The sequence below is a fragment of the Sinorhizobium sp. P24N7 genome (assembly GCF_042436655.1).
GTDB lineage: Bacteria > Pseudomonadota > Alphaproteobacteria > Rhizobiales > Rhizobiaceae > Sinorhizobium > Sinorhizobium meliloti_A.
Map to the genome: position 1 here is coordinate 113,586 of NZ_JBHMIW010000016.1, position 54,689 is coordinate 168,274.

Consider the following 54,689-nt stretch of genomic DNA (forward strand, 5'->3'; position numbering starts at 1 on the left):
GGGGGCGATATCAGGGATGTCGGCGAGAAACGCCTCTTTCGCCCGATCGATGATCGGATGATGGAACGGATAATTGATGTCGAGGATCTGAACCGGGATTTTAGCCTTGCGCGCAGCGTCGCGGAACGCCGAAATCTCGTTCGCCGGACCGGAAATCGTCACCGAATTGTGAGCGTTGATGGCTGCGACGCAGACATCGTCGAGCCCGCGCTCCGCCGCGAAGGCCTTGGCTGCCTGCTCGCCCAGCATAACGGCAGCCATCGTGCCCTGGCCGGCCAGAAGGTCCTGGTGCAGCGATCGTTTGGCGACGATCGACACGGCGTCGACGAGGGACAGCGCCCCTGCCGCATAAGCGGCAGCGATTTCGCCGACCGAATGACCGAAGACGGCGGTCGGCTTGATGCCCATGGCCACGAGCGAGTCGGAGAGCGCGGCCTGTATCGCGAAAAGCAGCGGCTGGGCCACCTTCGTGTCCGCGAGCTTCCTGTCGAGTCCAGGGTCGGTCAGGAGATCGGTGAGAACGATATCCGAATGGAACCTGAAAAGGGCGCTGACCGAGGTGAACGACTGACGGAAGTGCAGATTCTCGCGGAACGCCTCGACACCCATGCCGGCCCATTGCGAGCCGTTGCCGGAGAAGACGAAGGCGACCTTTGCTTCCTTCGCTGACGCTTCGCCCGTCTCTCCGATATCGGAGCCGGGCTTTTCCAGGTGGTTGGCAATTGCCCGGACGATATCTTCGGGATGATCGCTGCGTGCCGCGAACCGATGGCGCATATGCGTCCGGTTGGCGCCGGAGGCGGCGACGATCGCGCGCGTCTCTTCCTTCGTCGCGCCCGCAAAGGCGGCCTTATAGTCTCTGAGCAGGTTTTCGAGGCTCGACGCGGTATGGGCGCTTGCCAGAAACACGTGGCCCGCCGGAGAGGTCGCAGCCTTTTCCGCCTGTGCCGGATCCGGATCGCTGATGACGACATGGGCGTTGGCGCCGCCGAAGCCGAAGGAATTGATGCCGGCGAGCCGCGCCCGCTTGCCCTTCAGCAGCTCGATCGGATTGGCCGTCACGCGGACATTGAGTCCGTCGAAGTCGATCTGTTCGTTCGGCGTCTCGAAATGCAGCGAGGCCGGCAGATAATTGTTCTCCAGAGCCAGAACCGCTTTCAGCATCCCGAACAGGCCGGAGGCCGGCTCGGTATGGCCGATATTGGACTTTATCGAGCCGATCGGCACCGGAGCCCGGCGCTTCGCGCCGATGACCGTGCCGATGGACCATACCTCAGCCGGGTCGCCGACCTTCGTGCCGGTACCGTGGCCTTCTACGAAAGCGACCTGGTTGGCGTCGATGCCGTTGCCTTCGTAGATCATCCTCAGCAGATTGGCCTGCGCCTCGCGCGAGGGCAGCGAGATGCCGTTGGTGCGGCCGGCCGAATTGACGCCGGTGGCGACGATCCGCGCATAGCTCCGGTCGCGCTCGCGTTGCGCCCGGTCCGTGCGGCGCAGGACGAAGACGACGCCGCCCTCGGCGCGCACATAGCCGGCGCCGTCGTTGTCGTAGGCGCGGCAGAGCCCTTCGGGCGAGAGCATGCGCGCCTGTGCGAAGCCGACGAAGGGAAGCGGGTGGGCGAGGATATTGACGCCGCCGACGATGGCCGTGTCGATCTCTCCGGCGTTCAGCGCCCGCATTGCCTGATCTAGGGCTACGAGCGAAGAGGAACAGGCCGTGTCGACGGTCATGCTCGGACCGCTCAGGCCGAAGACGTGGGAAATACGGTTGGAGACGATCGACAGCGTGTTGCCCGTCATGAAGTAGGGGCCGGCGGCAGCCGGGTCGTCGACCGTGAGATTGGCGTGATCGAGGCTGGAGGCCCCGACATAGACGCCGACGTTTTCACCGTGCAGCGAGGCGACGGAAATATTGGCGTCCTCGAGCGCACGCCAGGCGAGCTGCAACAGAACCCGCTGCTGAGGGTCCATATACATGGCCTCGCGCTGCGACATCCCGAAAACGGCGGGATCGAAATCGTAGATATGGTCGAGGACGCCGGCGGCAAAGGAATAGGTCTTGCCGGGCGTGCCCATGACCGGATGCCAGAATCGCGCAAGGTCCCAGCGGTCCGAAGGGACGCGGGTCACGGTGCACTTGCCCTGACGAAGGATTTTGAACAGCGCCTGCGGAGATTTCGCTCCCGGGGCAAGGCATGCACGCCCTATGATTTCAACCGTCATGTAAGATCGAACGCTCTGAACTGCCGTTAAAATTGTCTTAGCCCATTGCAAGGTCAAACGTAAATTGCAATCGGCGACATTCCTGCTCTGTAGGTATCCCCGGGTTTATCCCCTGCGCTGTATTAGTGAGCTTTTAACTCATAGTGCCTAGCTTTCAACCCCGAAGGGCTAGATATACGTCTCCTGCGTTCCGTCCAATACAATTACCGCGACGGTTCGTAACCAAGATCGAGGCGGTATGGCCGGAAGAGCGCAGTCTCGATTATTTTGCCGGCTGTCGCGGCGAGGTGGCTTGTTGTGGGACGGCCTTTGTGCTTTTCAGAGACCGGCGGATTCCCTGCCGGGAAAATGCGGCGCAGATATCTGTATGGAATCATTGCTGCGCCGAACACGGAGTGTCGTAGTGAAACGAGTGACTGCCCTTCTGCTTTGTACCGCGCTTGCGGGATGCCAGGCCGTGCCGGGCGAGGGCCCTCTGACAACCGATATCGTTTCGGATGCCGGCCAGTCCGGCTCGGAGATCGGCAGAAGGAACGCGACGGTATTTGATATTGTAGATGTCGATGGCCAGTCGGCGCGGCTCGTTTCCGAATATGTTTCCACAACCCTCAGCCGCCGCTTCGGCATTGGCGGCGGCGTCGGTCAGGTGGTCATCGGCATTGGCGACCAGTTGAAGGTCACGATCTTCGAGGCGGGCAGCGACGGACTGTTTTCCACAACTGAATCGAAGCAGACGAGCATCGATCTCGTCGTCCAGCCCGATGGCAAGGCTGCAATTCCTTATGTCGGATCGGTCCGCTTTGCCGGCCTGACGCTCGAGCAGGCGCGCCAGGCGATCCTCGATGCATTGAAACAGAAGGCCGTCGAGCCGGATGTGATCGTGACGTCGACGTCGACGGCGTCGCGCATCGTCACGGTCTCCGGCGCCGTCGGCCGTCCTTCGGTCGTCCCTCTCAATCTCGTCAGCGAGACGATCAACGAGGTCATCGCGAAGGCGGGCGGCCCATCGGCGCAGCCCTACGAGACATATGTGACCCTCGTGCGCGGCAAGAAGACCGGCACGGTCCTGCTGAAATCGATCATCGAGAGCCCGTCGGAAAACATTCACGTAAAGCCGGGCGACCAGATCTTCGTGACGCGCGATCCGCGGACCTTCACCGTGCTCGGCCAGGTCCGCGCAAATCAGCGCGTCGAATTCGGCGCCAACGATCTCAACCTGCTCGAGGCCGTGGCGCTCGCGGGCGGCGGCTCGGATCGGACGGTGGATGCCAAGGGTTACTTTGTCTTCCGCTACGAGGAGCCGGACATCGTCATGAGCCTGCTTGGGCAGGAGCGGTTTCACAAGCTGCTGAGCAAGGGCATGAAGGCCGACCGCGTCGGGCGCTACCCGGTCGTCTACCGGTTCGACATGACGAAACCGGACAGCCTCATTGTCGGTCAGACCTTCCCGGTCAAAAATCGCGACGTCATCTATGCCTCGCGCCATCCTTCTGTCGACATCACGAAATTCCTCGATTTCGTCGCAAGGCCGATCGGTATCGTCAATTCCGGCGTGAACGTCGCCGACAATCTCAGCGATTTGAACAACTGATCTTGGGGCGCGCGACACCGGGCGTCGGTCCGGTGTCGACGCGGTTGCCGCTGAACGCTTTCGGCCGGCATGAATTAAGATCTTATAATCAATCACCTTTATAAGGTTCGCCCGTTCGCCGCGAGAATCACGTCACGAGCGCCGAACGTGCTTGCCGCGGTGCGCGTTCTATGGTTGATCTGGTTAGAGCGGGATGAGGAAAGGTGTATGCGGTTTTCCGCCCGCATCCGGCTCTAACTAATTAGAATCGATCACGTTCGTGACCTAGGTCGATCCGACCTGAACCATCGTGATCGAGATCGATTGTTGATGGCCGATGCGGCTCGGCCGGATTGCGAGAGGCAATGCCTGACGACGCCCTGATCGTTATCGACTTGCAGAACGACTTCTGCCCCGGCGGCGCTCTCGCGGTCGAGGGCGGCGATGAGATCGTGCCTGCCGTCAATCGCCTCATCGACGCGTCGCCGCATGTCGTCCTGACCCAGGACTGGCACCCGGCCGACCATTCGAGTTTCGCCTCGACGCATCCGGGCAAGGCTCCGTTTCAGACCGTGGCGATGCCTTATGGAGAGCAGACGCTCTGGCCCGAGCATTGCGTCCAGGGGAGCCCCGGTGCCAATTTTCATCCCTCCCTGCGATGGACCTCGGCGGAACTGGTCATACGCAAGGGCTTCCGCCGCGAGATCGACAGTTATTCCGCCTTTTTCGAAAACGACCACCGGACCCCGACCGGACTTGCCGGTTACCTGCGCGAGCGCGGCATAAAGAGCGTGACGCTTTGCGGCCTGGCTACCGATTTCTGCGTTGGCTTCTCGGCACTCGATGCGGTCGCTCAGGGCTTTTCGACGTCGGTGGTGCTCGGTGCCTGCCGCGGCATCGATCTGAACGGCTCTCTCGCGGCCATGACCCTGCGCATGCGCGATGCCGGCGTCCGGCTGATCTAGTCGCCCCGGGACGGGGAAGCGCGGCATCGGCCGCATCCCCGCCCGGACTTAGGATATCGACCACGATCGCCTCGCCACAGAGCGGGTCATGACGGTCCAAGAGGAGCGTATTGCAGATGCCAAAGACCGATATCGCGCGACGGGTCTATAACCATACCTGGAAGCTCGATCCGATCGTCCGCAGCCTGCTGGATACGGATTTCTACAAGCTTTTGATGCTGCAGATGATCTGGCAGCTCTATCCGGGCGTGGACGCGACCTTTTCGCTGATCAACCGCACGAAGACGGTACGCCTTGCCGACGAGATCGACGAGCAGGAACTGCGCGACCAGCTCGACCACGCGCGCGGCCTGCGCTTCACCAAGAAAGAAATGATATGGCTCGCGGGTAACAGCTTCTATGGCCGCACGCAGATCTTCTCGCCGGAATTTCTGGCCTGGCTCGCAAAATTCCGCCTTCCGGAATACGAGTTGTCGCGTCGTGACGGCCAGTTCGAACTGACGTTCCGTGGCCGCTGGGCCGAGACGACGATGTGGGAAATCCCCGCGCTCGCGATCATCAACGAGTTGCGCTCGCGCGCGGCGATGAAAGGGCTCGGCCCGTTCACGCTGGACGTCCTCTATGCCCGCGCCAAGGCCAAGATGTGGTCGAAGGTCGAGCAGCTGCGCGAGCATCCGAACCTGCGCATCTCCGACTTCGGCACGCGCCGGCGGCACAGCTTCCTATGGCAGCGCTGGTGCGTCGAGGCGCTCAAGGAAGGCATCGGCCCGTCCTTCACGGGATCCAGTAACGTGCTGCTGGCAATGGACAACGACCTGGAGGCGGTCGGCACCAATGCGCACGAGCTGCCGATGGTGGCCGCGGCGCTTGCCCGCAACGACCGCGAGCTTGCGGCCGCGCCCTACAAGGTTCTGCAGGACTGGAACCAGCTCTATGGCGGCAACCTCCTGATCGTGCTCCCGGACGCGTTCGGGACGGCCGCCTTTCTCAGGGATGCGCCCGACTGGGTGGCGGACTGGACCGGCTTCCGGCCGGACAGCGCCCCGCCCATCGAGGGAGGCGAGAAGATCATCGCCTGGTGGAAGAAGATGGGCCGAGACCCACGGGAGAAGCTCCTGATCTTCTCCGACGGCCTCGACGTCGACACGATCATCAAGACCTATTGCCACTTCGAAGGGCGCGTGCGCATGAGCTTCGGCTGGGGAACCAACCTCACAAATGATTTCGCCGGCTGCGCTCCGACCGAAATCAAGGGCCTCAACCCGATCTCCATCGTGTGCAAGGTCAGTGAGGCCAATGGCCGCCCGGCCGTCAAGCTCTCGGACAACCCGCGCAAGGCGACGGGGGATCCGGCCGAAGTCTCGCGCTATCTGAAATTCTTCGGCAGCGAGGATTTCGTGGAGCAATCCGTACGGGTGTGACGCGGGAAGAAGCCGGCGTCTGCGGCTTCCAATCCCTCAATCATATGACTTATTGCGGTACCTCACTATTTCCTTGAATTTCCCCCCGATTGCCCCATGATGAGGTCGTTGAGGTACACCTTGGGAGGGGTTCGTGCGTCAGGCCTATTCTCCGGATGACGTGGACGTCATGCGCGGAGCGCTCGATATCTGGTGCGCTCTGCACAATGTCGGCAGGGATGGTGTGGAGGCCAACAGGGCCGCCAAGCGCATTCTCGACCTGATGGACACGAAGAAGTGTTCCTGCGACGAACTTCTGGCTCAGCTGGGAGATTTCGGCCCGGAGCAGCGTCGCCGCGTTTCATGACGCATGTCCCCGTGCGAGCTTTGCGCGCCTGACAAGGCGGCCTCTTTCATCGTGGTATCGATGAGGTGATTTCGTGCGAGACGGCGGCATTCGCCTCCGGGCGATAGCTGGACAGCGCAAAATGCAGGATGCCGCTGACTGTGATGGACAGGGCGAGAACCGCGACAGTGACGCCGAGACCCGATTTGATCATGTCCATCTTCTCCGATCGTTGCTTGGTTGCACGTGCGAAAGACCGCGGAATAGAGTTATTCCTGTGGCGCCGGTCGGACTGTTCCCCGAGGAACGGAGAATATGGTTAACAATCTCCTGACCGTGGCGGGCATGCCACGCCACCTGAGGCTTTCAATTGCTTCTCTTCCCTGAATTTTTTCCGATTGACCTTGCCATCGTTGTAAGCCCTAGAACTTGAAAATCGGGTTGCAGCGGCGAAGTTCGCCCGTTGTGGCCGCGCCACACTCGATGCGCCTTGCGCGTCAACGTGAGCTGAAGATTGAAAATTTTGGGCCCGATAATAGGCATTGAACATGGGCATGCTTCGAATCACGACGCAGAAGCTGTTGATTCTGTTCCGCCTGGTGATTTTCGTGTCACTGGCGGCATATGCATTGCCGAGTTCCTCCGCAGCCATGCACGGCGACTGGTCCCAGTCTGAAATTGCGCAGTCGCGCGATCATTCCGATATGGCGAGCGGCGCGCATTCGCACGGCGATCAGGACTCCTCTGCCGAAGGCGACCAGAAGCCCGCGAAGCAGCAATGCTGTAAAGACGTTTGTGCCGGCATGGCGATTCTGGCGGGGACCGACGCTATTGGCAGACCCCGCCTATCCCCCGTCCGGGAATTCGTCGACGAGGCCGGGACCACGGGCGAATTGCCGCTGCTGCACCGCCCCCCAAGCGCCTGAATAGGATGCGCCCGTCCGCTTGACGGGTCGAACGCGTGTTCGCGAGCAAGCCTTGCTCTCGAGCGCTGCCGCAATCTCCTATTCGGATAAATCCATGAAACATCTGCTTTTCGTGGCCGTCCTGCCGCTTTTTGCGAGCGGTTGCGCCGCCATCTTGCCTCCCGATGTGATCGCCTCGGGCGAACTCCCGGCCAGCGATGCCGGGGTGCGCCCCGTTGCCTATACGAGTCCTGTCGCGGGCTATACGGACCGCAGGGCCGTCGATCCCAAACCATGGCGCGACCAGAATGATGCGCAGGCTCCGAAAGGAGGCGGATCATGATGAAAGCCAAGATGAGACTGGCGGCGACGCTCGCACTGCCGCTGGTGCTCGGCGGCTGCGTTACGGCTGGCGAGTACGCAGTTAAGAATGCCGGATTTTCCCTGGTCGCGGCGACAACGGCCGAAGCCGCCGGCAAGCAGACCGTGTGGGTGCAGAACCAGGAACAGGCCCGATCCGTCTCCAAGCGGGTGAAGGCGCTGATGGCGAAGAAGTCGATCGACGTCGAGACGGCAGTCCAGGTCGCGCTGCTCAACAACAAGGGGCTGCAGGCGGCCTATGCCGATCTCGGCGATTCCGCGTCCGACGCCTGGCAGGCGACAATGCTCGTCAACCCGACCGTGGGTGTCGGGCTGACGGGCATCGGCACGCCGGGGCTTACGGCATTCCGGACGGTCGAGAGCGCGATCGTCTCCAATATTCTTGCGCTCGTCACGCGCGACAGGAATATCGCGCTCGCCGACACCGAGTTCCGGAAGGCGCAGTTGGATGCCGCTTCGCGCACCTTGCAGCTTGCTTCCGAGACGCGGCGCGCCTGGATCAATGCCGTAGCGGCTTGGGAAACGGTGGGCCAGCTCAACCGGGCGCAGGCGGCGGCCGACGCAGCGTCCGCGCTTGCCGAAAAGCTCGGGGAGAGCGGGGCCATGACAAAGGGGGCGCAGGCCCGCGAGCATGTCTTCTACGCCGAACTGGCGGGAGAGGGGGCCAAGGCGCGGCTCCAGGCGCGTCTGGCCAAGGAGGAACTGACGCGGTTGATGGGCCTCTGGGGTTCGGACGTCAAATTCCAGGTGCCGAACCGGCTGGCTCCCCTGCCGAAGGGTCTGATGAAGCGCGACCAGATCGAGGCGGAAGCTCTGCGGCGGCGGGTCGATCTCCAGATTGCGAAGCTCGATCTGGAGGCGACGGCCAGATCCTACAATCTGACCGAGGCCACCCGCTACGTCACCGACCTCAACCTCCTCGCCGGCTTCGAGACCGAGCGGGCAAAGGAGGACGGCGACATCTCGTCGGAGACGACGGGCCGGGCCGATCTCGAATTCGTCATTCCCATCTTCGACAGCGGCAAAGCGCGCATGCGCAAGGCCGAGCTCGCCTATATGCGGGCGGCGAACCTTCTCGCCGAAAAGGCCGTCAATGTCCGCTCGGAAGCACGCTCGGCCTATCAGGCCTACCGCGCCAACTACGACATCGCCCGGCACTACCGCAGCAGCGTCGTGCCGCTGCGCACCGAAATCGAGGAACAGTCACTCCTCACCTACAACGGGATGATCACCAGCACCTTCGAACTGCTCGCCGACAGCCGCGAAAAGGTCAATGCGATCCTGCTCGCGATCAATGCCAAGCGCGACTTCGGGCTGGCCGAGGCGGATCTGGCTCCGGCGATCTACGGCGGGGGCGCGGCCTCCCGCGAAACCGAGGTCGCGGCGGCCGCCGAAAACGGCGAATGAGAAAGGCACGCAAAATGTTCAACAGACGACAGTTACTCGGCGCGAGCGCCGCACTGGTTTCCACCGCCGCCTGGGCGAAAACGTCGAATATGGGCCTGCCCGAGGCGGCATTCATGGAGACGGCGGATACGCAAGCCCCCGTCCGGCCTTCCTCCGGGCCTGACTACAACCCGGTGGTGACCATCAACGGCTGGACCGCACCCCACCGGATGAACAGCGGCGTCAAGGAGTTCCATCTCGTCGCCGAGCCGGTCGAGCGCGAGATGGCGGAGGGCATGACCGCCTATCTCTGGGGCTATAACGGCCAGTCGCCAGGTCCGACGATCGAGGCGGTCGAAGGCGATCGGGTCCGCATCTTCGTCACCAACAAGCTGCCGGAGCCGACGACGATCCACTGGCACGGCATGATCCTGCCATCCGGCATGGACGGCGTCGGCGGGCTGTCGCAGCCGCACATCCCGCCCGGCAAGACTTTCGTCTACGAGTTCGATCTCGTGAAGTCGGGCACCTTCATGTACCACCCGCATTCCGACGAGATGGTGCAGATGGCGATGGGGATGATGGGCTTCTTCGTGATCCACCCCAAGGATCCGAAATTCATGCCGGTAGACCGGGATTTCGTGTTTCTGCTCAACGCCTACGACATCGAGCCGGGCTCCTACGTGCCGCGTGTCATGGAAATGACCGACTTCAATATGTGGTGCTGGAACAGCCGCATCTTCCCGGGCATCAGCCCGCTGGTCGTTTCCAGGAACGACCGCGTGCGCGTGCGGGTCGGCAATCTCACCATGACCAACCACCCGATCCACATGCACGGCTACGACTTCGAGGTCACATGTACCGACGGCGGCTGGGTCCGAGCGGAGGCACGCTGGCCGGAGGTCAGCATCGACATTCCGGTCGGCGCCATGCGCGCCTACGAATTCGACGCCAAATACGCGGGCGACTGGGCGATCCACTGCCACAAGTCGCACCACACGATGAACGCCATGGGACACGACATCCCGACCTTTATCGCCGTCGACAAAAAGGAGGTCGCGGAAAAGATCCGGAAGGTCCACCCGGAATACATGCCGATGGGTACGGCCGGCATGTCCGACATGGGCAAGATGGAGATGGAGATTCCCGAAAACACCATACCCATGATGACCGGCTGGGGTCCGCACGGGCCGATCGAAATGGGCGGCATGTTCTCCGTCGTCAAGGTGCGCGAGGGCATCTCGGCGGACGATTACTCCGATCCCGGCTGGTACGAAAACCCGCCCGGAACGCAGGCCTGGGAGTGGACGGGCGAGCTTCCGGACTGGACCAGGGCCGATGACGCAAAGACGCGGATCACGCCGAAGCACTCCAAACACGGATGATAGCGCATGACGATCTTCAACCAACCGATCCGTCTCGCCCCCGGAAGGTCGGGCGAGATCGTCTGGAAATTCACCAATGCCGGCGCTTTCAAGATCGCGTGCCTGGTGCCGGGTCACTACGACGCGGGCATGCACGGCGACGTGACTGCCGCACGGAAATAAATCCTCAGGAAAGGGTCTCACATGAAAACGACTGTCAAATTCACACTGGCCTTCGCCCTCGCTCTCGGCACGGCCTACGGCGCCATCACCGGCGACTTCACCAAAGCCACCGTCAAGAAGGTCGATGCCAAGGCGAAGAAGGTCACGCTGAAGCATGAGGAGCTGAAGGCTCTCGAAATGCCTGCCATGACGATGGTCTTCAGGGTCAAGGACGAAGCCCTGCTGTCGAAGCTGAAGGAAGGCGACCAGATCGAATTCGTTGCCGAACGCGTAGACGGCAAGCTGACCGTCACCGAAGTGAAGTAGCTCCGATGGGGACGCGGCGGGATGCCGCTGCGTCCCCATCCCGGCTTCGATGCCGTCATCGGCCCGCATTACGGCACGGTCGTCGGAGGCGTTCTGGACAGCGGCGTCCACAGCGAGTTCACTGTAATAGGCGATGCGGTGAACGTGGCGCAAAGGCTCGAAAACCCCGGCCAAGTCGCTCGACGCTCCGCTTGTGATCTCGTTTTCGCTGATCGAGCGTCCTTGCCTGGACAGTCCAGCCAAGCCCTGCACGTTTGCAGGCGGTCTTGAAGGCGTTGCTGATACGACTTCCTGCCGACGTGTCTGCATCCTTATCCCGGGTCGGGACGTTCATACGGGACGCACTTGCAATTAATAGCACAGGGTTAGTTGTCCTGCTCCCAACTCCGCCCAGGTCGGCAGCAAGGCGGGAGAGCCCTTGGCCTTCGGATCGACAGAGTTTGTCCGAAGGCATTCCCAGCAACTGAGGAATTACGGATGACCCGGCGATTACTCGCTGTCTTCCGTGCCATTTTCATCGATTGTGGGCGGCTCAAAACTGAATGATGTCTGGTCATCTTCGGGCGGAAGTTGCAAGTCTTCGATGCCCAAGACCTCGAATTTCGAGCCAGCCAGTTTCTTGATGTCCCCGTCATCAGAATAGATGACCGTCGCGCCCTCGATAGCGGCTATGGCGACGATCTGGTCATCGAACTTGGCTTTCGCCTTTGACACCGTTGCAGATTTCGTCCCGCTCTGGCGGCGCTCAACCTGCATTGCTGCGTATTCTACCGCCGCACGCTCATCAAAAGGCGAGATGCGGAAATGCTTGCTTCTCTTGATGATCGAGAGACGTTCCGGTGCTCCGTCCTGCGCCCTAACAAGGCTTTCGGCGAGCGAGGGCGTGGGGATGATGATCTTCGTCTTTTCCCGCTGGAGGGTTGCGATCAGATACTCGACACGCTCGCGGCAACGCTCGACTGGCAGGCCAGTGGTTTTGCAGGTCGGCGCGTTGGCACTTTCATCGAAGAGGTAGACAAGTATGTTGGCGTCGAAGGCAACAATCAATTCGCGTCTCCGCCACCATGACGATCTTCAAGGAGTGCACGAACAGGATCGGGAACCTCGTTCCAGGTGCTTCCTTTGATCTTTCGCAGGGAAGCAACCACCTCTTCCAGAGGCTCGTCGCCCAGAACTTCAAAATCGGTGATCTTGAAGCTCTTCAAAACCCAACTGCCATCGGCTTCCCGATACCATGTCCCACTGCCGTAAACCCGCAAGGTCGGGCCGAGAAGATGCTGTGCAATCTTCCGGGCGAGGTCGGCTGTAGCATTGAGACCGCTATGGATGGTGGCACCATCGCGCAGGTGAACCGGGATGGTGTCATCCTTACCACCGACACGAATGACCTGCCCCTCTAGACTGCCTTCCTGCCGGATCGGCCCAAAGACAAGGGGCTCCGGTCGGGTACGACCAGGAAACGGCAAAATGACAGCGCCATCGTTCCCGCTCAGTTCGCCGGTTGCATTGTCCTTGCGCAGCATCTCATCAAGTTCGTCAAACGCCTTGAGGGCATCCTTGGGCGCGCTCCCCCGCTGAAGACTCAGCACCCTGTCCTGCACCTTCGGCTGCGCTGGTTCATCCACTGCGGCGACAAGAATAGCAGAACCCGTCTCGACACTCTGAAAATGAACATTGGCGGTTTCGCCAAGCAAACGGGCATACGCCGCCATGTACTCCGCAAGCCGGTCCATAGGCAGCGTTTCCGGCGTGTAGCTGTTTTCTATTTGAAACCTATATTCGCTCATTCCAATCATGCCTCACGCTGATCGGCGCAAATTCCGACCATCTTACCACACGACTACCATTGATCGCCCCTGAAACCAAACGGTACTGTTTCTCGTGGCAAGAAATAGCGGCGCTGGTCGACGACATCATGCGCCCGGGTCAGCCGGTCGCCTCCGTAGTCATCCCCGGCTATCAGGACACACTTGCGGATCGCACGCGCAACCCGGGTATTGCAGCGCTCGAAAACGGGCGCGCGGCAGGGCCGTCGTCCGGCGCCTACACGCAGCGGCGTTCGGCCAATACCGAAGCCGTCGAGCGCGCCAATATCCAGACGCCGGAAACGCTGCAGACCCGGACCTACGAGTGGATGCGCGGCCAGGTCAGCGGCACCTATCTCGCGACGGCGATCGCCGCCGTCGTGGCGCGGGCGAAGAACTGGGGCATGGCAAAACCGTCGTTTCGGCGAGGGTGCGCGAGATCGGGTGCGACGTCCACTTTTCCTTGAGTGCCCCAAATAGCGCCCAAACTGCTGTATGTTGGTGAGTTGGGCGTTTTGTAGGAAGGCCGGAAGTACTTAATTTCTTTAGGAGATTAATGGTGCTGCTAGAGAGATTTGAACTCTCGGCCTCTCCCTTACCAAGGGAGTGCTCTACCCCTGAGCTATAGCAGCATCCGGCGGCGCTTCGTGACAAGCCGCATCAGGCGAGGGGCCTATTGCCATAGCTTGAGGGAGAGCGCAAGCCGCATTTCGAAGTTTTTGGGCGGGCCGCGCCGGGAAGGTGGCGGGCTCACACGGTCCGGGGCGCTCAAGCTCTTCCGTTGCGGCCTGTTGCGGCACGGACCGGCTCGGAAGCAGCTTCGCGGTTTTCCCCGATTTCGCTCTCACCCGGCCGGCTTGCCGCTTCCGAAGCTCCTGGTTTTGCGGTAATGGATGGCCATGCAGAGCGACGACAACAATAAGCATGTGCCGGGGCGGGCAAAGGGCGCAGGGCATTCGAGCGAGGCCGAGGCGAGGCGGCTGCGTCTGGCGAAGAACCTTCGCGACAATCTCCAGCGGCGCAAGCAGCAGATGCGTGCGCGCCGGGCGGGTGCTGCGGACGAGACATCCGGACTGCCTGCCGCAAAAACGGACGAATCGGAAGATTAGGTCCTGCAACCGGCGGCAGGCGGGGCCGTCCGGGTCTTCGCTTCCCTGCACCCCCGCATTTCAAGGCACTTCTAATTTCACCGCATCTCCACTAAAGAGACGCCCTTCAACAATGCCGGATCGGCATCGATTTTCCAGAAAGGCGGGCAGCGCCCGTTCGAGAGGTCTCATGGATCGCATCAGGATTGTAGGCGGAAACGAACTCCACGGGGTGATCCCCATCTCCGGCGCGAAGAACGCCGCCTTGCCGCTGATGATCGCGTCGCTCCTGACTGACGACACGCTGACGCTCGAAAACGTCCCGCATCTGGCCGATGTCGAGCAATTGATCCGTATCCTGGGCAATCATGGTGCCGACATTTCCGTCAATGGCCGGCGCGAGCGCCAGGGCGAGAGCTATGCCCGCACGGTTCATTTCACCAGCCGCAACATCGTTTCGACGACGGCGCCTTATGAACTCGTCTCGAAGATGCGCGCGAGCTTCTGGGTCATCGGGCCGCTGCTCGCCCGCGAAGGCAAGGCGCGGGTGTCTCTGCCGGGCGGCTGCGCCATCGGAACGCGTCCGGTCGATCTCTTCATCGAGGGGCTGGCAGCACTTGGTGCCAATATCGAGATCGATGGCGGCTACGTCAACGCCACCGCACCGGCAGGCGGGCTCATCGGTGCGCGCTACGTGTTCCCGAAAGTTTCCGTCGGCGCGACGCATGTGCTGATGATGGCGGCAACGCTGGCCAACGGCACGACCGTGCTCGGCAATGCCGCACGCGAGCCCGAAGTCGTCGACCTTGCCAAATGCCTGAACGCCATGGGCGCGAAGATCAGCGGGCAGGGGACGAGCACCGTCACCATCGAGGGCGTGCGCTCGCTCTCGGGAGCCCGTCATCGCGTGCTGCCCGATCGCATCGAGACGGGAACCTATGCCATGGCCGTCGCCATGGCGGGCGGCGACGTCATTCTCGAGGACACCGAGGCGAGCCTCCTGGACACGGCGCTCGAGGCGATCCGTCGCGCCGGCGCCGAGATCAGCGAGACGAACAACGGCATCCGCATCGTCCGCAACGGCGCCGGCATCAAGCCGGTCGACATCGTTACCGATCCGTTTCCCGGCTTCCCCACCGACCTCCAGGCGCAGTTCATGGGACTGATGACCCGGTCGAGCGGCATTTCCCACATTACCGAGACGATCTTCGAAAACCGTTTCATGCATGTGCAGGAGCTGGCGCGGCTCGGCGCCAAGATCTCGCTCTCCGGCCAGACGGCCAAGGTCGAGGGCGTGTCGCGGCTGAAGGGCGCACCGGTCATGGCGACGGACCTCAGGGCCTCCGTTTCGCTCGTCATCGCGGGCCTGGCGGCCGAGGGCGAGACCATGGTCTCGCGCGTTTACCATCTCGACCGCGGCTTCGAGCGCCTCGAAGAGAAGCTCACGCGCTGCGGCGCCCATGTCGAGCGCGTCAGCGACTGATCCGGCTCGGCGCGTCCGATCAGGTGCGCAAAGCCGCTGTGGCGCTTTCGGTCACTTCCCGCGCTCGAGCCGTTGCGGTTTCGGGCGCAACGTCCTATGTCCTTGGCGATCACCCGCTAAAATGCGGGGCATGAAAACGGACGGGATGAATCGCATGGATGCTTTGAAACTGCTGGCACTCGACGAGGAAGACCTTGGCGTCGTCTCCGCCCATGTGCAGGACGCAGTCTTCAAGGTAGCGGGCATCGCCTACGACGCCCGGCGCCGGCAGTTCACCCTGGTGGTCAACCGCTTCGCCTGGGAAAAGGCGGAGGGCAAGCGCCGCGGCTTCGAGCGGCGCCGTGCCGTCCTTCTGTTCAAATGCGTCAGTGCCGTGCGGTCGCTCGGCTTCGATCGCACCGACATGGAAGCGGTGCTCGACCTTCTCGCCCTGCGCTTCGACGTCAAGGGGGAGGGGCCGGAAGGCACGATCGAACTCGTGCTCGCGGGCGAGGCGTCGATCGCGCTCGATGTGGAGTGCATCGAGGTGCAGCTTGCCGATACCGGCGGCGCCTGGGAGACGGCGTTCAAGCCGCGCCACCCCGAGGGCGCCTGAGGACGCCGGTTTGAGAACTCCCGCTTGAGCGTCCCCGCCGGCAACCACCAAAAGGATCATCGCATTGGCAATCAGGCTGAACTATCTCGATACGAGCTTCGAGCGCGATTTCGCCGCGTTCCTGACGACGAAACGGGAAGTTTCCGAAGACGTCAACGCCGTCGTGCGCACCATCATCGACGATGTCCGCGCCCGCGGAGATGCGGCGCTCGCCGATTATTCCACGCGTTTTGACGGGATCGACTTCACGGTCACGGGCATGGCGGTGACGTCGGCGGAAATAGATGCGGCGATCCACGCGGTTGCTCCGGAAGTGCTCGGTGCTTTGAAAGTCGCGGCGACCCGCATCGAGGCGCATCACCGGCGGCAATTGCCGAAGGACGACATTTACGAAGACCAGATGGGCGTCGGCCTCGGCTCGCGCTGGACGCCGATCGACGCAGTCGGTCTCTATGTGCCCGGCGGCACGGCGAGTTATCCGAGCTCGGTTCTGATGAACGCTCTGCCGGCCAAGGTCGCAGGCGTGCCGCGCATCGTCATGGTCGTGCCGGCCAGCGGCGGGGCGATCAATCCGGCGGTGCTCGCAGCCGCCCGCCTTGCCGGTGTGGAGGAGATCTACCGCATTGGCGGCGCGCAGGCCGTGGCCGCGCTCGCCTACGGCACCGAGACGATCGAACCGGTTGCGAAGATCGTCGGCCCTGGGAATGCCTATGTTGCGGCCGCCAAGCGGCAGGTTTTCGGCACGGTCGGCATCGACATGATCGCCGGGCCGTCGGAAGTGCTGGTGATCGCGGACCGCGACAACGATCCGGATTGGATCGCCGCGGACCTGCTCGCCCAGGCCGAGCACGACGCCGGCGCGCAGGCGATCCTGATCACCGACGATGCGGCCTTCGGCGATGCGGTCGAAAAGGCGGTGGAGCGTCAGTTGAAGACGCTGCCGCGCGCCGACACGGCGGCAGCCAGCTGGCGCGATTTCGGCGCCGTGATCCTGGTTCCGGATTTCGACAAGGCCGTGCCGCTCGCCAACCGCATCGCCCCGGAACATCTCGAACTGGCGACGGCCGATCCGGACTCGATGGTTCCCGCGATCCGCAATGCCGGTGCGATCTTCATCGGCAGGCACACGCCCGAAGTCATCGGCGACTATGTGGGCGGTTCCAACCACGTACTGCCGACGGCGCGTTCGGCGCGGTTCTCCTCGGGCCTCGGCGTGCTCGACTATGTGAAGCGAACCTCGATCCTGCGGCTCGGCCCGGATCAGTTACGCATTCTCGGGCCCGCCGCGATCGCGCTGGCAAGATCGGAAGGCCTCGAGGCCCATGCCCGATCGGTTGCCATCCGCCTCAACCTCGGGGAAGAGGGATGAAGGCCGATCGCAACCTGCGGCTCTGCGATGTCGTGCTGGACGAGACGATCGGCCGCTCGACGCCGGATGTGGAGCATGAGCGCGCGGTTGCGATTTTCGACCTGCTCGAAGATAACCTGTTCGAACCCGTCGGGCATTCCGGCGGCCCCTATCGGCTCAATCTGTCGCTGGTCGACGCGAAGCTGGTCTTCCGGATTTCGACGGATGGCGGTACCGAGGTCGCCACCCACATCCTCTCGCTCACGCCCTTTCGCCGTATCGTGAAGGACTACTTCATGATCTGCGAAAGCTATTACCAGGCGATCCGGTCGGCGACGCCGAGCCAGATCGAGGCGATCGACATGGGGCGGCGCGGCATCCACAACGAGGGTTCTCAGACCCTGATGGACCGGCTCTCGGGCAAGATCAGGCTGGATTTCGATACGGCGCGCCGGCTCTTCACGCTCGTCTGCGTGCTCTACTGGCGCGGCTGACGGGGAGGCGGAGATGATCGCGACCGCCACGCCGCAATCGAAAGCGCCCCGCTCGGTTCTTTTCATGTGCGGCATGAACGCCATCCGTTCGCCGATGGCCGAGGCGCTCGCCCGCGTGGCGCTTCCGAAGGGGACCTACGTCGCCTCCGCCGGCGTCCGGCAGGGCGAGCGGGATCCCTTCGTAGACGTGGTTCTCGAAGAGGTCGGGCTGACGATCGGCCGGCATCAGCCGCGCACGCTCGAAGAGCTCGAAGACGATTACTTCGACCTCATCGTGACGCTGGCGCCCGAAGCCCACCACATGGCCCTTGAATTGACCCGATCCATGGCCGTGGATGTGGTATACTGGCCGACACCCGACCCGACTGTTGCGACCGGCACACGGGAGCAGATCGTGGCCGCCTACCGGGCGGTGCGCGATCATCTCGCGACGCTGATCGCAAGCCGTCTCGCCGTGGAAAGCCCCCAGAAAGGCAGTCCTCCGGAGGCATGATTCCGATCCTCGCGCCGCGATTCGATGCGTGATGATCGGGTACCCGAAAAAGCCTGATCAAAGCGGTTCACAAAGCCGCGGCGATTGTGTAGTTTCCGGCAACTTTTCGAGGATGCCTGTTGCATCCGCTATTGAGCACGAGAAAGAACAGTCCTGCATGGCGAAAGAAGAAGTCCTAGAATTTCCGGGCGTGGTCACCGAATTGCTTCCCAACGCGACTTTTCGCGTGAAGCTTGAAAACGAGCACGAGATCATCGCCCACACGGCGGGCCGCATGCGCAAGAACCGTATCCGCGTTCTGGCCGGCGACAAGGTCCTCGTCGAGATGACGCCCTATGACCTGACGAAGGGTCGCATCACCTACCGCTTCAAGTAGGCCCCGGCCGAATGCACGTCGCCCAAAAGTGCTGAGCGATTTTGGGCAGCGATATGCACGAGCATGGCACAAACTCCGGGAATAACGGCTCGCATCGATGGCAGTGACCAAGAAACTGATACTGGCGTCCGGATCGCCGCGTCGTGTCGAGCTCCTGGCGCAGGCGGGAATCGAGCCCGCGCGCCTCATGCCTATGGACCTGGACGAAACGCCGAAGCGTTCGGAACACCCCCGCTCGCTTGCGCGGCGGCTCTCGGCTGAAAAGGCGAAGGCGGCGCTTTCTGCGATTACCGGCGACCCGGCCTGGGACGGCAGCTACATTCTCGCAGCCGACACCGTCGTTTGCGTCGGCCGCCGTATCCTGCCGAAGCCGGAACTGGTGAGCGAGGCGTCGAGCGCATTGCATCTTCTGTCGGGCCGCAGCCACCGCGTCTATACGGGCATCTGCCTCGTCACGCCCGACCGCACGCTTCGCCAGAAGGTGATCGATACCAAGGTGCGCTTCAAACGCCTTTCCACGCTCGACATCGAGAGCTATCTCGCTTCCGGCCAGTGGCGCGGCAAGGCCGGGGGATATGGTATCCAGGGAATTGCCGGAGGTTTCGTCGTGAAGCTGGTCGGCTCCTACACCAATGTGGTAGGCTTGCCGCTCTATGAGACCGTCAATCTACTCGTCGGCGAAGGGTACGACGTGCACGATCGTTGGCTGGAAGGCTGAGAGGATGCGCGGCGAAGGCAAGAAAAACGGGTCGAACGTAGAACCCCTGCGCGCAACGCGTCCCTGCGCGGAGTGTGGACGTCCGTCCGTGCGCGAGCATTATCCCTTCTGCTCCGAGCGGTGCCGTAACGTCGATCTCAATCGCTGGCTGTCCGGTTCCTATGCGATCCCGGTCGCTGACGACGAGTCGAAGGCCGACGACGGCGACGAACGGTAATTCTTCGCTCCACCCGAACATCGGTAATTTCGAAGCGGCCCCCGGGGAATTCGCGGACGCCGGCGATCTCTCTGAATTCCTTCGACTTTCTCCACCTTTACGCAGCCAGCTAAATTACTTCGAAAAAGAGTCATTTGGTGCTGGACACGGCCGAACAAGATGTTATAACCCCGCTCGCTTCCGGGGCGAACGACACGCCCCAGCGGTTTCCCGAAGGAGACTGCCGCCGTCAAGGCAGGATGCCCGGATAGCTCAGTTGGTAGAGCAGCGGATTGAAAATCCGCGTGTCGGTGGTTCAAATCCGCCTCCGGGCACCATTTTACTCTTAAAATCATTGTTTAAAAGCTCTTTGAGCCTTCTTGCGCCGTCGGTAGCGGGACGGACAGCGCGGAGATTCTGGCAGCGCTCTTTGCGCCGGCGGAAGAGCTGGCTCACATGAACGCCCGCCGAGTGCGCGATCTCCGAAACGCTTGCGCCTGACTCAAGCGTCGCCGCGACCAGCCGCTCCTCCTCCCGAGACCAGCGCCGACGCCGCTCGACCGACATAATCACCTCAATCTGATGCTTCGTCACAGGACTAATCCGAGTGTTACGTGAAGCTATTCAGCAGCCTCGGCTGCCGTATTTCCGCGCACATTGCGGCTTGATATCAATCATAAATGTAGTTACATTAATTCATGAGAATTGTATGGGACGAGCCCAAACGGCAAGCCAACCTTGAAAAGCATGGTTTCGATTTTGCCGATGTAAGCGACATCGATTGGGCGAGTGCCATCATTGAGGACAGCAGGACAGATGCTTCGGGCGGAAAGCGCTTGAAGGCTATCGGTTATTTTCGTGATGGGACAGCACCGGTCATTTTCGCGACACTCGGAACGGAAGCTATATCGATCATCAGTTTTCGTCCTGCTAGCGACAGAGAAAGAAGGAGGCTTCCATGGCCACCAAGACCCAAAAGCTGAAAACGTTTGAGCCAGGTCACGGTTACACGAAAGAAGACTGGGACGCTGTCGATTTTCCCGAGTTGACCGACGAAGAGCTTGCCAACATGCGCCCGGCAAAAGAGGTGCTACCGCCTGAGTTTTTCAGAGCTATCGAAGAGCGTCGCAGATCGCGTGGGCGCCCACCGCTGGAGCATCCGAAAAAGCAAATCACCCTCCGGTTGGACGAAGATGTGATTGCTAAGTTTCGAGCAAGCGGCAAAGGCTGGCAGGGCCGGATGAATGAGGCGTTACGAAAAGCTGCAGGCATATAGCCGGCGCGAAAATTCACGCATTTCCAGCACATGCGCATAGAGGCGGCCTATAAACCGCCAGCTTCGCGGATCTTTCGGCCAGTTGAAAATCGGCGTGTCGCCAGGTGTCCGGCTTCCATCGAGATATTGGCCTTTACCGGGCGACGACTCGACGATGGCGGGAACGACAACGAAGGCCGCTCCATCCGCGAGCTGTTCGGCGACCTCGGATACTGACGCAGTTCGTCAATGTCTCGCGGCTCCGGGACCTCGCCGTCATCGTTCCGCGGCCGCATCAGCGCGCAATACCTCATCACAGTCTGGCCCATCGCAGTCGCGCCGGGTGCAGCAGGAAGGCGACACCGTAAGCCCCATCGTGTTCGTCGCCGCCGATATTGTGCCAGCATCACCTCCAAGCGGGGCCACGGCACTCCATCCGCGGCCTTAACTCGAGCTGCTTATTTTCGCTGCCGAACGATGTATCTTTAGCAGTATCCCATTGAATCCTCTGCCGTGGACGCCGCGTCGGGGCTGGCGGGATCGCGAATTTTCGACCACAAATACGAAGACATGCCGAGGCACGCGGCAGCGCGAGGGGGTTGGAATGAAATTCCGCGTCTCCGACGGGGCACGATTTTTTCTGCTCGGACAGCGCAAGACGATTTTCGTCGAAGCGTCGCAGCAGATTTTTGAGGTTGACGACCTTACCGCGTATCTCACCTGCCTTCTCGCCGAACCCATGTCGCAGCGCCGGCTGGAGGCCGATCTCGTGGCACGCGGCGCCGGCCGGGCCGAAGCGCGAAAATCGGTGCGGGATTATCTCCTTTATATGTCCCGCGAGGGTCTGCTGGAGATTGCCTTCGACGCCGAGGACGGGGCGCCGATACACACGCATGTGCTGGACATGCATGGAGCCGCCGTCTCGATAGCATATCACGATAGGGGCCTCCTCGATCTCATCCTGCCCGTATTCGATCATCAGGCGTCAGAGGGCCTGAAGCCTTCGGTCTCCTATGCGGTGGCGAAGTTCGGCAACCGCGTGTGCGTCAGCCGCAACCGTTCCCCCGGCATGATCGTCGCGGCCAACGAAGCGGTGCCGGCGCTGAAAGCGTTGCTGACGGAGGATGTGCTTGCAAGCCTCGGCACGACGGTCGCGCTTCATGCCGCGCTCCTGGTGAAGAGCGGGAAGGGGCTTCTGATTTGCGGCGCGCCGGGCGCGGGCAAGTCGACGCTCGCGCTCGCGCTCCTCGAAGCAGGCTTTGCCTGCGGCGGCGACGATATCGCGCTGATGAGGCCGGACGGCCTGCTGCGGGGCGTTCCCTTCGCCCCTGCTCTGAAGCGCGGCTCATGGGGTCTCCTCGAAGGCCTGCGCGGCACGATCGAAGCGGCGCCGGTTCATCGCCGCCTCGACAATCGATATGTCCGCTACCTGGCGTCGATCCCCTTTGCGTCTGACGATGCAGTGCCGCTTGGCACCATCGTGCTGCTGCGCCGGCGCAAAGGCCGGACGGAGCTTGCCGCGGTCGAACCGGCGCGGGTTCTGTCGGAGCTCTTTCTCGGCGCCTTTACGCCGACACGGCGCCTCGACCTGTCGCAGTTCGACGCCCTGCTGAACGCCATTCGCGGCGCCAGTGCCGTCGAGCTTTCCTATATGCGGCTGGACGAGGCCGTAGAGATGCTGAGCAGGCACCATGACGGGACGTAGCTATCGAAACCTTCTCGCGCTCACATCCTGCCTCAACGGCAAGCCTCCGGCTGACGTGGACTGGGAGCACGTCATCGCGCTTGCGAATGATAGCCTGACGATATCCTCGCTCGCTCTCGCGGCGAGGAAATATGCGGTGGACGTGCCCGAGGATGTCCATCGCTACCTCTCTCTGATTTACGACAGGAACGCGGAGCGCAACAGGAGACTGTTGGCGCAACTGACCGAGGCGGTTCAATGCCTCGACCGCATCGGCGTGGAGCCGGTCCTCATGAAGGGTGCGGCAATCCTGGTTGCACAGAAGCCGGACGAGATCGGGGCGCGGATGCTGACCGACCTCGATATTCTCGTCCGCCCCGCCGACATGGCTTCATCGATTGGAGCACTGCAGGACATCGGTTACGAGATCCGCCTTGCCGCCGGCAGCGGCTCATGGCCGGGAAACCCCAAATTCCATCTGCCCGCAGTCCTGGAGCGGCCGACGGATGCAGGGAGCATCGATCTTCAATGCCGGCCTAAAGGGCCGGCCTCCTTCAGCGACATCGAATGGCTGTATGGGCACAGCCGCAGGATCGTTCTCGATGGCGGAGACGTTCGCATTCCGTCGCCCTTTGCCCAGATCGTCTTCCTGATCTTGCATGATCAGTTCCAGGATGGCGACTACTGGCGCGGCCTGATCGATCTACGACACCTTCTCGATCTGTCGAAGCTCTCAGCTTCGGACAGCGTCGACTGGGCGCAGCTGATGTCGCTTTTCGCCAGAGGGTACGAAAGACATGCGGTCGAGACGCAGATTCTGACAGCCGACATGCTGTTCGGGATGGGTGTGGCGTCCGCTTTGTCCGCCGGGAAGCTGCCGCGGCTTCAATTGCAACGCAGACGCGTCCAGCTTGGAAGGGATTATCTCTTCGTCCCCTTCACCGTTTTCACGCTCCTGACCGAGATCGCCCACTACCCGTCCTGGGACCGGTACGGCGGTGAGTCATACCCGTCGCGGCGCCAGGAGGCCAAGCGGAAACTCCGCGAGCTCCGACGCATCTTTCGGTCGAGACCGTCCGGAAAGATCTAGAGTGGATATTGATGGCTGAAGGGTGCCGATTTCCTGTAACGGTCTTGAGTGTACACCAGAATAAATCTTTGTAGCTATATATGGCTAATTATAATTGATTATATAGTATTCTATATTGCGGGAAGCACCCAAATGTAACACTATTGTCCAGCAAAATTTTACTGTAAATTCGGCGAAATAGTCAACGAACAGGGGGAGGCGTCCATGAGTTCCGAAATGCCAAACGGACTGCCGTCGCGCAGCGACGAAGACCGACGTGAATTTCTGAAGAATTGTGGGCGCTTCGCGGTGGTGACGCCACCCGCCGTCACCATGCTGCTTTCGACCAGCCTTACATCGAATGCAATTGCCAAGTCGGGTGGCGGCGGCGGTGGCGGCCCGAAGGGCAACAATGGCTACGGCAACGGACCGGACGGAACAAATCCCGGTAGCTCGCATGGCGGCGGCGTGTCGCAGGGCGGCCCGGGAGCCGGGCAGTCGCAGGGCGGTTCGAAGTCAGGCGGGGTCTTGCGTTAATCGCTCGCCAATGCGGGTCGTGGGCCGGAGCAAGCCGGATCACGCCAATGAAGGTGATTTGTTAACCAATTTCTTACAAAATTCTTGACGCCGATGATCACGGGCCGGCTGGCCCGTCGATCCGGCGCAGGTGCGGCATTCGTCTTCCTGAGGAGCTGGGTAGGATGTACGAAATGACGGAACACATGATGAAGGTGCTGATGAGCATCATCGCCGCACTGTCGCTCGGGTCCCTGGTGTTCCTGATGGCGATCGTCTAGATCGCGATGACTGTGCGGCTCTCCTAGGGATAAAGATAGAGCTGGTCCCAGTTCTCCCGCGGCACACGTTCTCCGATCTTGTATTCGAAGGACAGCACCTCAAGGTGCTCGGAATCCGTTTTGCACCTGAATGCCAGTTTGTACCAGTCGCCCTTGCTTCGGAATACCGCGCCCGTCGCCTTCATCCTGTCGCCTTTCATGACGGGATCGGCGAAGGTATAGGCGATGACCTTGTCCGGTTTGAACCGGTTCTTGTCGGCGCCGATCCGCTCCATCGCTTCCGTGTCGCAACGCTGCTCCAGCCGCGTCTGGGGATCGAGCTTCTCGAATTGCCGGACGAGGGACCGGTCCATCGCTTGCGTTGGGCATGCCGCCAATGTGGCGAGGGCGAGGGCGCATGCGCGTGATTTCATTCTCCGTACCGCTCCAGATCTACAACGCGGTGGCATTCCGACTCATCGGCCTGCCTCGCGGGGTGGGGGAGTTGTCAGCATTCAGTTAAACTATGTGGCCATTCCAAGGCCGCTGCCCAAGACCACTGCCCAAGACCACTGCGTGCCGCGGCATGTAGACGCTACACCGCCGAGACGTCGATCCATTTTGCACCGGTCAGCTCGGCCATCCGCTCCGGGCTGATATGGACGGCGGCGTTGGTCGCACCAGCTGCGGGCACGACCACGTCGAAAGCCTTGAGAGACTCGTCACAATAGACGCTGTGGGGCTTGGCGAGCCCGAAAGGGCAGACCCCGCCGACCGGATGGCCCGTTTCCGTCTCGACCTCGTCGAAGCCGAGCATGCGCGCCTTGGTTCCAAACCGCGCCTTGTATTTCTTGTTGTCGAGGCGCGCATCGCCGCGCGTGACGATCAGGATGATTTCGTCGCCGACCCGGAGCGCGAGCGTCTTGGCTATCTGCGCCGGTTCGACGCCATGGCCTTCTGCCGCGAGCGCCACGGTGGCGGTGCTCTGCTCCAGCTCGATGACGTCGATGTCCGGTGCGTTCCGGGAAAAGAACTGTTTGACGGAAGCGAGGCTCATTTCGGCAATCTGTAGTTTGGATCAAATTAGCGTCGGCGCCGCACAGGGCTAAAAACCGCCGTTCAGGCGCGGCACATTTCAGTCGTCGTTCGAAGCATCGAGATCTTCGGGACGCATCCCTTCCTGCTGCGACGGCAGGTAGCCGTTGCTTGCGAACCAGGTTTCGAGGATGGTGGAGATCGCCTGTTCGCGCGTCAGGGTGCCGGGGTGGTCCGCGATGTAGGACTTGAGTGCGTCCTCGATCTTTTCCGCGTAGAGTTCGGTCATTTTCGCCTCCGCTCGTTGGCTTGCGATGGCCGGTCCGCGTTTGGCGCGGACCGTATGGGGGTAACGCGGATCAGGCTTGTTTGACGACGCGAATCAGCACCAAAAGGATCACGGCCCCGATCGTCGAGTGAATAATGGCAGAAAAGATGCCGGTGCCGATGCTGATCCCGATGGCCGGGAAGAGAAGGCCGGCGATGAAGGCGCCGACGATGCCGATCACGATATTCCCGAGCAGACCGAAGCCGCCTCCGCTGACGATCAAACCGGCAAGCCAGCCTGCAACCGCGCCGACGATCAGGAATACCAGAATGCTTTCAATGCCCATGAATCACCCTCTCGTTGTATCTGAGGAGAGGATAAACCATGTTTTCGAATGCGATAGAAGTCGCGCGTCGTATTTTTGACGGCGGGGAATGCCTTCGTCGCCGCCGCCGCGACTTTCTCCCGTTCTGGCAGGGAGAAGTTGCTGCGGCGCGGTTCAGACGATGCCGCCGCCGCCGCCGGCGACTGCAGGACGCTCGGCTGCCACCCTGGCGCGGTAGCCGCTTGCCCGGTAGGCGGAAACCGGCGCAATGGCGCCGCCATTTTCCAGACGGGCCATGGCGAGGATGGGCTCGACGTCGGTCCGGAAGGCAGTCTTCAGTGTTTCTGATGCCATCAGCGCATCGTTCTCCTCCTGATAGCCTGCAAGTGCGTTACGGTCGACGATCAGCGCCTGGGCATAGGCACGGCCGACCTCCATGGCGCTCGTCATCAGGCTTTCGATCGGATCCGTCACGTTATGGCTCTGGTCGAGCATATGGGCCGGATCGAAACCGTGCGCGGCGCGTGTCTCCGCATCGACGAGCTCGTTGAAAACGAGGAACAGGCGGTAGGGGTCGATCGATCCGGTGTCGAGATCGTCGTCGCCGTATTTCGAATCGTTGAAATGGAAGCCCCCGAGCTTCTTGAACTGGATCAGCCGGGCGACGATCATCTCGATGTTGACGTTCGGTGCGTGGTGCCCGAGGTCGACGAGGCAGAAGGCTTTGGGCCCGAGTTCCTGTGCGATCAGGTAGTTCGTGCCCCAATCCTGCACGACGGTCGAATAGAAGGCCGGTTCGAACATCTTGTGCTCGGTGAAGATGCGCCAATCATCCGGAAGCGCCGCGTAAACCGCCTTCATCGAGTCGAGATAGCGTTCGAACGCCCGGGTGAAATTGCTCTGGCCGGGGAAGTTGGAGCCGTCGCCGATCCAGACGGTCAGTGCCTTGGAGCCGAGCGCCTTGCCGATCTCGACGCATTCGAGATTATGCTCGATCGCCTGGCGTCGGGTCGCGGGATCGGTGTGGGAGAGGGAGCCGAACTTGTAGGAATGCGCCTGAGCGGGCGCGTCCGAGAAGGTGTTCGAGTTCATCGCGTCGAAGCTCAAGCCGAGCGCCGTGCCCTTCTCCTTCAGGGCCCCAAGATCGGAGACCTTGTCCCAGGGGATATGGAGCGACACGGCCGGCGTCGCCCGCGTCAATTGCTGGATGACGGCGCAGTCTTCAAGCTTGTCGAAGATATTGCGCGGCTCGCCGGCGCCCGGGAAGCGGGCAAAGCGCGTGCCGCCGGTGCCGACGCCCCAGGAGGGGACGGCAACGCCGTAGGCCGCGACCTTGGCCTTTACCGCATCGATATCGATGCCGCGGCGGGCGAGCCGCTCGCCCAGGCTTTCGTAGTCGCGCGTGAGACCGTCCCGGCGGCTTGCATTCTCTAAATCGAGGACGGATGTGCTGATCATCAGGGTCATCGGTGCCTCCCGGTCAGCGGGTGAAGGACTGGGCATTGCCCGCGTCGACATTGACGATATTGCCGGTGGATTTCGCCGACATGTCGGAAGCCAGGAAGTAGATCGCCTCGGCGATATCTTCCGGGAAGACGCTGAGCTTCAGCATCGAGCGTTCGCGGTAATGCGCCTCCAGCTCGTCGACGTCCATCTTGTAGGCAGCTGCGCGCTGCTCCTTCCATTCGCCCGTCCAGATCTTGGAGCCGCGCAGAACCGCGTCGGGATTGACCACGTTCACGCGGATCTGCGCCGACGCTCCCTCGAGCGCCAGGCAGCGGGCGAGATGGATCTCGGCCGCCTTGGCCGTGCAATAGGCCGACGCCCCGGGCGATGCCGCAAGCCCGTTCTTGGAGGCGACGAAAACGACATTGCCGCCGGCCTTCTGGTTGCGGAAGATGCGGAAAGCCTCGCGCGAGACCAGGAAGTAGCCGGTCGCGAGAATGTCCATGTTCTTGTTCCAGAGCGCCAGCGTCGTGTCCTCCACCGCCGCCGAAGTGGCGAGGCCGGCATTGGAAACGAGAATATCGAGGCCGCCGAAGGCGAGGAGCGCGTCGCCGAAGCCCGATTCGACGGCCGCCTCGCTCGTGACGTTCATGTTGACGGAGCGGACGAAGTCCTTGCCGTAGCGGGTGGAAAGCTCGGTCTGAGCCGCTTCGAGCGCCGTCTCGTCGATATCGGCAAGCACCACGCAGGCGCCCTCCTGCATCAGCCGGTTGGCCGTCGCCTTGCCGATGCCGCCGGCGCCGCCGGTGACGAGCGCGATGCGCCCGGCCAGGCTCTTCGGCTTCGGCATGCGCTGCAGCTTGGCTTCTTCGAGCAGCCAGTATTCGATATCGAAAGCTTCCTGCTCCGGCAGCCCGACATAGGTCGACACGCCGGACGCGCCGCGCATCACATTGATCGCATTGACGTAAAACTCGGCCGAGATGCGCGCCGTCGCCTTGTCCTTGGCGAAGGTGATCATGCCGACGCCGGGCACCAGATAGACGACCGCGTTCGGATCGCGCATGGCCGGGCTGTCGGCGCGCTTGCAGCGCTCGTAATAGGCAGCGTAGTCGGCGCGATAGGTGGCGATCGCCTCGGCCAGGCCCGCAAGGGTTCTTCCGACATCCGGCTGCGTCGGGTCGAAATCGACGACCAGCGGTCGGATCTTGGTGCGAAGAAAGTGATCGGGGCAGCTCGTGCCGAGCGCCGCCAGCGGCTCGAGACTGGTCGAGGTCACGAAATCGAGCACCGCCTGACTGTCGTCGAAATGACCGACCTTGCTTTCCCCCGCGCTGATGAGACCGCGGATCACCGGCATCAGCTTCTTGGCGATCGCGGCGCGATCGGCGGCGGCGAGCACCGGTTTGGACCGACCGCCGAAGGCGGGACCCGTGTTCTCGGTCTCGAACCAGGCGATGGCGCGGTTGATGATCTCGATCGTGGTCTCGTAGGCCTCCTTCGCCGTGTCGCCCCAGGTGAAGAGGCCGTGGCTTTCGAGTACGACGCCGCGCGCATCCGGGTTTTCCTGGCAGAACTTTTCAAGCCAGAGCCCGAGCTCGTAGCCGGGCCGTTTCCACGGCAGCCAGCCGATCTCGTCGCCGAAGATCCTGCTCGTCAGTTCCCTGCTGTTCTTCGAGGCGGCGATGGCGATGATCGCATCCGGATGCATGTGATCGACATGCGGCTTCGGAACATAGGCGTGTAGCGGCGTGTCGATCGAGGCGGCGCGGGGGTTGAGGTTGAAAGTGCAATGCGGCAGGTAGCCGACCATCTCGTCTTCGAATTCGACGCCGCGATAAATGCCCTTCAGCGCGCGGAGCTTGTCCATGTAGAGGGTGGAGAAGCCGTCCATCTTGATCGTGCCGACGTCGCCGCCGGAGCCCTTGACCCAGAGGACCTCGACCATTTCGCCGGTCAGCGGGTCTTTTTCCATGACCTTGGCGGAGGTATTGCCGCCGCCGTAATTGGTGATCCGCTTGTCCGATCCGAGGAGGTTCGAGCGGTAGAGGAGCTTTTCCGGCTCGGTCATTCCTGCCGCCTTGCCCTCGTCCCAAAGATTGGCAAGGCGCGCGCCCTGGTGCTTGTCGAGCATGTCGAACTCCTCCCGCTGATCTGGCTGCCGCAACTTGGAACCGCGGCCCTATGATTGGCACCAGATCACACGGTGATTACGCCGATGTCAATCAAAAACGATCAAAAACTTTCATGATGCGCCGCACAATGAAAAAACATGATTGGTTGTGATTGACAATGCTCGGAAGGGATGGAAGCATGCGGAGCATCGGAGGAGCGCATGCACGAGAAAGAGAGACACAGGATCATCCTGTCGGCGGTGCAGGAAAAGCCGGTCGCAACCGTGCCTGAACTGGTCGATCTCACCGGCAGTTCGGAGGCGACGATCCGCCGCGACATCGCGGCACTGCATGTGCAAAAGCGGCTGCGCCGTGTCAGGGGCGGTGCCGAAGCGATCAACCCTCCGCAGTTCGTAGGCCTTGCCGGCCGCCCCTTCCGGGTGAACGAAGGCCTGCATGCGCGGGAGAAGCAGGCGATCGCCCGGGAAGCGGTGGCGCTCTGTCAGGACGGCGAACCGATCATCATCAACGGCGGCACCACGACCTTTCAGATGGTGCATTTCCTCGCCAATCGCCGGATGCAGGTCTTCACCAATTCCTTCCCGATCGCCGAGCACCTGCTCAAGCATTCCAAGAACACCGTCATGCTGTCGGGCGGGACGATCTATCGCGAGCAGAACATCATATTGAGCCCCTTCGAGAACGACGTGACGCGCAACTTCTATGCGCGGCGCATGTTCATGGGGGCGCAGGGGCTGGGGCCTCTCGGGCTGATGGAGGCCGATCCGCTGCTGATCCAGGCTGAGCAGAAGCTGATCGACCAGGCCGACGACCTCGTCGTGCTCGTCGATTCCTCGAAATTTCACAGGCGATCGAGTCTCATTCTGTGCGGTCTCAAGCGCATCGCCACCGTCATTACCGATTCGGGTATCGAGGACAGACATGCCTCGATGCTTGAAAATGCCGGCGTCAGCCTGATCGTCGCCGCTCAGAGCGCCAAGGCCGACGCCGAAAAGGCTTCGACATCCGCATGAAGCATGGGGAGAGGAGCTGATGTCCCGAGCTTCCGGGTGAAGATCGGGAAATGATTGTTCGGGCAGGAAGACGCAGCCACTCCGGATGCGGGCCCATGGGAGGAGAGAAAAACGATGAAAGTCCTGAAATCATTGATGGTGACGGCCGCCGTCGCCGTGGCGCTGATGGCAAACGCCGCTCATGCGGAAAACAAGAAGATCGCCCTTGTCGTCAAGGCATTGGGCATCGGCTTCTTCGAAGCGGCCAACAAGGGCGCTCAGGAAGCGGCCAAGGAACTCGGCGACGTCGAGATCATCTATACCGGCCCGACCTCGACGACGGCCGAAGGCCAGATCGAAGTGATCAACTCGCTGATCGCCCAGAAAGTCGATGCGATCGCGGTTTCTGCCAACGACACGGACGCGCTCGTCCCCGCGCTGAAGAAGGCGATGGATCGCGGCATCAAAGTCATCTCCTGGGATTCGGGTGTGGCCAAGGAAGGCCGTCTGATGCATCTCAACCCGTCCTCGAGCCCGCTGATCGGCAACATGATCATCAAGCTCGCCGCCGACAATCTGCCCGAAGGCGGCGACGTCGCAGTGCTCTCGGCCTCCGCAACGGCGACCAATCAGAATACGTGGATCGCCGAAATGAAGAAGGTCCAGGGCAACTACAAGGGCATCAATGTGGTCGCCACCGTCTATGGCGACGACCTGGCCGACAAGTCCTATCGCGAGACGCAAGGGCTCATCCAGTCCCATCCGAACCTGAAGGCCATCATAGCGCCGACCTCCGTCGGCATCGTCGCCGCGGCGCAGGCCGTGACCGACGCCGGCAAGATCGGCCAGATCAACGTCACCGGTCTGGGCCTTCCCTCCGAAATGGCCGGACACGTGAAGTCCGGCGCCTCGAAGTCCTTCGCCATCTGGAATCCGATCGACCTCGGCTATTCGGCAACGATGATCGCCTACGACCTCATCAACGGTGCCGAAGCCAAGCCCGGCGCGGAACTCAAGATGGGCCGCATGGGCACGGTCAAGCTCGACGAGAACAACGAAGGCGCCATGGCCGACCCGTTCGTCTATGATGCCTCGAACGTCGAGGAATTCGCGAAGATCTTCTGAGCGTCACGAGGAGGCGGCGTCCGCCCCTCATTCTGCCTGCCGGCCACCTTCTCCCCGTTCTGACGGGGAGAAGCGACGTGCGGCAATCTTCTCCTATCCCTCTCCCCGCGAGCGGAAAGAGGGATAGGGATAGAGGGCAGCCTCATGCGATCGAGGACTTGGCCGCCATCCAATTGAAACGACCGAACTGGTGGATCCACTCTTGTTGCAGGACACAACCACATCGCGGATGAAGCCCGCCATTGCGCTTGAGGGCATATCGAAGTCCTTTCCGGGCGTGCGCGCTCTTTCCGATGTCTCGCTCGCCCTCTATCCCGGTTCGGTGACGGCGCTCGTCGGCGAGAACGGCGCCGGCAAGTCGACGCTGGTCAAGATACTGACCGGCATCTATCAGCCCGATGCGGGCAACATCCGGCTCGGCGACACGGAGACCATCTTTCCGACCGCCCTTGCTGCGTCCCGCGCCGGGGTCACGGCAATTCATCAGGAGACGGTGCTCTTCGACGAGCTCTCCGTCGCGGAAAACATCTTTCTCGGCCACGCTCCGCGCAACCGGTTCGGCCTCATCGACTGGAAGAAGCTCAACGCCGACGCTCAGGCCCTGTTGCGCCGCGCGGGTGCCGATTTCGACCCGACCATCCGCCTGCGCGATCTCGGCATCGCCAAGAAGCATCTGGTCGCGATCGCCCGGGCGCTCTCGGTCGATGCGCGCGTCGTCATCATGGACGAGCCGACGGCCGCTCTGTCGCACAAGGAAATTCACGAGCTCTACGAACTGATCGAGCGGCTCAAGGCAGACGGCAAGGCCATCCTGTTCATCAGCCACAAATTCGATGAGATATTCCGCATCGCCGACCGCTACACCGTCTTTCGCGACGGAGCGATGATCGGCGAAGGGCTGATCGCCGACGTCAGCCAGGATGATCTCGTCCGCATGATGGTCGGCCGCGCCGTCGGCTCCGTCTATCCGAAGAAGGAGGTGACGATCGGTCAGCCGGTGCTTACCGTTTCCGGTTATCGCCACCCGACCGAATTCGAGGACATCAACTTCGAACTCAGGCGCGGCGAGATCCTCGGTTTCTATGGCCTTGTCGGCGCCGGGCGTTCGGAATTCATGCAGTCGCTGATCGGCATTACCCGCCCGTCCGCCGGTGCCGTGAAACTCGATGGCGAGGTGCTGGTCATCCGCAGCCCGGCGGAGGCGATCCGCGCCGGCATCGTCTATGTGCCGGAAGAGCGCGGACGGCAGGGGGCGATCATCGGCATGCCGATCTTCCAGAACGTCACGCTGCCCTCGCTTTCACAGACCTCGCGCTCGGGCTTCCTGCGGCTTGCCGAGGAATTCGCGCTGGCGCGCGAATACACCTCCCGCCTCGATCTGCGGGCCGCCGCGCTGGATCAGGACGTCGGCACGCTTTCTGGCGGCAACCAGCAGAAGGTGGTCATCGCCAAGTGGCTCGCCACCCGGCCGAAGGTCATCGTCCTCGACGAGCCGACCAAGGGCATCGACATCGGCTCCAAGGCCGCCGTTCATGCCTTCATGAGCGAGCTTGCGGCGCAAGGCTTGAGCGTCATCATGGTGTCCTCGGAAATTCCCGAGATCATGGGGATGTCGGACCGCGTCATCGTCATGCGCGAGGGGCGCGTCGTCGGAAGATACGAGCGGTCGGAACTGACCGCCGAGAAGCTGGTGCGCGCCGCAGCCGGCATAGAAACGCAAGTCGATGGGAGGGCCGCATGATGGCCAGGCTCCTAAAGAACCGAGAAATCCTGCTCGTCGTCGCGATTGCCGTACTGCTTGCCCTGATCGCCTTGCGCTTTCCGGCTTTCGTGGCTCCTTCCAATCTTGCGCGCGTCTATGGCGACACCTCTATCCTCGTCATTCTGGCGCTGGGGCAGATGGCCGTCATTCTCACGCGCTGCATCGATTTGTCGATGGCGGCCAACCTCGCGCTCTGCGGCATGGTCGCGGCCATGTTGAACAACGCCTTTCCCGACCTGCCGATACCGCTCATCCTTGTTGCCGTCATGGTGCTGGGCGGCTTCCTCGGGGCGATCAACGGCACGTTGGTCTGGAAGCTCGATATTCCCCCGATCGTGGTCACGCTCGGGACGCTGACGATCTATCGCGGCCTGATCTTCGTGCTGACGAACGGCAAGTGGATCAATGCCCATGAGATGAGCGATGCCTTCAAGGCGCTGCCGCGGCTGGATGTGGCCGGCATGCCGGTGCTTTCCTGGCTCTCGCTCGTCATGGTCGCACTGATGTTCCTGGTCATGGGTCGCACGCCGCTCGGACGCGCCTTCTATGCCGTCGGCGGCAATCCGCACGCAGCCGTCTATACGGGTATCGATGTCGGGCGCACGCGTTTCTTCGCCTATTGCCTCTCGGGCGCGCTTGCGGGCCTGTCGGGCTACCTCTGGGTATCGCGCTATGCGGTCGCCTATGTGGACATCGCGGCCGGCTTCGAGCTCGACATCATCGCGGCCTGTGTCATCGGCGGCATTTCGATCGCCGGCGGCATCGGCTCTGTGGCGGGCGCCGTCCTCGGAGCGCTCTTCCTCGGCGTGATCAAGAACGCCCTGCCGGTCATCAATATCTCGCCCTTCGCACAGTTGGCGATATCCGGAACGGTCATCATCATCGCGGTTGCCGTCAACGCCCGCGCCGAGCGGCGCAAGGGCAGGGTCATTCTCAAGAAAGCGGAGGCGGTCTGATGGCGGATGCGCAAATTTCTTCCCGCCACATTCCCGATCGGCTGCAAGGAGGCGGCGCTCGCCTTCTGAAAAGCTGGGAAGCGCTGCTCTTCGTGGTCGCTGCCGTGATCTTCCTCGGCAATTCGCTGGCGTCGCCCTATTTCCTCGATCCGTGGAACCTCTCCGACGCCACGTTCAACTTCACCGAAAAGGCGATGATCGCCTTCGCCATGGCGCTGGTGATCATCTCCGGCGAGATCGACCTCTCGGTCGCTTCCATTATCGCCCTTGCCTCGACAGCCATGGGCTATGCGGTGCAACTCGGGTTCGGCACACCCGCGCTCGTCGCGACCGGCCTTGGCGTCGGTCTCCTCTGCGGTCTCGTCAACGGGCTCCTGATCACAGGCCTGGGTCTGCCGTCGATCGTGGTGACGATCGGCACCATGAGCCTGTTTCGCGGCCTGTCCTTCATCGTGCTCGGCGACCAGGCCTTTACCGGCTATCCCGAGAGCTTCGCCTGGTTCGGCCAAGGTTATGTCTGGTGGGTCTTCTCCTTCGAGTTCACGCTCTTCGTCGTGCTCGCCGTCATTTACGCAGTCCTGCTGCACAGGACGAATTTCGGCCGTGCCGTCTATGCCATCGGCAACAACCAGACGGCGGCACTCTTTTCCGGCGTGCGAGTCGGGCGGGTCAAGTTCACGCTCTTCCTGCTGACCGGCCTTATGGCCGGGCTCGCCTCCGTCTGCCTCACCTCGCGGCTCGGCTCCACACGGCCCTCGATCGCGCTCGGCTGGGAGCTCGAGGTCGTGACCATGGTGGTGCTCGGTGGCGTGAACATTCTTGGCGGCTCCGGCACGATACCCGGGGTCGTGCTGGCGGCGCTGATCATGGGCATGGTCACTTTCGGCTTCGGCCTCCTGAACGTGCCCGGCATCGTCATGTCGATCTTCATCGGCCTGCTCCTGATTTCGGTGATCGCGCTGCCGATCCTTTGGCAGCGCGCCCGCCGCCGTTCCGTTCGTTGAGATGCAAGTCATGGAAAAATACGCCTTCCGCATGCGACTCCATCCCGGCAAGGCCGCCGAATACCAGGCGCGTCACGACGCGATCTGGCCGGAGTTGGTCACACTCCTGAAGGACGCCGGTGTCTCCGATTATTCGATCCACCTCGATGAGGAGAACGGTCTGCTCTTCGGCGTCCTCTGGCGTTCGGACGATCACAGGATGGCCGATCTGCCGTCGCACCCGGTGATGCGGAAATGGTGGGCCCATATGGCCGATATCATGGAGACCCGCGCTGACAACGAGCCCGTCGCCGTGCCGCTCAAAACCGTCTTCCACCTCAAATGATGATGAAAACCGTCGCCGTCATCGATATTGGCAAGACAAACGCCAAGGTCGCACTCGTCGATCTCGAGCGCTTCGAGGAAATCGCCGTGCGCAAAGCCGGCAATGGTGTCAGCGCTGACGGGCTTTACCCGCATTTCGACACCGAGCGCCTCTGGCGTTTCATTCTCGACAGTCTGGCCGCGCTTCACGGCGAGCACCCGGTGAATGCGATTTCGGTGACCACGCATGGCGCGACCGCCGTGCTGCTCGATGAAGCGGGCGAGCTCGCCTTGCCGGTTCTGGACTATGAATTCGCCGGTCCGGATGCGCTCGCGGAGGAATACGAGAAGGCGCGCCCTCTCTTCACGGAGACCGGTTCGGCGCACCTGCCGATGGGGCTCAATGTCGGCGCTCAGCTCTTCTGGCAGCAGCGCATGTTTCCGGAGCATTTCGCCCGCGTCGCGACGATCCTCACCTATGCGCAATATTGGTCCTACCGGCTGACGGGGGTCAGGACGAGCGAGTTGACCTCGCTCGGCTGCCATACCGATCTCTGGAATCCGAAGGCGGCAACCTTCTCGTCGATGGTCGATGAGCAGGGCTGGCGCTCTCTTTTCGCGCCGGTGCGAAGGGCGGGCGACGTGCTTGGTCCCCTGCTTCGGCAGGTTGCCGATGAGACGGGCCTGCCGCCGGAAACGCCGGTCCACTGCGGCATTCACGATTCGAACGCCTCGCTGCTGCCGCATCTCATTACGCGCCAGGCGCCGTTCTCAGTAGTCTCGACCGGAACCTGGGTTGTGATGCTCGCCGTCGGCGCCGTTCCCGTGAAACTCGACGAGCGGCGCGACACGCTCATCAACGTCAACGCACTCGGTGATCCGGTGCCTTCGGCCCGCTTCATGGGCGGGCGCGCCTATTCCCTGCTGATCGGCGACGATCCGCCGCCGGCCTCGCCCGAGGCCGAAGCCCGTGTCCTGGAACAAGGGCATATGCTGCTGCCGTCGCTGCCGGGTGGTTCGGGGCCGTTTCCGGCTGCGCGCCCCTGCTGGACGACGGACGAAGGCAAGCTCGCTCCCGCCGAACGGCTCGCCGTCGTCTCTTTTCATCTTGCACTGATGACGGCGACCTGCCTCGATCTGATCGGGGCAAGGGGCGAGATCCTGGTCGAGGGGCCGTTTGCCTTGAACGACGCCTATCTGAGGATGCTTGCCGCCGCCACCGGCCGGCCGGTGCTTGCCAACAGGCTGAACAGCACGGGAACGAGCCTCGGCGCCGCCTGCCTCGTTGCGGGCGCCCGCGTCAGGACGGGGACCGAGCCGATACCGGCCGCAAATCCGGACGCCTGTGCGGCTTATGCCGAGACATGGCGCCGGCGCACTGCTGCGCATCTCCGGAGTGATCCGTAAAGGAATTTCAGAAGACGGACGTTCTGCTCGCTGCGCGGCCATACTCAAGGTTGACGACGATCGATATCGCTGCCATTGCGAGCGTTGCGGTGATGATGGCGCCTATTCCAAGAACAATCATTGTTCACGTCCCGTGGCGCACCGTCATGATGCCGCCCATTGCTTGAAGATGCTACTCAACGCGTAGTTCGCGCCATCACACCTGCATGTTCTGAATCGCAGCCGACACCAGGAACATGCAGCACTTCAAATGCTATAGCGACCTCTGCCCGTCCGATGGGAGACGCATGACGCTGTATGCTTCGATACTGAACGGCAGGCAGATCCGCAATTCTAAACTCTCATCATTGAAAACCTGTGGCTGCGTTCAAAGAAAACGTTGCATCGCTAGCGGACGGCAAAGCTCCGGTTGAATTTTAGCGATTCCGGTTAGGAGGCATGAGGCATTAACTTTCAAGCAAGGAATTAACCATAAACATGGTCCAACACGTCGGAATAGGAAGTCTCTACTTCTCCTCAAGGCATGATGCCGCACCGCCGTACCGGTTTCGGTCCGGTATCCACTTTCATTGAAATCACTGTGGGACGGACGATGGCGGGCGCTTCCGGGCGCGCTGCTCTATCGGGTGGGCGTGACCGGCCGCCGGCGGCGACCCTCCCCAGCAGATTTCGAATGCGGGACGTATCAGCAGCCGGGGACCAGGGTGAAACAGGAAGCGTCAGAACAGGCGAGAAAGGGCCAGGCGGGCAGCCTGCTGGAACGCCTGCGCTTTGCCGGTCTCGACGAGGATGCCTGCGCGCTGCTGCGCGATCACCGCCAGGCTCTTTCGCCACGCATCGACCTGGCGTTGCGCGCCCTCTCGCACCGCCTGCAGGCGAGCCCCGACGCGGCGCGGCACTTCGACAGCGACCGCCAGATCGACCGCCTGCACGATCTTCAATCGTCACACTGGAACGTGCTCACAGATGCGCGTTTCGACGGACTTTATGCGGAGCGCGTAAAGGTCCTCGCCGATACCGAAAGCCGCATGGGTCTCGACCCGCGCTGGCAGATCGCAAGTCATGCGATCGTGCTCGAGCACCTTATCCTCGGTGCGATCGAGGATGCCTGGCCGAAATCGATCCTCTCCCTCGGCAAGGCACGCAGGAAAGAACTCCGCGATCTCGTCGCCGCTCTCGTGCGCACTGCCTTCGTCGATACGGAGATTGCAGTCTCGCTGCGTTTCAACGCGCTGCGCCAGCAGCACCAGCGGCAGCTTTCGGAGCAGCGCCGGGACGACGAAAGCGAATTGAAGACACTCTTCTCGGATTTTCTTCGGGCTATTGGGGAGGGCGACCTGACCGCGCGTCTTCCGGAAGACGCGCCGGATGCCTACCAGCCGATCGTGGCAGGCCTCAACACGGCATTGGGCCAGATCAGGGATGCGCTGCTTGCGGCCGACAAACGCGCCACGGCGGCCGAGGCCATCGTCTCGGAGCTGCGCGGCAGTGCCGCCGAATTCTCGGGCAATGCCGGCGCAGAAGCGAAAGCCATCGACCAGCATCTCGTGAGCCTCGGCACCGTAACCGAGCGGATTCGCACCGGATCGATCCGGATCGCCGAGACCGAGACCAAGGCAGGTGAGACGCGGATCGCCGTGGAACGCAGCGGCGAGATCGCCGGTCAGGCGATCTCTGCCATGGCGGACATCGAGGCTTCCGCCGAGAAGATTGGTCAGATCATCGGCGTGATCGACGAGATCGCCTTCCAGACCAATCTCCTGGCCCTCAACGCAGGCATCGAGGCCGCACGGGCGGGCGAAAGCGGCCGCGGTTTCGCGGTCGTCGCACAGGAGGTGCGTGCGCTCGCGCAACGCTCCGGCGAAGCGGCGCGCGAGATCAAGCAACTCGTGACCGGAACCAAGGGCCAGGTCGTGGCCGGCGTCGAGATCGTCGGCCGGACACAGCACGCGATCAGCAGCATCGCCGAACAGGTAATCTCCATAAACGAGGCCGTCACCGGCATTGCCCGCGAGGCCGAATGTCAGGTGAGCGATCTTGCCTCCGCAACATCGGAAATCGACGGGATCGCGCGGGCGATGAACCGAAACGCCGCACTCGGGGGCGCGGCACTCGCATCGGCCGACGATCTTCACGGTGTCATCGTGGAGTTGGGCGAGACCGTCCGTCGCTTTCATCTCGACCGTCAGGCGAGATCGGCCGCGAGCTTCGCCCCGCGGAGGAGGATAGAAGCGCCGGAAGACGAGACGACGAGCCCGTTCGTCGAAGTCACTTCCGAACGTCATCTGGCCGGATGGCGGCGCTAGCAGGGCATGTCAAGCGAGGGAAAAATGGCCAGCAGAAACTCCGCACGAAATACGCTGAAGCTCGCTCCGGTATTGGACCTGAACGAGGCAACGGTGCTGCATGAAAGCCTCCTGGCACTGAAAGGCGGCGCCGTGGCGATCGACGCGTCCGCCGTCGAGCGCGTCGGGGCGCTTTGTGTCCAGGTGCTCATGGCCGCCGCGAGAAGCTGGGAAGCGGATCGCTTGTCTTTCACCTTTGCCGAGGTGTCCGACGCTTTCATCAAGACGACACAGCTCATCGGGGCGGACATCGGTCCCCTGATGGCAAAGGAGATTTGAGCAATGAAGAAGAGAGTTCTGACTGTCGACGATTCCCGGACGATCCGGAACATGCTTCTCGTCACCCTCAACAATGCCGGATTCGAAACGATCCAGGCGGAGGATGGCGTCGAGGGCCTCGAGAAGCTCGACACGGCCAACCCCGACGTGATCGTAACGGACATCAACATGCCGCGCCTCGACGGCTTCGGCTTCATCGAGGGTGTGCGCAAGAACGATCGCTACCGTGCGGTGCCGATCCTCGTGCTGACCACCGAGAGCGATGCGGACAAGAAGAACCGTGCGCGGCAGGCGGGCGCCACCGGCTGGATCGTCAAACCGTTCGACCCGACCAAGCTGATCGATGCCATCGAGCGCGTAACGGCCTGAATTCCGGGGACAGCCATCCAATGGACATGAACGAAATCAAAGAGATTTTCTTCCAGGAATGCGAGGAGCAACTCGCGGAACTGGAATCGGGTCTCCTCAAGCTCAATGACGGCGATCGCGATCCGGAAACGGTGAATGCCGTTTTCCGTGCGGTCCATTCCATCAAGGGTGGCGCCGGCGCCTTCGGGCTCGACGATCTCGTCTCCTTCGCGCATGTGTTCGAGACGACGCTCGATTGCGTTCGATCCAACAGGCTGGAACCCAATCAGGACGTTTTGAAAGTCATGCTGAGATCGGCGGACGTGCTTGCCGATCTCACCAACGCCGCCCGTGACGGCGGCGGCGTCGACGAGGCGCGCAGCCGGCAACTGATCAAGGAACTCGAAGCACTCGCCAACGGCGAATTGCCGCAAGCCGCCGCCGAATCCGCGCCGAAGACGGCGCCGGTCGGCATTGCCCCGGCTGCTCCGGCCGTCAACGAGGAAGGCTTCCAGCCGGTTGCCTTCTCCTTCGACGATTTCGAGACAGGCGACGAGCCGACGATCGAACCGTCCACCTATGAGATCGTCTTCAAGCCCAAGTCGGATCTTTATTCCAAGGGCAACGACGCCACGCTGCTCCTGCGCGATCTCTCGCGCCTCGGCGAAATGAGCATCCATTGCGAGATGGACACTCTGCCGCCGCTGGACCGGATGAATCCGGAGGAGGCCTATTTCTCGTGGAAGGTTTCGCTCAAGACCGACCAGGGCGAAGAGGCGATCCGCTCCGTATTCGAATTCGCCGAGTGGGATTGCGACCTCGACGTCGCGCTTGCCGGCGGTATGGTCGGGATGGACGAGGACCTGCCGATGCAGCCCGTCCCCTTCGACCTTTCGATCCTCGATGAGGAAGCCCAGGCGCCTGCCGGGCAAGAGAACCGGGCCGCCACCAGCGAGGGCGACCCCCGGAATGCGGCCGTCGCGGCGGCGCAGACGGCGAGCAACGTCCTGCAAATGGCGCAGTCCACGGCGCGCGTCTCCCCGGAGAATGCCCGCAATTCCCAGTCGGCATCGGCGGCACAGGCTGCCGCCCAGCAGGCCGCTTCCGCCGCGACCCCGACCATTCGCGTCGATCTCGATCGGGTCGACCGCCTGATCAATCTCGTCGGGGAACTCGTCATCAACCAGGCGATGCTGTCGCAGAGCGTGATCGAAAACGACACCAACGGCACGTCGTCGATCAATATGGGCCTGGAGGAACTGCAGCAGCTTACGCGCGAAATCCAGGACAGCGTCATGGCGATCCGCGCGCAGCCGGTCAAGCCGGTCTTCCAGCGCATGTCCCGCATCGTCCGCGAAATCGCCGACATGACCGGCAAGTCCGTCCGTCTCATCACCGAGGGTGAAAATACGGAAGTCGACAAGACGGTGATCGACAAGCTCGCCGAGCCGCTCACGCACATGATCCGCAACGCGGTCGATCACGGTCTCGAGACGCCCGAAAAACGGGTTGCCGCGGGCAAGAACCCGGAAGGAACGGTGCGGCTGACGGCCAAGCACCGCTCCGGCCGCATCGTCATCGAGCTTGCAGACGACGGCGCCGGCATCAATCGCGAGAAGGTGCGCCAGAAGGCGATCGACAACGATCTCATTGCCGCGGACGCAAACCTTTCGGACGAGGAGGTCGACAACCTGATCTTCCACGCGGGTTTCTCCACGGCCGACAAGATCTCCGACATTTCCGGCCGCGGTGTCGGCATGGATGTCGTCAAGCGCTCCATCCAGGCACTCGGCGGCCGCATCAACATCTCTTCGAAGCCGGGCCAGGGCTCGATCTTCACCATGAGCCTGCCGCTGACGCTCGCCGTCCTCGACGGCATGGTGGTGACTGTCGCCAACCAGACGCTCGTCGTGCCGCTGACGGCAATCGTCGAGACGCTGCAGCCGGAGGCCTCCGCGATCCACAGCTTCGGGTCCAGCCAGCGGCTGATCTCGATCCGCGACTCCTTCTGCCCGCTGGTGGATGTGGGCCGCATCCTGAACTTTCGCGGGGCACAGGCCAACCCGGTCGAAGGTGTGGCGCTTCTCGTCGAATCCGAAGGCGGTGGCCAGCGCGCGTTGATGGTCGATGCCATCCAGGGCCAGCGCCAGGTGGTGATCAAGAGCCTCGAAGCCAACTACACGCATGTGCCCGGCATCGCCGCTGCCACCATTCTCGGCGACGGGCGCGTGGCACTCATCCTCGATGTCGACGCCATCGTTGCTGCGTCGCGCGGGCAATCCCTGAAACCCGAAATGTCTCTTGCTGCCGCCGGATAATCCCCATGACCAATGCCGCAAAACATCTGACCAGTGGGGGACGGGAGCTGATCGCCTTCCGCGTCGGCGACCAGGAATTCTGCGTCAACATCATGTCGGTGCGCGAAATTCGCGGATGGACGCCGGCGACCCCCATGCCGCATGCGCCCGCCTGCGTGCTCGGGGTCATCAATCTGCGCGGCGCCGTGCTGCCGATCGTCGATTTCTCCGCCCGGCTAGGCATGAAGGCGGCCGAGCCGACGGTTCGGCACGTGATCATCGTCGCACAGGTCAACAGCAGGGTGGTCGGCCTGCTGGTCGACGCCGTTTCCGACATTCTCACCGTCTCCGACCGCGATATTCAGCCGACACCGGACATCGCGTCCGATTTCGAGCGGAGTTTCGCACGTGGCGTGTTGGCGATAGAGGGGCGCATGATCTGCCTCGTAGAGCTCGACTCGGTCTTCCCGAGCGAGGAAAGGGAGGCGGCATGAGGGTCCGGGCCAACATCGATCAGACTCCGTATCCGGAGGAATGTCTCGCGAGCGGAGAATATCCGCTGACCCGCCGCGATCTTACCGAGATCGCCGCGATGATCTACGCGGATGCCGGCATCTATCTCAACGAATCGAAGGCATCGCTCGTCTATTCGCGGCTTTCGAAGCATATCCGCAATCTCGGACTGAAGGGGTTCCGCGAATACTGCCAGCTCGTCGCTTCGCCTGCCGGGGCGGCGGCGCGCCGCGACATGCTTTCGCATCTCACGACGAATTTCACCCGCTTTTTCCGCGAGAACCATCATTTCGAGCACCTGAAAACAGACGTTTTGCCGGGTCTCATCGCCCGCGCGAAGAACGGCGGTCGCGTTCGCATCTGGTCTGCGGCGTGTTCGGATGGCCAGGAGCCCTATTCGATGGCGCTGACGGTGCTGTCGCTGCTGCCCAATGCCGCGGACTACGACTTTCGCATCCTCGCGACCGATATCGACCCGAAGATCCTGTCGCTGGCGCGGGCCGGCGCCTACGACGCGACGGCGATCGAGACGGTGAACCCTGCCATGCGCAAGCAATGGTTCAGCGAGGTCGAAGTCGGCGGCCGCCGCAAGTGGCAGGTCGACGATCGCGTCAAGCGGCTGATCACCTTCAACGAGCTCAACCTGATGGCGCAGTGGCCGCTCAAGGGGCCGTTCGACGTGATCTTCTGCCGCAACGTCGTGATCTATTTCGACGAGCCGACGCAGATGAAGATCTGGTCGCGCTTCGCCGGCGTGCTGGACAATGGCGGGCACCTCTATATCGGCCACTCGGAACGTGTGTCGGGGGATGCAAAGGCGCTCTTCGACAATATCGGCATCACGACCTATCGCCACACCGGCAAGTTCCACGGAGGTCGGGCATGAGCACTCCCGCACGTGTTCTCGTCGTCGACGACTCGGCCACCATGCGCGGCCTCATCTCCGCAGTGCTCAATGCCGATCCGGACATTACGGTCGTCGGTCAGGCTGCCGACGCGCTCGAGGCGCGCCAGGCGATCAAGCAGCTCGACCCCGATGTCGTGACCCTCGACATCGAGATGCCGAATATGAACGGCCTCGAATTCCTCGACAAGATCATGCGGCTGAGGCCCATGCCGGTGATCATGGTCTCGACGCTGACGCATAGGGGCGCGGAAGCCACGATCGCCGCGCTCGAGATCGGCGCCTTCGACTGCGTCGGCAAGCCGCAGCAAGGGGATCCGCATCCGTTCCGCGATCTCGCCGACAAGGTCAAGGCGGCCGCGCGTTCGCAGCGCAAGTCCATGATCACCAGCAACAGGGCGGCCGCGCCGGCGGTGACAGCCGTTTCCGACTACCGGGCAGGGCGCAAGATCGTCGCGATGGGAGCTTCGACCGGCGGGGTCGAGGCTCTGATCACGGTCCTGCAGAAGTTCCCGGCGAATTGCCCGCCGACGGTGATCACGCAGCACATGCCGCACACCTTCACGAAGAGCTTCGCCGAGCGGCTGAACCGGCTTTGCGCCCCCACGGTCCAGGAGGCGACGGATGGCGCGCGGCTCGAGGTCGGAAAGGTCTACCTGGCGCCCGGCGGCGAACGGCATCTTGAGGTGCATAATGCCGCCGCGCCCTGCTGCCGCCTGGTGGATCAGCCGGCCGTCAACGGACATCGACCCTCGGTCGACGTGCTGTTCGGTTCCGTCGCCGAACTGGCGGGCCGCAACGCCATCGGGGTGATTCTTACCGGAATGGGCCGCGATGGCGCCGCCGGTCTTCTGAAATTGCGGCATGCCGGGGCACGCACCTTCGGTCAGAACGAAAAGACCTGTGTCGTCTACGGCATGCCGCGCGTCGCCTATGAATTGGGCGCGGTCGAAACGCAGCTCCCCCTCGGATCGATCGGGGAGGAGATTTTGAAGACGGCGGCAGCCCGAAAAGAAGGAATCGAATAATGTCTCTCGCCGAAAAGATAAAAGTTCTGATCGTCGACGATCAGGTCACGAGTCGTCTGCTCTTGGGCGACGCACTGCAGCAGCTCGGCTTCAAGCAGATCACCGCAGCCGGTGACGGGGAACAGGGCATGAAGATCATGGCTCAGAATCCCCATCATCTGGTCATCTCCGATTTCAACATGCCGAAAATGGATGGGCTCGGCCTGCTCCAGGCGGTGCGTGCGAACCCGGCCACGAAGAAGGCCGCCTTCATCATCCTCACGGCACAGGGCGACCGCGCGCTGGTGCAGAAGGCGGCTGCGCTCGGCGCCAACAACGTGCTGGCCAAGCCGTTCACGATCGAAAAGATGAAAGCCGCGATCGAGGCCGTGTTCGGGGCGCTGAAATGAACACCGAGGCTGCCGGCAGGCGCGTTCATGTCATTCAGGGCGAGTTCAAGGTCGTCAACGATCCGGATATCGTGCTTTCGACCATTCTCGGCTCCTGCGTGGCCGCCTGCATGCGCGATCCGGTGGCCGGCGTCGGCGGCATGAATCACTTCCTGCTGCCGGGATCGGCGACCTCGCCGAGCTCCGGCGCGGACGCCACGCGCTACGGCGTGCACCTGATGGAGCTTCTCATCAACGGCCTCCTGAAGCAGGGGGCGCGGCGCGACCGGCTGGAGGCGAAGATCTTCGGCGGCGCCAGGACGATTGCGCGTTTCTCGAATGTCGGCGAGCAGAATGCCGCCTTCGCGCGCCAGTTCCTGATGGACGAGGGTATCCGCATCGTCGGCGAAAGCACCGGCGGCGACCATGGGCGCAAGCTCGAATACTGGCCGTCGTCCGGGCGCGCGCGCCAATATGCGCTGACGGGCGTGGAGGCACAGCGGGCGCTTCAGATGGACCAGCGGCCCGCCGTGCCGAAGCCGGCCGAAAGCTCCATCGAATTCTTCTGATCATACCGGCCGAGGCCACGTGAGGAAACAATGCAGAAAGACCACAACCAGCCTCACGCGGAAGAATCTCTGCCGGACGTGCTGATGCGCGTCGTCACGGAGCTCCACGATGTCGCCTATCTGATCGAGCGCATAGAGCCTCAACTCATGAGCGACGACTGCGCCGGCGCGGACAGGATCATGGTGCTGCAGGGCATCGACCTCGCGGTGCAGAAGACGCGCGGGCTCGCCGAGTTCATCGATACCATCACCGCCTCCATTCCCGACACCTGCCTGGTCGACGTCACCACCGCAGTCAGCCTCGTCAAGCTTGCCGACATGAAGAAAGCGCTCGGCAGCGGCATTCTCCGGCATGGGCATTCGCAGCCGCTGACCAAGGCGGCCGGCGACTTCGAGGCCTTCTGAGGGGCGCCGTCGCAGAGGAGTGCCCCTTCCTTCGGGTCGCACCCGGGTTTAACCCGAGGGCTAACCCTCTCCCGACTGGCGGACGAGGGGCGGCCGCGCGATCGGGACGGTGCGCTGCGCGACAGTTCGCCGATACCTGACCTTTCGCCAAGTTCGCGCAAGTTTCGTGTCCTAGCTTCGCTTCCGGGGCTGGTAGATTCGCGGCTAATGCAGAACGGCTGAGCGCAAGCCGTTTTCCAGCAAACCCGAATGTTGGATCTGCGCAGGGTACCGACCGGATAATCGGAGCGGGTGCCTTGCGATACTGGGTGCGGAAACAGAATGAATCTGTTCGATCAATTCTCGATGTTCACGAAAAATCTGAGCAATCTCGGACAAGGAAAGCTCATTGCGCTTGCCGTGGCCGGCGTCGTGGCGATCGGCTTCGTCCTCGGTGCCGGTATCTATGTGAACCGGCCGTCCTTCGAGACGCTCTATGTCGGCCTCGAACGCAGCGACGTCACCCAGATCAGCATTGCGCTTGCAGAAGCCAACGTCGACTTCGAAGTCGGCACCGACGGCGGCAGCATCCAGGTGCCCGTGGGCATGACCGGCAAGGCCCGTCTGCTGCTTGCCGAGCGCGGCCTGCCGAGCAGCGCCAATGCCGGTTACGAGCTCTTCGACAATGTCGGTTCGCTCGGGCTCACGTCTTTCATGCAGGAAGTGACCCGCGTTCGGGCGCTCGAGGGCGAAATCGCCCGCACGATCCAGCAGATCTCCGGCATCGCCGCCGCACGCGTCCACATCGTCATGCCGGAGCGCGGCAGCTTCCGCAAGGCCGAGCAGACGCCGACGGCCTCGGTCATGATACGGGCAAGCGCCACGGTCGGCCGCAGCGCCGCGTCCTCGATCCGGCATCTGGTCGCGTCGTCCGTGCCGGGCCTCGATGTCGACGACGTCACCGTCCTCGATTCGACCGGCCAACTGCTCGCATCCGGAGACGACCCGTCGAACAGCGCGCTCAATCAGTCACTCGGCGTCGTCCAGAACGTTCAGAGCGATCTCGAAAAGAAGATCGACAATGCGCTGGCGCCATTCCTCGGGATGGACAATTTCCGCACCAGCGTCACCGCCAGGCTCAACACCGATGCGCAGCAGATTCAGGAGACGGTCTTCGATCCGGAATCGCGCGTCGAGCGCTCGACGCGCGTGATCAAGGAAGAGCAGAAGTCCAGCCAGCAGCAGCCGGACAATGCCGCGACGGTCCAGCAGAACGTCCCTCAGGCCGCGCCGCGCGGCGGAGCCGGTCAGCAGTCGAGCGACGAGGCGGAGAAGAAGGAAGAGCAGACGAATTACGAGATCAACAGCAAGACGATCGCCACCGTCAAGAACAGCTATTCGATCGAGCGGCTGTCGATCGCGGTCGTCGTCAATCGCGGGCGCCTCGCGGCCATGGCTGGCGAACCGGCGGATCAGGCGAAGATCGATGCCTATCTCCAGGAGATGCAGAAGATCGTTTCCTCTGCCGCCGGGATAGATCCGGGCCGCGGCGACGTCGTGACGTTGAACGCCATGGATTTCGTGGAGACACAGCTCCTCGACCAGGCGGTGCCGGGTCCGGGGATCATGGAAATGCTCACGCGCAACCTCGGCGGCATCATCAACGCGCTCGCCTTCGTCGCAGTCGCTTTCCTGGTCGTATGGTTCGGGATGCGACCGCTTGCCCGCCAGCTGGGCTTCGGCGGACAGGCGGGCAAGCTCGAAGGCGAAGCCGCCGGGCTCGAACTGCCGGACTTCTCGCCGGCAGGCGCCGGCGCAGGGGGTGCCCTCATGGAGGGGTTCGGCTCCGATTTCGGCTTCGACGGCGGCGACGATCTGCTCAATCTCGGCGACGAGGCGGGCTTCAACCGCCGCGTCAAGGAAGGGCCGGAGCGGCGTCTCGCCCGGATGGTCGAGATCAGCGAAGAGCGGGCGGCGAAGATCCTGCGAAAATGGGCGGTCGATCGGGCAGCGTAGAAAACGCCGGCGGAAACCTGAACTGGAACGAAGTCCCGCCCAACAGGCGGGACTTTGTCTATTGGGCGCGCCTCAATCCGGCCCGCGCCGGCGCAAGGGCCTTCCGAGAGTATTGGCGAGTCTAGCTCCGGCTGGCGACGCCACGGCGGAGTCCGGCCAAAGAATCCGCCCCGCGTCGTGGATACCGTCCGATGGCCGTCGGAAAATTTAAACCAATTTTTAATTAATTTAGATTCGCACGCCGCTCGCCGTGCTGCGGCTCGCGCAGTCAGTTACTCCGCGTTGTTTGCGGGATCCGGAGCTGTATTAAAATATATCTTCGAAAGAGCGGAATATAATTTCAAGCACAGACTTTCCGCATTCCCGGCGTTGCTGTCAATGAGCCCGCCAGGATTTGATGCATTTCGGCAACATTCCCCGGCTTAAAGTAAGTCTTGGATGAAGAGTTGAGGCGTCCTGAAAGCATCCTATCTGCAACGAAAGGGCGAACTCCCGTCCGGTGTGACGGATTTTCAACCGTGCGGCCACAAACGACGATTGCAGGATACTGTTTATTATCAACATCTTGATTAGAGAATTGGTCGGAGTGAAAGCGTGCCCGGCCGCCGACCGGCTCACGCATACGTGAATGGCTCAAGGCAAGGTTGGCAAGTAATCGCGCAACAGGACGCCCTGTCTTTTTGGGGGCGGCGATGTACAGTTTAGCAATTGATTCGCGTCCTGATACTCGCTTGGTGGCAAGAATACCGGCGAAGCCGGCTGTCGGGGACGACAGGGCAAGCGTGACATTCCAGGGCGCCGAATCCGGCACGGGGGCTGAGAGTTATGGAAATGTCGCGGTCGGACGCAGTCTGGTCTTCGGAGACCGCTGCGCCGCGGGTTTGTGGACGCAAAATATCAAGGGAGCAACTGATCCGAAGGCTTGGGGAAGTGGCCTCGGGTACGGGACTCGGCAACGGATTGGCGGCGCTGACGGAATATGTCGGCGCAACCCATTACCTTCTCGCCCGGCACGATGTTTCGCAGGACGGCGGACTGGATTTTGTCGTCTGTTCCGACTGGCCGTTCGACATCGTTCGGCGTCTTTCGGGCATCATCGCCGGGCTCCATACGAAGATCACCGAACTGGAAAAGTGCCTCGCCCAACTGCAGCCGGCCTTCCATACGCTGCCCGACGATATCGGTTTGCCGCGGGGGGTCAGCCGGAGCTATTGCGCTGTGACCTTCAGCGTAGGGCGCACGCGGTTCTCGTTGATGCTGCTCTTCCCCGAGGACGTGATCCTCTCCCAGGAGGCGCTGCGCGACATCGCGGTGCTTGCCGGCTATGTCGCCAGTCACAAGATCAAGGCCGATGTGCGCCACGACCGGGAATGCGAACTGACCGAGCGCGAGCTCGAATGTCTTTTCTGGATTGCCGAAGGCAAGACGAGCGATGAGATCGCCGTCATACTCGGGATCTCCCGCAACACGATCAACAACTACATCACCAGCGTAATGCGCAAGACGGCGACGCGAACGCGGTCGGAAGCGATCGCCCACGCGGTGCGCAACAATCTGGTTTAGGAGCGGTGACGATGCCTTATCTCGTGACGCAGGATCGCGACGACGCCGGCCGGTCGGGTCGCAACGTCCGCGCGGCGCGGGCGGCGACGCTGGTGACGCGCTTGCAGGCCATGCAACGGCAGATCAACGCCAAGAATTTCGCCGTTCTGCGAACGAATGGCAGGGGCGTCCCCGGAACGCGTAAGCTCACCTGCGTCCTCCACAACTGGGGAGCCGCTTGCGAGGAAAACGCGCGTGATCTGATCATTCTCTACGGCGACGAGTTGCTCCAGCATCTCGATCTTTCCCTGCTGCCGGTGCTCTGGAACGGTCAGGGCGAGCATCAGACCGCCGAAGCCTCGGATTTCGGCCCGTTCACGCGCCGGCTGAGAGAGCGCAAGCTTTCCTATTCGGGCATCGCCTTTCCGATAAGGCTCGGCGCGCAGGGCAACGGCTACGTGATTTTCGCCGGCAGCTACATCGATGTTTCGGGCGAACAGATCGTCGAGCTGCACGGCCGCAGCGCCCAGATCATGACAGACCTCCTGGCCGCCGACGAGAAGCGCCTGTTCAAGACCGAAGCCTTGAGCGATCGCGAGATCGCCTGCCTGCAAATGGCCGGCGATGGACATATCAGCGAGGAGATCGCCGACAAGATGGGCCTCTCGATACATACGGTGAATGCCTATCTCGGGGCCGCGACGACGAAGCTCGACTCCGTCAACCGGATTCAGGCGATAGCCAAGGCGATCCGCCTTGGCTATATCAGCTAGCATAGCTAAGGTCCGTCGAGATTCGGAATTCCCGCCGCGGCCTGTTCGATTTCCTCAACTCGCCAGCGGCAACGGATAGGTTTTGACGAACTTCGCCTCTGCCAGGCTCTTGGCGAGAAAGGCCGTGTTCTCGTCCGGATTGCCGGAGGGCTGTTGAAAGTTGATGTGGCTGATCTCGATACCGGCCGTATCGCCCGCGAGCACGAGGCGCGCATAGACAGTCACGCCGCGGGGCTTCAGTTCGAGGTCGAGGATAACCTCCGGGCGACTGTCCCAGTCGAGGTTATAGTTGCCGCCGAGGCCGAAGTTCACGGTGCCGGGCAGGAAATAGAGCTCTGCCGCCGATTCCACCAAATCGGCGATGCTCGCATAGGACTCGAAGCGCAGAAGCGCGATGAAATCCGCAGCATCGATGAGGCGCAATTCGGTCGCAACCGGACGGATCGCCTCCGCAACTATCTGTTCTCGTTCTTCGGAGAATTGGCACTTTTTCAAGATCATGTCACCCGTCTTTGTTGCGGCTGAGCTGCATAAACCCGGTGAATCAGTTCGGCGACTGCCTTGTAAAACACCGGTGGAATGACACTATCCACCGAGACTTGTGCAAACATGGAGCGTGCAAGCGGCGGATCCTCGAAGACGGGGATGCCGTTCTTCTCCGCAATTTCGCGAATCTTCAGGGCCACCAGGTCCTTTCCCATGGCCACGACGACCGGCGCGTCACTCTCCTCGCGCACATAGCGCAGTGCTACGGCATAGTGGGTCGGGTTGGCGATGATCAGGGTTGCGCGCGGAACCGAGGAGATCATCCGCTTGCGGGCGCGGTCGCGCTGCATCGATCTGAGCCGCGATTTGACGATCGGGTCGCCCTGCGATTGCTTCAGCTCGTCCTTGACCTCCTGCTTCGTCATCCTGAGCTCCGTGTACCAGTGATGGCGCGTCCAGAAGAGATCGACGATGGCGAGCGTCGCGGTGGCGAAGAGAACGACGATGATGATCTGCTTGAGGTCCGAGATCATCGTCGTGAAGATCGTCACCGGATCGGAGAACATCATGTCGAGCGTGGCGAAATAATCGTTCCAGAGCACGAGGACGACGACGATCGAAACGACGATGATCTTGAACAGCGACTTGCCGAATTCCACCAGCCCCTGAACGCCGTAGATCCGTTTGAAACCGGCCACGGGCGATACCCGGTTCCATTTCGGCTGGATGCGGTCGAGGACCGGCCGCGGCAAATTCTGGAAGATCGACGACCCGACGCCGAAGACGATAAGTAGGATGAAAACCGGCAGAACCAGCGCGGCGCATTTCAGAACGACATGCGAAATCAGGGCGACGGCGTCGGTTGCGGTGTCGAGGCGCCAGGCTTCCGGCTGCTCGAAAATGTCCTTCAGCGCCTCGGCCATGTTTGCCGCGCCGTCCGAAAGGAAAAAGACGACGAAAATGTAGATCGCCAGCGTCGAGGCGAAAGCGGTCACCTCACGCGAGAAAGGGACGTTGCCTTTCTCGGTCGCGTCGGAGATCTTCTTTTCCGACGGCGCTTCTGTTTTACTGTCCTTGTCCTGCTCTTCCGCCATGAAACAGCAAGCTCCTCAGCAGGCGACAATGTGAACGACGCTTCCGGTTACCCCTCGACCCGAATTCGCGAGGGAATCGTGGCAGCAGACGCAAGCGCTCGCTGTTGTGGTGAACCCGGACAGGCCCCTGCGCAAGTGCGGGTGTGCGGCAGCCCGCGCGGGTCAACAGAAATCGGAAACGAAACGCGATATATCGGCAGGCCGGAGGCGTCAGGCGGCCTCCGCTTCCTTTTCCTTGAGCTCGAGCTGCCCGCTTGCGGAGAGGCGAATCGCCTCCTGCGTGATCGAGCGCCTCGCGATCGCGATATCGCGGGGATTGATGCCGGCATCGCCGGCGGCGAGGTCCGATTCGATCATGCGCCGCTGGCGGGCGCCGATGGAGGCGAGAATAGACTCGCGCAACTCCGCAGCAGAACCTCTGAGCGCCATGGTGATGACGTCGGTGGAGACGTCGTTGAAGAGCTGCACGCGGCTGCGCTGCGGCATGAAAAGGATGTCGTCGAAGAGGAATATCTTCGGCCGGACCTTCTTGACCGAATCGGTGCTGATCGTTTCGAGCGAGGCGAGCAGCGTGTCCACCTGCGGCTTATCGAGCTCGTTCATCACTTCGGCGATCTTAGCCGGGCCGGGCGAGTTGCGCTCGGCCTCCATCTCTTCGATGATTTCGATCACCCGCGCCTCGATGATTGCCGCCGCCTTCGGGTTGACGTTCTTGATGTTGACGGCACGGTTGAGAATCTCGGGCCGCTGTTTGTCGGTCAGCTGCAGCAGCACCTTGGCGCCGAAGCTCGACGGCATCATCGACAGAACATAGGCGATCGTCTGCGGATGTTCCCGGGCGAGCAATTGCGCGATGATCGCAGGATCGCAATCCATCAGCCGGTCCCAGATGCTCGCCTCGTAGGATTGGAAGGTGGCGCGGCGGCCGAGGAGGCCGTCCACCTCGTCGGGCGTCAGGCCCTCTTCCAGAATGCTCTCAATGGCCTTGGCATTGTCCATGAGGCCTGCACCTTCGGTGAAGAGATCCTCGAACTCGTTGACGAGCGCTTCCAGTTCGTGCGGCGGCACGGCTCTGAGCGATTGTGCCGCGGCGATGATGGCCTGCAGCTCGCTCTGGGTGAAGAATTTCAGCAGATTCCCGGCAATCGACTTGCCCATTGCGAGCAGCACCGCCGCCGCCTTTTCCGTCTGGCTCAGCGGTTGTGCGAGCGCCTGAGCCTGTGCCTCGAAACTTCCGAAATCCGTCATGGATTCATCCCCGCCCGGTCATCGGGCTCCTAGTGAGTTGAAACGGGATGCGGGCGGAAAACCGCTTACACCTTTCCTCATCCCGCTCTATTTCCTGCTGCCTTTGATCTCCAGGAGCTTGACGCCGAAGCGGGTCACATCGCCCTCGAGAACGGTGATTTCTCCGCGGCCGATCACCCGGCCGTTGACCATGATCTCGACCGGCTCGCCGATCTTGCGGTCGAGCGCGATCGTTGCGCCCTCGGTGAGCGCCATGAGGCCGGAGACCTGCATGCGGCTTGTCCCGAGTACGATCTGAACATCGATCGGGATGTCCATGATCAGGTCCATATTGGCGGTCATTCCGCTGCCGGGCGCTGTTTCACCGGCGGCCGGTGCCGAATCGAAATCCCCGCCGGCAACCGCGGAGTCCGCGCCGAAGGCGGATTCCGCGAAGTCGGCGCCGAAATCCCCGCCGAATCCAGCGCTGTCGGCGGAACCGAAGTCGCTGCCGAAATCCACGGGCTGTTCGAGCGGCCCGGCGGCGGCGAAATCGGCGCCGAAGTCAGCCTCGCCGTCCTTCTTGAGAACGCCGCGCAGGTCGTCGATCGCCTGGTCGAGCTCGGCGTCTGCCGCGAATGCGGCCGGTTCTGCGATGGGTGCTGCTTTCTTGGGTGCCATGTGCCGAATATTCCAGTTGAAGCTTGCCTCAGGCATTCTGCCAGGCGAGGGAGGATTAACTCATGATGTGGCGAAGGATGTCCTGCTCGGAGCCGTGGGTATCCTTGACCCGGACCGTATATCGCGAACCCGAACGGCCGAACTCGCAGACATAGAGGTCGCGCCCGTTGGCGCTCACCTCCACGCGGACATCCTGCCCGTCGTGAAAAGGGATGACATCCCCGGCCTGCAGGCGGCTGAGAGTGTCGAGCGTCAGGCTTTCCAACCGGATGCGCGCCTCGAGCGCGACGGCCGATCGGCGGACCTGCTCCTCCAGCTGTTCCGTCCATTCGGTTTTCGCGTTCCGGTCCTCGCCGGCACCCTTCCGAGAGATGATGCGGGTCTTGAGGAGCGTGCTTTGCGGGACGATGACCGAGAAAGTGGAGAGCACCGGCCCGAGGCCTATGGTCATGTCGATCGAGGCTGCGAAGACGTCTTCAAGCACTGGATCGGGCTTTGCCCGTTCCGCGCTGTTGTAAGGACGGCCGACAACCGGCTCGAACCCGCCGGGCGCGTTCACTGCAGTGCGCAGGACCTCGGCGATGCCATGAAACACCGGCAAGGCGACATCGATCTCGATCTTCGACAGAGAGCGTGGGGCCGGCTCCTCGATGCTCGTCGGTTCGGCC

General features: G+C 62.2%; 59 protein-coding genes, 2 tRNA genes and 3 pseudogenes (2 of these 64 cut by a window edge). 47 read left to right on the forward strand and 17 right to left on the reverse strand.

Annotated elements, in window-relative coordinates:
• On the reverse strand, positions 1-2,223 hold the start of the coding sequence (locus ACFHWW_RS25590) for an SDR family NAD(P)-dependent oxidoreductase (protein ID WP_379941632.1). The gene continues 5,286 nt to the left of window position 1, outside the view; 2,223 of the gene's 7,509 nt are visible here — the first part of the coding sequence; the start codon lies at positions 2,221-2,223; its stop codon lies off the left edge, out of view.
• 403 nt (positions 2,224-2,626) lie between these two features.
• Between ACFHWW_RS25590 and ACFHWW_RS25595 the strand changes: the two genes are divergently transcribed.
• The 4 genes from ACFHWW_RS25595 to ACFHWW_RS25610 all read left to right on the forward strand — a co-directional run bounded on the left by ACFHWW_RS25595 (position 2,627) and on the right by ACFHWW_RS25610 (position 6,525).
• Complete coding sequence (locus ACFHWW_RS25595; protein ID WP_018094165.1) at positions 2,627-3,814, forward strand: polysaccharide biosynthesis/export family protein; 1,188 nt, start codon at positions 2,627-2,629, stop codon at positions 3,812-3,814.
• Positions 3,815-4,158: 344 nt separating this feature from the next.
• Positions 4,159-4,758 (forward strand): bifunctional nicotinamidase/pyrazinamidase, encoded by a 600-nt coding sequence (pncA, locus tag ACFHWW_RS25600; RefSeq protein ID WP_379941634.1) that lies wholly within the window; start codon positions 4,159-4,161, stop codon positions 4,756-4,758.
• 116 nt (positions 4,759-4,874) lie between these two features.
• Positions 4,875-6,179 carry a nicotinate phosphoribosyltransferase gene (gene pncB / locus ACFHWW_RS25605; protein ID WP_018094167.1) on the forward strand — a complete coding sequence of 435 codons (1,305 nt, stop codon included), beginning with the start codon at positions 4,875-4,877 and terminating at the stop codon, positions 6,177-6,179.
• A 133-nt stretch (positions 6,180-6,312) separates the two neighbouring features.
• Positions 6,313-6,525 (forward strand): hypothetical protein, encoded by a 213-nt coding sequence (locus ACFHWW_RS25610; RefSeq protein ID WP_004435886.1) that lies wholly within the window; start codon positions 6,313-6,315, stop codon positions 6,523-6,525.
• Positions 6,526-6,571: 46 nt separating this feature from the next.
• Here the strand turns inward: ACFHWW_RS25610 and ACFHWW_RS25615 are convergent, their stop codons facing one another.
• Positions 6,572-6,718, reverse strand: coding sequence for a hypothetical protein (locus ACFHWW_RS25615; protein ID WP_013843957.1), 147 nt, complete (start codon positions 6,716-6,718; stop codon positions 6,572-6,574).
• Positions 6,719-7,052: 334 nt separating this feature from the next.
• Here ACFHWW_RS25615 and ACFHWW_RS25620 point away from each other — a divergent pair, with 334 nt between their 5' ends.
• The 7 genes and pseudogenes from ACFHWW_RS25620 to ACFHWW_RS25650 form a co-directional block, all read left to right on the forward strand.
• Positions 7,053-7,430, forward strand: a complete 378-nt coding sequence (locus tag ACFHWW_RS25620; protein WP_100669635.1) for a hypothetical protein — start codon at positions 7,053-7,055, stop codon at positions 7,428-7,430.
• Between the two features lie 94 nt (positions 7,431-7,524).
• Positions 7,525-7,752, forward strand: coding sequence for a hypothetical protein (locus tag ACFHWW_RS25625; protein WP_379941638.1), 228 nt, complete (start codon positions 7,525-7,527; stop codon positions 7,750-7,752).
• Entirely contained in the window at positions 7,749-9,197 is a 1,449-nt protein-coding gene (locus tag ACFHWW_RS25630) for a TolC family protein (RefSeq protein WP_379941640.1), read from the forward strand. The genes ACFHWW_RS25625 and ACFHWW_RS25630 overlap by 4 nt, the downstream gene beginning before the upstream one ends.
• Before the next feature lie 14 nt (positions 9,198-9,211).
• Complete coding sequence (locus tag ACFHWW_RS25635; RefSeq protein ID WP_379941642.1) at positions 9,212-10,561, forward strand: multicopper oxidase family protein; 1,350 nt, start codon at positions 9,212-9,214, stop codon at positions 10,559-10,561.
• Between the two features lie 27 nt (positions 10,562-10,588).
• Positions 10,589-10,723 (forward strand): annotated as a pseudogene (locus ACFHWW_RS25640) (copper oxidase); the annotation flags it as partial.
• 21 nt (positions 10,724-10,744) lie between these two features.
• Positions 10,745-11,029: a copper-binding protein gene (locus tag ACFHWW_RS25645; protein ID WP_379941644.1), complete on the forward strand. Its 285-nt coding sequence runs from the start codon at positions 10,745-10,747 to the stop codon at positions 11,027-11,029.
• A gap of 36 nt (positions 11,030-11,065) precedes the next feature.
• Positions 11,066-11,249, forward strand: a pseudogene (locus tag ACFHWW_RS25650) (adenylate/guanylate cyclase domain-containing protein); the annotation flags it as partial.
• A 269-nt stretch (positions 11,250-11,518) separates the two neighbouring features.
• Here the strand turns inward: ACFHWW_RS25650 and ACFHWW_RS25655 are convergent.
• Both ACFHWW_RS25655 and ACFHWW_RS25660 read right to left on the reverse strand, forming a co-directional pair.
• A complete protein-coding gene (locus tag ACFHWW_RS25655; RefSeq protein WP_275602595.1) occupies positions 11,519-12,076 on the reverse strand; it encodes a type II toxin-antitoxin system VapC family toxin in 558 nt (185 codons plus the stop codon).
• On the reverse strand, positions 12,073-12,816 hold the full coding sequence (locus ACFHWW_RS25660; protein WP_275596797.1) for a hypothetical protein: 744 nt from the start codon (positions 12,814-12,816) through the stop codon (positions 12,073-12,075). Before ACFHWW_RS25660 ends, ACFHWW_RS25655 begins: the two co-directional genes overlap by 4 nt.
• Positions 12,817-12,875: 59 nt before the next feature.
• On the opposite strand from ACFHWW_RS25660, the gene ACFHWW_RS25665 reads away from it, so the two are divergent.
• Positions 12,876-13,301 (forward strand): hypothetical protein, encoded by a 426-nt coding sequence (locus tag ACFHWW_RS25665; RefSeq protein ID WP_379941647.1) that lies wholly within the window; start codon positions 12,876-12,878, stop codon positions 13,299-13,301.
• Positions 13,302-13,391: 90 nt separating this feature from the next.
• Here the strand turns inward: ACFHWW_RS25665 and ACFHWW_RS25670 are convergent.
• Positions 13,392-13,466: transfer RNA gene (locus tag ACFHWW_RS25670), tRNA-Thr, on the reverse strand.
• A 261-nt stretch (positions 13,467-13,727) separates the two neighbouring features.
• Here ACFHWW_RS25670 and ACFHWW_RS25675 point away from each other — a divergent pair.
• The 10 genes from ACFHWW_RS25675 to ACFHWW_RS25720 all read left to right on the forward strand — a co-directional run bounded on the left by ACFHWW_RS25675 (position 13,728) and on the right by ACFHWW_RS25720 (position 19,963).
• Positions 13,728-13,943, forward strand: a complete 216-nt coding sequence (locus ACFHWW_RS25675; RefSeq protein WP_018094174.1) for a hypothetical protein — start codon at positions 13,728-13,730, stop codon at positions 13,941-13,943.
• Between the two features lie 169 nt (positions 13,944-14,112).
• Positions 14,113-15,405 (forward strand): UDP-N-acetylglucosamine 1-carboxyvinyltransferase, encoded by a 1,293-nt coding sequence (gene murA / locus ACFHWW_RS25680; RefSeq protein WP_275596795.1) that lies wholly within the window; start codon positions 14,113-14,115, stop codon positions 15,403-15,405.
• A 154-nt stretch (positions 15,406-15,559) separates the two neighbouring features.
• Entirely contained in the window at positions 15,560-16,000 is a 441-nt protein-coding gene (locus ACFHWW_RS25685; RefSeq protein ID WP_018094176.1) for a DUF2948 family protein, read from the forward strand.
• Positions 16,001-16,064: 64 nt separating this feature from the next.
• The gene (gene hisD, locus ACFHWW_RS25690; RefSeq protein ID WP_275596794.1) at positions 16,065-17,369 is read left to right on the forward strand and encodes a histidinol dehydrogenase; all 1,305 of its coding nucleotides are present in this window, start codon (positions 16,065-16,067) and stop codon (positions 17,367-17,369) included.
• Positions 17,366-17,842 (forward strand): UPF0262 family protein, encoded by a 477-nt coding sequence (locus ACFHWW_RS25695; RefSeq protein ID WP_018094178.1) that lies wholly within the window; start codon positions 17,366-17,368, stop codon positions 17,840-17,842. The genes hisD and ACFHWW_RS25695 overlap by 4 nt, the downstream gene beginning before the upstream one ends.
• 13 nt (positions 17,843-17,855) lie before the next feature.
• The gene (locus ACFHWW_RS25700) at positions 17,856-18,335 is read left to right on the forward strand and encodes a low molecular weight phosphatase family protein (protein WP_275596793.1); all 480 of its coding nucleotides are present in this window, start codon (positions 17,856-17,858) and stop codon (positions 18,333-18,335) included.
• A gap of 157 nt (positions 18,336-18,492) precedes the next feature.
• A complete protein-coding gene (gene infA, locus ACFHWW_RS25705; RefSeq protein WP_004435948.1) occupies positions 18,493-18,711 on the forward strand; it encodes a translation initiation factor IF-1 in 219 nt (72 codons plus the stop codon).
• A 97-nt stretch (positions 18,712-18,808) separates the two neighbouring features.
• Positions 18,809-19,429 (forward strand): Maf-like protein, encoded by a 621-nt coding sequence (locus tag ACFHWW_RS25710; protein WP_004435951.1) that lies wholly within the window; start codon positions 18,809-18,811, stop codon positions 19,427-19,429.
• A 4-nt stretch (positions 19,430-19,433) separates the two neighbouring features.
• Positions 19,434-19,646, forward strand: coding sequence for a DNA gyrase inhibitor YacG (gene yacG, locus ACFHWW_RS25715; protein ID WP_018094182.1), 213 nt, complete (start codon positions 19,434-19,436; stop codon positions 19,644-19,646).
• 241 nt (positions 19,647-19,887) lie between these two features.
• Positions 19,888-19,963 (forward strand) — tRNA-Phe (locus ACFHWW_RS25720).
• Positions 19,964-20,027: 64 nt separating this feature from the next.
• Here the strand turns inward: ACFHWW_RS25720 and ACFHWW_RS25725 are convergent.
• A pseudogene (locus ACFHWW_RS25725) lies at positions 20,028-20,192 on the reverse strand (transposase); the annotation flags it as partial.
• Between the two features lie 131 nt (positions 20,193-20,323).
• On the opposite strand from ACFHWW_RS25725, the gene ACFHWW_RS25730 reads away from it, so the two are divergent.
• From ACFHWW_RS25730 to ACFHWW_RS25750, 5 genes are all read left to right on the forward strand, one after another.
• Complete coding sequence (locus ACFHWW_RS25730) at positions 20,324-20,608, forward strand: BrnT family toxin (protein WP_379941652.1); 285 nt, start codon at positions 20,324-20,326, stop codon at positions 20,606-20,608.
• A complete protein-coding gene (locus ACFHWW_RS25735) occupies positions 20,584-20,901 on the forward strand; it encodes a BrnA antitoxin family protein (protein WP_275596791.1) in 318 nt (105 codons plus the stop codon). The genes ACFHWW_RS25730 and ACFHWW_RS25735 overlap by 25 nt, the downstream gene beginning before the upstream one ends.
• Positions 20,902-21,484: 583 nt before the next feature.
• Positions 21,485-22,585, forward strand: a complete 1,101-nt coding sequence (locus ACFHWW_RS25740) for a serine kinase (RefSeq protein ID WP_275599967.1) — start codon at positions 21,485-21,487, stop codon at positions 22,583-22,585.
• Complete coding sequence (locus tag ACFHWW_RS25745) at positions 22,572-23,654, forward strand: nucleotidyltransferase family protein (RefSeq protein ID WP_379941654.1); 1,083 nt, start codon at positions 22,572-22,574, stop codon at positions 23,652-23,654. The genes ACFHWW_RS25740 and ACFHWW_RS25745 overlap by 14 nt, the downstream gene beginning before the upstream one ends.
• 204 nt (positions 23,655-23,858) lie before the next feature.
• Positions 23,859-24,170: a hypothetical protein gene (locus ACFHWW_RS25750; protein WP_100669626.1), complete on the forward strand. Its 312-nt coding sequence runs from the start codon at positions 23,859-23,861 to the stop codon at positions 24,168-24,170.
• Positions 24,171-24,453: 283 nt separating this feature from the next.
• On the opposite strand, the gene ACFHWW_RS25755 is transcribed toward ACFHWW_RS25750, so the two are convergent.
• The 6 genes from ACFHWW_RS25755 to ACFHWW_RS25780 all read right to left on the reverse strand — a co-directional run bounded on the left by ACFHWW_RS25755 (position 24,454) and on the right by ACFHWW_RS25780 (position 29,617).
• Positions 24,454-24,843, reverse strand: a complete 390-nt coding sequence (locus tag ACFHWW_RS25755) for a DUF930 domain-containing protein (protein WP_018094189.1) — start codon at positions 24,841-24,843, stop codon at positions 24,454-24,456.
• 161 nt (positions 24,844-25,004) lie between these two features.
• Positions 25,005-25,466, reverse strand: coding sequence for a YbaK/EbsC family protein (locus ACFHWW_RS25760; RefSeq protein WP_275596789.1), 462 nt, complete (start codon positions 25,464-25,466; stop codon positions 25,005-25,007).
• Between the two features lie 78 nt (positions 25,467-25,544).
• Positions 25,545-25,733 (reverse strand): hypothetical protein, encoded by a 189-nt coding sequence (locus ACFHWW_RS25765; RefSeq protein ID WP_018094191.1) that lies wholly within the window; start codon positions 25,731-25,733, stop codon positions 25,545-25,547.
• Positions 25,734-25,803: 70 nt separating this feature from the next.
• Complete coding sequence (locus ACFHWW_RS25770) at positions 25,804-26,058, reverse strand: GlsB/YeaQ/YmgE family stress response membrane protein (protein WP_004435988.1); 255 nt, start codon at positions 26,056-26,058, stop codon at positions 25,804-25,806.
• Positions 26,059-26,211: 153 nt separating this feature from the next.
• Positions 26,212-27,504, reverse strand: a complete 1,293-nt coding sequence (gene rhaI / locus ACFHWW_RS25775) for an L-rhamnose catabolism isomerase (protein WP_275596788.1) — start codon at positions 27,502-27,504, stop codon at positions 26,212-26,214.
• 13 nt (positions 27,505-27,517) lie between these two features.
• Positions 27,518-29,617, reverse strand: coding sequence for a bifunctional rhamnulose-1-phosphate aldolase/short-chain dehydrogenase (locus tag ACFHWW_RS25780; protein ID WP_379941658.1), 2,100 nt, complete (start codon positions 29,615-29,617; stop codon positions 27,518-27,520).
• A 201-nt stretch (positions 29,618-29,818) separates the two neighbouring features.
• Here ACFHWW_RS25780 and ACFHWW_RS25785 point away from each other — a divergent pair, with 201 nt between their 5' ends.
• The 20 genes from ACFHWW_RS25785 (at position 29,819) to visR (ending at position 50,533) form a co-directional block, all read left to right on the forward strand.
• A complete protein-coding gene (locus tag ACFHWW_RS25785; protein WP_004435998.1) occupies positions 29,819-30,631 on the forward strand; it encodes a DeoR/GlpR family DNA-binding transcription regulator in 813 nt (270 codons plus the stop codon).
• 114 nt (positions 30,632-30,745) lie between these two features.
• On the forward strand, positions 30,746-31,735 hold the full coding sequence (rhaS, locus tag ACFHWW_RS25790; RefSeq protein ID WP_004436001.1) for a rhamnose ABC transporter substrate-binding protein: 990 nt from the start codon (positions 30,746-30,748) through the stop codon (positions 31,733-31,735).
• A 229-nt stretch (positions 31,736-31,964) separates the two neighbouring features.
• Positions 31,965-33,476 carry a sugar ABC transporter ATP-binding protein gene (locus ACFHWW_RS25795; protein ID WP_275596786.1) on the forward strand — a complete coding sequence of 504 codons (1,512 nt, stop codon included), beginning with the start codon at positions 31,965-31,967 and terminating at the stop codon, positions 33,474-33,476.
• Positions 33,473-34,453 (forward strand): ABC transporter permease, encoded by a 981-nt coding sequence (locus ACFHWW_RS25800; RefSeq protein ID WP_324762892.1) that lies wholly within the window; start codon positions 33,473-33,475, stop codon positions 34,451-34,453. Before ACFHWW_RS25795 ends, ACFHWW_RS25800 begins: the two co-directional genes overlap by 4 nt.
• Positions 34,453-35,457, forward strand: coding sequence for an ABC transporter permease (locus tag ACFHWW_RS25805; RefSeq protein ID WP_018094197.1), 1,005 nt, complete (start codon positions 34,453-34,455; stop codon positions 35,455-35,457). Before ACFHWW_RS25800 ends, ACFHWW_RS25805 begins: the two co-directional genes overlap by 1 nt.
• Positions 35,458-35,467: 10 nt before the next feature.
• The gene (gene rhaM / locus ACFHWW_RS25810; RefSeq protein ID WP_018094198.1) at positions 35,468-35,782 is read left to right on the forward strand and encodes an L-rhamnose mutarotase; all 315 of its coding nucleotides are present in this window, start codon (positions 35,468-35,470) and stop codon (positions 35,780-35,782) included.
• Positions 35,779-37,167, forward strand: a complete 1,389-nt coding sequence (locus tag ACFHWW_RS25815; RefSeq protein WP_379941664.1) for an FGGY-family carbohydrate kinase — start codon at positions 35,779-35,781, stop codon at positions 37,165-37,167. Before rhaM ends, ACFHWW_RS25815 begins: the two co-directional genes overlap by 4 nt.
• Before the next feature lie 704 nt (positions 37,168-37,871).
• Positions 37,872-39,473: a globin-coupled sensor protein gene (locus tag ACFHWW_RS25820; RefSeq protein WP_379941666.1), complete on the forward strand. Its 1,602-nt coding sequence runs from the start codon at positions 37,872-37,874 to the stop codon at positions 39,471-39,473.
• A gap of 24 nt (positions 39,474-39,497) precedes the next feature.
• On the forward strand, positions 39,498-39,791 hold the full coding sequence (locus ACFHWW_RS25825; RefSeq protein ID WP_100669617.1) for an STAS domain-containing protein: 294 nt from the start codon (positions 39,498-39,500) through the stop codon (positions 39,789-39,791).
• A gap of 3 nt (positions 39,792-39,794) precedes the next feature.
• On the forward strand, positions 39,795-40,160 hold the full coding sequence (locus tag ACFHWW_RS25830) for a response regulator (protein WP_018094203.1): 366 nt from the start codon (positions 39,795-39,797) through the stop codon (positions 40,158-40,160).
• 20 nt (positions 40,161-40,180) lie between these two features.
• Positions 40,181-42,457, forward strand: coding sequence for a chemotaxis protein CheA (locus ACFHWW_RS25835; protein WP_324762896.1), 2,277 nt, complete (start codon positions 40,181-40,183; stop codon positions 42,455-42,457).
• Positions 42,458-42,462: 5 nt separating this feature from the next.
• Positions 42,463-42,930, forward strand: a complete 468-nt coding sequence (locus tag ACFHWW_RS25840) for a chemotaxis protein CheW (protein WP_100669615.1) — start codon at positions 42,463-42,465, stop codon at positions 42,928-42,930.
• Positions 42,927-43,835, forward strand: coding sequence for a protein-glutamate O-methyltransferase CheR (gene cheR, locus ACFHWW_RS25845; protein WP_379941670.1), 909 nt, complete (start codon positions 42,927-42,929; stop codon positions 43,833-43,835). Before ACFHWW_RS25840 ends, cheR begins: the two co-directional genes overlap by 4 nt.
• Entirely contained in the window at positions 43,832-44,881 is a 1,050-nt protein-coding gene (locus ACFHWW_RS25850; RefSeq protein WP_275596779.1) for a chemotaxis response regulator protein-glutamate methylesterase, read from the forward strand. Before cheR ends, ACFHWW_RS25850 begins: the two co-directional genes overlap by 4 nt.
• Positions 44,881-45,270, forward strand: coding sequence for a response regulator (locus ACFHWW_RS25855; protein ID WP_003529938.1), 390 nt, complete (start codon positions 44,881-44,883; stop codon positions 45,268-45,270). Before ACFHWW_RS25850 ends, ACFHWW_RS25855 begins: the two co-directional genes overlap by 1 nt.
• Positions 45,267-45,818 carry a chemoreceptor glutamine deamidase CheD gene (cheD, locus tag ACFHWW_RS25860; protein ID WP_018094208.1) on the forward strand — a complete coding sequence of 184 codons (552 nt, stop codon included), beginning with the start codon at positions 45,267-45,269 and terminating at the stop codon, positions 45,816-45,818. The genes ACFHWW_RS25855 and cheD overlap by 4 nt, the downstream gene beginning before the upstream one ends.
• A 30-nt stretch (positions 45,819-45,848) precedes the next feature.
• Complete coding sequence (locus ACFHWW_RS25865) at positions 45,849-46,223, forward strand: hypothetical protein (RefSeq protein ID WP_379941674.1); 375 nt, start codon at positions 45,849-45,851, stop codon at positions 46,221-46,223.
• A gap of 321 nt (positions 46,224-46,544) precedes the next feature.
• Positions 46,545-48,218 carry a flagellar basal-body MS-ring/collar protein FliF gene (gene fliF, locus ACFHWW_RS25870; protein ID WP_100669609.1) on the forward strand — a complete coding sequence of 558 codons (1,674 nt, stop codon included), beginning with the start codon at positions 46,545-46,547 and terminating at the stop codon, positions 48,216-48,218.
• Positions 48,219-49,043: 825 nt separating this feature from the next.
• Positions 49,044-49,781: a transcriptional regulator VisN gene (visN, locus tag ACFHWW_RS25875; protein WP_100669607.1), complete on the forward strand. Its 738-nt coding sequence runs from the start codon at positions 49,044-49,046 to the stop codon at positions 49,779-49,781.
• A gap of 11 nt (positions 49,782-49,792) precedes the next feature.
• Complete coding sequence (visR, locus tag ACFHWW_RS25880) at positions 49,793-50,533, forward strand: transcriptional regulator VisR (protein ID WP_379941678.1); 741 nt, start codon at positions 49,793-49,795, stop codon at positions 50,531-50,533.
• 54 nt (positions 50,534-50,587) lie between these two features.
• On the opposite strand, the gene ACFHWW_RS25885 is transcribed toward visR, so the two are convergent.
• The 5 genes from ACFHWW_RS25885 to ACFHWW_RS25905 form a co-directional block, all read right to left on the reverse strand.
• The gene (locus ACFHWW_RS25885) at positions 50,588-51,034 is read right to left on the reverse strand and encodes a hypothetical protein (protein ID WP_100669603.1); all 447 of its coding nucleotides are present in this window, start codon (positions 51,032-51,034) and stop codon (positions 50,588-50,590) included.
• On the reverse strand, positions 51,031-52,113 hold the full coding sequence (gene flhB / locus ACFHWW_RS25890) for a flagellar biosynthesis protein FlhB (RefSeq protein ID WP_100669601.1): 1,083 nt from the start codon (positions 52,111-52,113) through the stop codon (positions 51,031-51,033). The genes ACFHWW_RS25885 and flhB overlap by 4 nt, the downstream gene beginning before the upstream one ends.
• A 210-nt stretch (positions 52,114-52,323) precedes the next feature.
• Positions 52,324-53,361: a flagellar motor switch protein FliG gene (gene fliG / locus ACFHWW_RS25895; protein ID WP_379941681.1), complete on the reverse strand. Its 1,038-nt coding sequence runs from the start codon at positions 53,359-53,361 to the stop codon at positions 52,324-52,326.
• An 87-nt stretch (positions 53,362-53,448) separates the two neighbouring features.
• The gene (gene fliN / locus ACFHWW_RS25900) at positions 53,449-54,021 is read right to left on the reverse strand and encodes a flagellar motor switch protein FliN (RefSeq protein WP_379941684.1); all 573 of its coding nucleotides are present in this window, start codon (positions 54,019-54,021) and stop codon (positions 53,449-53,451) included.
• 55 nt (positions 54,022-54,076) lie between these two features.
• On the reverse strand, positions 54,077-54,689 hold the 3' portion of the coding sequence (locus tag ACFHWW_RS25905) for a FliM/FliN family flagellar motor switch protein (protein WP_379941686.1). 335 nt of this gene lie beyond the right edge of the window; the window shows 613 of its 948 coding nt (coding positions 336-948); the start codon falls outside the window, past its right edge — the gene reads right to left on this strand; the stop codon is at positions 54,077-54,079.

Excerpts from the sequence above, each read along its gene's own strand:
- pncA (WP_379941634.1), top strand. The coding sequence starts at position 4,159 with ATGCCTGACGACGCCCTGATCGTTATCGACTTGCAGAACGACTTCTGC.
- pncB (WP_018094167.1), top strand. The coding sequence starts at position 4,875 with ATGCCAAAGACCGATATCGCGCGACGGGTCTATAACCATACCTGGAAG.
- ACFHWW_RS25615 (WP_013843957.1), bottom strand. The coding sequence starts at position 6,718 with ATGATCAAATCGGGTCTCGGCGTCACTGTCGCGGTTCTCGCCCTGTCC.
- ACFHWW_RS25620 (WP_100669635.1), top strand. The coding sequence starts at position 7,053 with ATGGGCATGCTTCGAATCACGACGCAGAAGCTGTTGATTCTGTTCCGC.
- ACFHWW_RS25625 (WP_379941638.1), top strand. The coding sequence starts at position 7,525 with ATGAAACATCTGCTTTTCGTGGCCGTCCTGCCGCTTTTTGCGAGCGGT.
- ACFHWW_RS25630 (WP_379941640.1), top strand. The coding sequence starts at position 7,749 with ATGATGAAAGCCAAGATGAGACTGGCGGCGACGCTCGCACTGCCGCTG.
- ACFHWW_RS25635 (WP_379941642.1), top strand. The coding sequence starts at position 9,212 with ATGTTCAACAGACGACAGTTACTCGGCGCGAGCGCCGCACTGGTTTCC.
- ACFHWW_RS25645 (WP_379941644.1), top strand. The coding sequence starts at position 10,745 with ATGAAAACGACTGTCAAATTCACACTGGCCTTCGCCCTCGCTCTCGGC.
- ACFHWW_RS25660 (WP_275596797.1), bottom strand. The coding sequence starts at position 12,816 with ATGAGCGAATATAGGTTTCAAATAGAAAACAGCTACACGCCGGAAACG.
- ACFHWW_RS25675 (WP_018094174.1), top strand. The coding sequence starts at position 13,728 with ATGGCCATGCAGAGCGACGACAACAATAAGCATGTGCCGGGGCGGGCA.
- murA (WP_275596795.1), top strand. The coding sequence starts at position 14,113 with ATGGATCGCATCAGGATTGTAGGCGGAAACGAACTCCACGGGGTGATC.
- ACFHWW_RS25685 (WP_018094176.1), top strand. The coding sequence starts at position 15,560 with ATGGATGCTTTGAAACTGCTGGCACTCGACGAGGAAGACCTTGGCGTC.
- ACFHWW_RS25695 (WP_018094178.1), top strand. The coding sequence starts at position 17,366 with ATGAAGGCCGATCGCAACCTGCGGCTCTGCGATGTCGTGCTGGACGAG.
- ACFHWW_RS25700 (WP_275596793.1), top strand. The coding sequence starts at position 17,856 with ATGATCGCGACCGCCACGCCGCAATCGAAAGCGCCCCGCTCGGTTCTT.
- infA (WP_004435948.1), top strand. The coding sequence starts at position 18,493 with ATGGCGAAAGAAGAAGTCCTAGAATTTCCGGGCGTGGTCACCGAATTG.
- ACFHWW_RS25710 (WP_004435951.1), top strand. The coding sequence starts at position 18,809 with ATGGCAGTGACCAAGAAACTGATACTGGCGTCCGGATCGCCGCGTCGT.
- yacG (WP_018094182.1), top strand. The coding sequence starts at position 19,434 with ATGCGCGGCGAAGGCAAGAAAAACGGGTCGAACGTAGAACCCCTGCGC.
- ACFHWW_RS25730 (WP_379941652.1), top strand. The coding sequence starts at position 20,324 with ATGAGAATTGTATGGGACGAGCCCAAACGGCAAGCCAACCTTGAAAAG.
- ACFHWW_RS25735 (WP_275596791.1), top strand. The coding sequence starts at position 20,584 with ATGGCCACCAAGACCCAAAAGCTGAAAACGTTTGAGCCAGGTCACGGT.
- ACFHWW_RS25740 (WP_275599967.1), top strand. The coding sequence starts at position 21,485 with ATGAAATTCCGCGTCTCCGACGGGGCACGATTTTTTCTGCTCGGACAG.
- ACFHWW_RS25745 (WP_379941654.1), top strand. The coding sequence starts at position 22,572 with ATGACGGGACGTAGCTATCGAAACCTTCTCGCGCTCACATCCTGCCTC.
- ACFHWW_RS25750 (WP_100669626.1), top strand. The coding sequence starts at position 23,859 with ATGAGTTCCGAAATGCCAAACGGACTGCCGTCGCGCAGCGACGAAGAC.
- ACFHWW_RS25755 (WP_018094189.1), bottom strand. The coding sequence starts at position 24,843 with ATGAAATCACGCGCATGCGCCCTCGCCCTCGCCACATTGGCGGCATGC.
- ACFHWW_RS25760 (WP_275596789.1), bottom strand. The coding sequence starts at position 25,466 with ATGAGCCTCGCTTCCGTCAAACAGTTCTTTTCCCGGAACGCACCGGAC.
- ACFHWW_RS25765 (WP_018094191.1), bottom strand. The coding sequence starts at position 25,733 with ATGACCGAACTCTACGCGGAAAAGATCGAGGACGCACTCAAGTCCTAC.
- ACFHWW_RS25770 (WP_004435988.1), bottom strand. The coding sequence starts at position 26,058 with ATGGGCATTGAAAGCATTCTGGTATTCCTGATCGTCGGCGCGGTTGCA.
- rhaI (WP_275596788.1), bottom strand. The coding sequence starts at position 27,504 with ATGACCCTGATGATCAGCACATCCGTCCTCGATTTAGAGAATGCAAGC.
- ACFHWW_RS25780 (WP_379941658.1), bottom strand. The coding sequence starts at position 29,617 with ATGCTCGACAAGCACCAGGGCGCGCGCCTTGCCAATCTTTGGGACGAG.
- ACFHWW_RS25785 (WP_004435998.1), top strand. The coding sequence starts at position 29,819 with ATGCACGAGAAAGAGAGACACAGGATCATCCTGTCGGCGGTGCAGGAA.
- rhaS (WP_004436001.1), top strand. The coding sequence starts at position 30,746 with ATGAAAGTCCTGAAATCATTGATGGTGACGGCCGCCGTCGCCGTGGCG.
- ACFHWW_RS25795 (WP_275596786.1), top strand. The coding sequence starts at position 31,965 with ATGAAGCCCGCCATTGCGCTTGAGGGCATATCGAAGTCCTTTCCGGGC.
- ACFHWW_RS25800 (WP_324762892.1), top strand. The coding sequence starts at position 33,473 with ATGATGGCCAGGCTCCTAAAGAACCGAGAAATCCTGCTCGTCGTCGCG.
- ACFHWW_RS25805 (WP_018094197.1), top strand. The coding sequence starts at position 34,453 with ATGGCGGATGCGCAAATTTCTTCCCGCCACATTCCCGATCGGCTGCAA.
- rhaM (WP_018094198.1), top strand. The coding sequence starts at position 35,468 with ATGGAAAAATACGCCTTCCGCATGCGACTCCATCCCGGCAAGGCCGCC.
- ACFHWW_RS25815 (WP_379941664.1), top strand. The coding sequence starts at position 35,779 with ATGATGATGAAAACCGTCGCCGTCATCGATATTGGCAAGACAAACGCC.
- ACFHWW_RS25825 (WP_100669617.1), top strand. The coding sequence starts at position 39,498 with ATGGCCAGCAGAAACTCCGCACGAAATACGCTGAAGCTCGCTCCGGTA.
- ACFHWW_RS25830 (WP_018094203.1), top strand. The coding sequence starts at position 39,795 with ATGAAGAAGAGAGTTCTGACTGTCGACGATTCCCGGACGATCCGGAAC.
- ACFHWW_RS25835 (WP_324762896.1), top strand. The coding sequence starts at position 40,181 with ATGGACATGAACGAAATCAAAGAGATTTTCTTCCAGGAATGCGAGGAG.
- ACFHWW_RS25840 (WP_100669615.1), top strand. The coding sequence starts at position 42,463 with ATGACCAATGCCGCAAAACATCTGACCAGTGGGGGACGGGAGCTGATC.
- cheR (WP_379941670.1), top strand. The coding sequence starts at position 42,927 with ATGAGGGTCCGGGCCAACATCGATCAGACTCCGTATCCGGAGGAATGT.
- ACFHWW_RS25850 (WP_275596779.1), top strand. The coding sequence starts at position 43,832 with ATGAGCACTCCCGCACGTGTTCTCGTCGTCGACGACTCGGCCACCATG.
- ACFHWW_RS25855 (WP_003529938.1), top strand. The coding sequence starts at position 44,881 with ATGTCTCTCGCCGAAAAGATAAAAGTTCTGATCGTCGACGATCAGGTC.
- cheD (WP_018094208.1), top strand. The coding sequence starts at position 45,267 with ATGAACACCGAGGCTGCCGGCAGGCGCGTTCATGTCATTCAGGGCGAG.
- ACFHWW_RS25865 (WP_379941674.1), top strand. The coding sequence starts at position 45,849 with ATGCAGAAAGACCACAACCAGCCTCACGCGGAAGAATCTCTGCCGGAC.
- fliF (WP_100669609.1), top strand. The coding sequence starts at position 46,545 with ATGAATCTGTTCGATCAATTCTCGATGTTCACGAAAAATCTGAGCAAT.
- visN (WP_100669607.1), top strand. The coding sequence starts at position 49,044 with ATGGAAATGTCGCGGTCGGACGCAGTCTGGTCTTCGGAGACCGCTGCG.
- visR (WP_379941678.1), top strand. The coding sequence starts at position 49,793 with ATGCCTTATCTCGTGACGCAGGATCGCGACGACGCCGGCCGGTCGGGT.
- ACFHWW_RS25885 (WP_100669603.1), bottom strand. The coding sequence starts at position 51,034 with ATGATCTTGAAAAAGTGCCAATTCTCCGAAGAACGAGAACAGATAGTT.
- flhB (WP_100669601.1), bottom strand. The coding sequence starts at position 52,113 with ATGGCGGAAGAGCAGGACAAGGACAGTAAAACAGAAGCGCCGTCGGAA.
- fliG (WP_379941681.1), bottom strand. The coding sequence starts at position 53,361 with ATGACGGATTTCGGAAGTTTCGAGGCACAGGCTCAGGCGCTCGCACAA.
- fliN (WP_379941684.1), bottom strand. The coding sequence starts at position 54,021 with ATGGCACCCAAGAAAGCAGCACCCATCGCAGAACCGGCCGCATTCGCG.